General features: G+C 66.8%; 53 protein-coding genes, 1 tRNA gene and 1 pseudogene (2 of these 55 cut by a window edge). 30 read left to right on the top strand and 25 right to left on the bottom strand.

The genetic code is table 11. From position 1 onward, the window contains the following. From ACUYM2_RS13690 to ACUYM2_RS13670, 5 genes are all read left to right on the top strand, one after another. On the top strand, positions 1-227 hold the final stretch of the coding sequence (locus ACUYM2_RS13690; RefSeq protein WP_481600553.1) for a hypothetical protein. 733 nt of this gene lie to the left of the window's left edge; 227 of the gene's 960 nt are visible here — the last part of the coding sequence; its start codon lies off the left edge, out of view; the stop codon is at positions 225-227. Between the two features lie 79 nt (positions 228-306). Continuing rightward, a complete protein-coding gene (locus ACUYM2_RS13685) occupies positions 307-1107 on the top strand; it encodes an SDR family oxidoreductase (RefSeq protein ID WP_481600552.1) in 801 nt (266 codons plus the stop codon). 46 nt (positions 1108-1153) lie between these two features. Continuing rightward, positions 1154-1226: transfer RNA gene (locus ACUYM2_RS13680), tRNA-Ala, on the top strand. A 164-nt stretch (positions 1227-1390) separates the two neighbouring features. Further along, on the top strand, positions 1391-1732 hold the full coding sequence (locus ACUYM2_RS13675; protein ID WP_481600551.1) for a YciI family protein: 342 nt from the start codon (positions 1391-1393) through the stop codon (positions 1730-1732). A 162-nt stretch (positions 1733-1894) separates the two neighbouring features. Further along, positions 1895-3568 (top strand): cellulase family glycosylhydrolase, encoded by a 1674-nt coding sequence (locus ACUYM2_RS13670; protein WP_481600550.1) that lies wholly within the window; start codon positions 1895-1897, stop codon positions 3566-3568. 33 nt (positions 3569-3601) lie between these two features. Here the strand turns inward: ACUYM2_RS13670 and ACUYM2_RS13665 are convergent, their stop codons facing one another. Next, positions 3602-4252 (bottom strand): hypothetical protein, encoded by a 651-nt coding sequence (locus ACUYM2_RS13665; protein ID WP_481600549.1) that lies wholly within the window; start codon positions 4250-4252, stop codon positions 3602-3604. 397 nt (positions 4253-4649) lie between these two features. On the opposite strand from ACUYM2_RS13665, the gene ACUYM2_RS13660 reads away from it, so the two are divergent. Then, a complete protein-coding gene (locus tag ACUYM2_RS13660; protein WP_481600548.1) occupies positions 4650-6242 on the top strand; it encodes an ABC-F family ATP-binding cassette domain-containing protein in 1593 nt (530 codons plus the stop codon). Positions 6243-6284: 42 nt separating this feature from the next. Continuing rightward, the gene (locus ACUYM2_RS13655; RefSeq protein WP_481600547.1) at positions 6285-6611 is read left to right on the top strand and encodes a hypothetical protein; all 327 of its coding nucleotides are present in this window, start codon (positions 6285-6287) and stop codon (positions 6609-6611) included. Positions 6612-6650: 39 nt separating this feature from the next. On the opposite strand, the gene ACUYM2_RS13650 is transcribed toward ACUYM2_RS13655, so the two are convergent. The 4 genes from ACUYM2_RS13650 to ACUYM2_RS13635 are packed head-to-tail and all read right to left on the bottom strand — an operon-like array spanning position 6651 to position 10430. Continuing rightward, positions 6651-8315, bottom strand: coding sequence for an ABC1 kinase family protein (locus tag ACUYM2_RS13650; protein ID WP_481600546.1), 1665 nt, complete (start codon positions 8313-8315; stop codon positions 6651-6653). 26 nt (positions 8316-8341) lie between these two features. Continuing rightward, entirely contained in the window at positions 8342-8863 is a 522-nt protein-coding gene (gene zapE / locus ACUYM2_RS13645) for an AFG1/ZapE family ATPase (protein WP_481600545.1), read from the bottom strand. A gap of 26 nt (positions 8864-8889) precedes the next feature. Next, positions 8890-9885, bottom strand: a complete 996-nt coding sequence (corA, locus tag ACUYM2_RS13640) for a magnesium/cobalt transporter CorA (RefSeq protein ID WP_346960246.1) — start codon at positions 9883-9885, stop codon at positions 8890-8892. Then, the gene (locus ACUYM2_RS13635) at positions 9882-10430 is read right to left on the bottom strand and encodes an Lrp/AsnC family transcriptional regulator (RefSeq protein ID WP_481600544.1); all 549 of its coding nucleotides are present in this window, start codon (positions 10428-10430) and stop codon (positions 9882-9884) included. Before ACUYM2_RS13635 ends, corA begins: the two co-directional genes overlap by 4 nt. Positions 10431-10605: 175 nt before the next feature. Here ACUYM2_RS13635 and ACUYM2_RS13630 point away from each other — a divergent pair, with 175 nt between their 5' ends. Next, on the top strand, positions 10606-11847 hold the full coding sequence (locus tag ACUYM2_RS13630; RefSeq protein ID WP_481600543.1) for an MFS transporter: 1242 nt from the start codon (positions 10606-10608) through the stop codon (positions 11845-11847). 41 nt (positions 11848-11888) lie between these two features. Here ACUYM2_RS13630 and ACUYM2_RS13625 read toward each other — a convergent pair whose 3' ends face one another. Continuing rightward, on the bottom strand, positions 11889-12395 hold the full coding sequence (locus ACUYM2_RS13625; RefSeq protein WP_481600542.1) for an Lrp/AsnC family transcriptional regulator: 507 nt from the start codon (positions 12393-12395) through the stop codon (positions 11889-11891). 132 nt (positions 12396-12527) lie between these two features. Here ACUYM2_RS13625 and ACUYM2_RS13620 point away from each other — a divergent pair, with 132 nt between their 5' ends. Further along, a complete protein-coding gene (locus ACUYM2_RS13620) occupies positions 12528-13691 on the top strand; it encodes a trans-sulfuration enzyme family protein (RefSeq protein WP_481600541.1) in 1164 nt (387 codons plus the stop codon). On the opposite strand, the gene ACUYM2_RS13615 is transcribed toward ACUYM2_RS13620, so the two are convergent. Then, complete coding sequence (locus tag ACUYM2_RS13615; protein ID WP_481600540.1) at positions 13688-14980, bottom strand: MFS transporter; 1293 nt, start codon at positions 14978-14980, stop codon at positions 13688-13690. The two genes, ACUYM2_RS13620 and ACUYM2_RS13615, sit on opposite strands and share 4 nt — an antisense overlap. A gap of 89 nt (positions 14981-15069) precedes the next feature. On the opposite strand from ACUYM2_RS13615, the gene ACUYM2_RS13610 reads away from it, so the two are divergent. Further along, on the top strand, positions 15070-16053 hold the full coding sequence (locus ACUYM2_RS13610; protein WP_481600539.1) for a LysR family transcriptional regulator: 984 nt from the start codon (positions 15070-15072) through the stop codon (positions 16051-16053). Positions 16054-16096: 43 nt separating this feature from the next. Here the strand turns inward: ACUYM2_RS13610 and ACUYM2_RS13605 are convergent, their stop codons facing one another. Then, positions 16097-17128, bottom strand: coding sequence for a nitronate monooxygenase (locus ACUYM2_RS13605; protein ID WP_481600538.1), 1032 nt, complete (start codon positions 17126-17128; stop codon positions 16097-16099). A gap of 36 nt (positions 17129-17164) precedes the next feature. Here ACUYM2_RS13605 and ACUYM2_RS13600 point away from each other — a divergent pair, with 36 nt between their 5' ends. After that, the gene (locus ACUYM2_RS13600; protein ID WP_481600537.1) at positions 17165-18094 is read left to right on the top strand and encodes an N-acetylglucosamine kinase; all 930 of its coding nucleotides are present in this window, start codon (positions 17165-17167) and stop codon (positions 18092-18094) included. A gap of 7 nt (positions 18095-18101) precedes the next feature. Here ACUYM2_RS13600 and ACUYM2_RS13595 read toward each other — a convergent pair whose 3' ends face one another. Beyond that, positions 18102-19154, bottom strand: coding sequence for a pirin family protein (locus ACUYM2_RS13595; RefSeq protein ID WP_481600536.1), 1053 nt, complete (start codon positions 19152-19154; stop codon positions 18102-18104). 65 nt (positions 19155-19219) lie between these two features. Here ACUYM2_RS13595 and ACUYM2_RS13590 point away from each other — a divergent pair, with 65 nt between their 5' ends. The 8 genes from ACUYM2_RS13590 (at position 19220) to ACUYM2_RS13555 (ending at position 27175) form a co-directional block, all read left to right on the top strand. Then, positions 19220-19672, top strand: coding sequence for an NUDIX hydrolase (locus tag ACUYM2_RS13590; protein ID WP_481600535.1), 453 nt, complete (start codon positions 19220-19222; stop codon positions 19670-19672). 260 nt (positions 19673-19932) lie between these two features. Next, positions 19933-21075 (top strand): ribosome small subunit-dependent GTPase A, encoded by a 1143-nt coding sequence (rsgA, locus tag ACUYM2_RS13585; protein ID WP_481600534.1) that lies wholly within the window; start codon positions 19933-19935, stop codon positions 21073-21075. Between the two features lie 264 nt (positions 21076-21339). Next, positions 21340-22431, top strand: coding sequence for an ABC transporter ATP-binding protein (locus ACUYM2_RS13580; protein WP_481600533.1), 1092 nt, complete (start codon positions 21340-21342; stop codon positions 22429-22431). Next, positions 22431-23141, top strand: coding sequence for an ABC transporter permease (locus ACUYM2_RS13575; protein ID WP_481600532.1), 711 nt, complete (start codon positions 22431-22433; stop codon positions 23139-23141). Before ACUYM2_RS13580 ends, ACUYM2_RS13575 begins: the two co-directional genes overlap by 1 nt. Further along, positions 23138-23884, top strand: a complete 747-nt coding sequence (locus tag ACUYM2_RS13570; RefSeq protein ID WP_481600531.1) for an ABC transporter permease — start codon at positions 23138-23140, stop codon at positions 23882-23884. The genes ACUYM2_RS13575 and ACUYM2_RS13570 overlap by 4 nt, the downstream gene beginning before the upstream one ends. Further along, positions 23881-24843, top strand: a complete 963-nt coding sequence (locus tag ACUYM2_RS13565) for an ABC transporter substrate-binding protein (protein ID WP_481600530.1) — start codon at positions 23881-23883, stop codon at positions 24841-24843. The genes ACUYM2_RS13570 and ACUYM2_RS13565 overlap by 4 nt, the downstream gene beginning before the upstream one ends. Positions 24844-25030: 187 nt before the next feature. Then, the gene (locus ACUYM2_RS13560; protein ID WP_481600529.1) at positions 25031-26251 is read left to right on the top strand and encodes a pyridoxal phosphate-dependent aminotransferase; all 1221 of its coding nucleotides are present in this window, start codon (positions 25031-25033) and stop codon (positions 26249-26251) included. Between the two features lie 69 nt (positions 26252-26320). Continuing rightward, a complete protein-coding gene (locus ACUYM2_RS13555) occupies positions 26321-27175 on the top strand; it encodes a PPK2 family polyphosphate kinase (RefSeq protein ID WP_481600528.1) in 855 nt (284 codons plus the stop codon). Here ACUYM2_RS13555 and ACUYM2_RS13550 read toward each other — a convergent pair. Beyond that, positions 27172-27432, bottom strand: a complete 261-nt coding sequence (locus ACUYM2_RS13550) for an exodeoxyribonuclease VII small subunit (protein WP_481600527.1) — start codon at positions 27430-27432, stop codon at positions 27172-27174. The genes ACUYM2_RS13555 and ACUYM2_RS13550 overlap by 4 nt on opposite strands. 97 nt (positions 27433-27529) lie before the next feature. Next, entirely contained in the window at positions 27530-28816 is a 1287-nt protein-coding gene (xseA, locus tag ACUYM2_RS13545) for an exodeoxyribonuclease VII large subunit (RefSeq protein ID WP_481600526.1), read from the bottom strand. 189 nt (positions 28817-29005) lie between these two features. Here xseA and ACUYM2_RS13540 point away from each other — a divergent pair, with 189 nt between their 5' ends. Next, positions 29006-29869, top strand: coding sequence for a hypothetical protein (locus ACUYM2_RS13540; RefSeq protein WP_481600525.1), 864 nt, complete (start codon positions 29006-29008; stop codon positions 29867-29869). Between the two features lie 22 nt (positions 29870-29891). After that, complete coding sequence (locus tag ACUYM2_RS13535) at positions 29892-30983, top strand: 4-hydroxy-3-methylbut-2-enyl diphosphate reductase (protein WP_481600524.1); 1092 nt, start codon at positions 29892-29894, stop codon at positions 30981-30983. A 17-nt stretch (positions 30984-31000) separates the two neighbouring features. Here ACUYM2_RS13535 and ACUYM2_RS13530 read toward each other — a convergent pair whose 3' ends face one another. Then, the gene (locus ACUYM2_RS13530) at positions 31001-32275 is read right to left on the bottom strand and encodes a DNA recombination protein RmuC (protein WP_481600523.1); all 1275 of its coding nucleotides are present in this window, start codon (positions 32273-32275) and stop codon (positions 31001-31003) included. A 151-nt stretch (positions 32276-32426) separates the two neighbouring features. On the opposite strand from ACUYM2_RS13530, the gene ychF reads away from it, so the two are divergent. Further along, a complete protein-coding gene (gene ychF, locus ACUYM2_RS13525; RefSeq protein WP_481600522.1) occupies positions 32427-33512 on the top strand; it encodes a redox-regulated ATPase YchF in 1086 nt (361 codons plus the stop codon). Between the two features lie 256 nt (positions 33513-33768). On the opposite strand, the gene ACUYM2_RS13520 is transcribed toward ychF, so the two are convergent. From ACUYM2_RS13520 to ACUYM2_RS13510, 3 genes are all read right to left on the bottom strand, one after another. Then, positions 33769-34392 (bottom strand): NADPH-dependent F420 reductase, encoded by a 624-nt coding sequence (locus ACUYM2_RS13520; protein ID WP_481600521.1) that lies wholly within the window; start codon positions 34390-34392, stop codon positions 33769-33771. A 5-nt stretch (positions 34393-34397) separates the two neighbouring features. Beyond that, the gene (locus tag ACUYM2_RS13515) at positions 34398-35609 is read right to left on the bottom strand and encodes an FAD-dependent monooxygenase (RefSeq protein WP_481600520.1); all 1212 of its coding nucleotides are present in this window, start codon (positions 35607-35609) and stop codon (positions 34398-34400) included. A gap of 109 nt (positions 35610-35718) precedes the next feature. Continuing rightward, the gene (locus ACUYM2_RS13510; RefSeq protein ID WP_481600519.1) at positions 35719-37098 is read right to left on the bottom strand and encodes an MFS transporter; all 1380 of its coding nucleotides are present in this window, start codon (positions 37096-37098) and stop codon (positions 35719-35721) included. Positions 37099-37230: 132 nt separating this feature from the next. On the opposite strand from ACUYM2_RS13510, the gene ACUYM2_RS13505 reads away from it, so the two are divergent. Further along, positions 37231-38214 (top strand): LysR substrate-binding domain-containing protein, encoded by a 984-nt coding sequence (locus ACUYM2_RS13505; RefSeq protein ID WP_481600518.1) that lies wholly within the window; start codon positions 37231-37233, stop codon positions 38212-38214. Positions 38215-38779: 565 nt separating this feature from the next. Here the strand turns inward: ACUYM2_RS13505 and ACUYM2_RS13500 are convergent. The 5 genes from ACUYM2_RS13500 to ACUYM2_RS13480 form a co-directional block, all read right to left on the bottom strand. Further along, the gene (locus ACUYM2_RS13500) at positions 38780-39181 is read right to left on the bottom strand and encodes a cupin domain-containing protein (protein ID WP_481600517.1); all 402 of its coding nucleotides are present in this window, start codon (positions 39179-39181) and stop codon (positions 38780-38782) included. 10 nt (positions 39182-39191) lie between these two features. Next, entirely contained in the window at positions 39192-39524 is a 333-nt protein-coding gene (locus ACUYM2_RS13495) for a carboxymuconolactone decarboxylase family protein (protein ID WP_481600516.1), read from the bottom strand. A gap of 74 nt (positions 39525-39598) precedes the next feature. Continuing rightward, on the bottom strand, positions 39599-40639 hold the full coding sequence (locus tag ACUYM2_RS13490) for an alcohol dehydrogenase catalytic domain-containing protein (RefSeq protein WP_481600515.1): 1041 nt from the start codon (positions 40637-40639) through the stop codon (positions 39599-39601). Positions 40640-40697: 58 nt separating this feature from the next. Further along, positions 40698-41246 carry a cyclophilin-like fold protein gene (locus ACUYM2_RS13485; protein WP_481600514.1) on the bottom strand — a complete coding sequence of 183 codons (549 nt, stop codon included), beginning with the start codon at positions 41244-41246 and terminating at the stop codon, positions 40698-40700. A gap of 58 nt (positions 41247-41304) precedes the next feature. Next, positions 41305-42504 (bottom strand): MFS transporter, encoded by a 1200-nt coding sequence (locus tag ACUYM2_RS13480; protein WP_481600513.1) that lies wholly within the window; start codon positions 42502-42504, stop codon positions 41305-41307. A 182-nt stretch (positions 42505-42686) separates the two neighbouring features. Here ACUYM2_RS13480 and ACUYM2_RS13475 point away from each other — a divergent pair, with 182 nt between their 5' ends. Then, on the top strand, positions 42687-43562 hold the full coding sequence (locus tag ACUYM2_RS13475; protein WP_481600512.1) for a helix-turn-helix transcriptional regulator: 876 nt from the start codon (positions 42687-42689) through the stop codon (positions 43560-43562). 186 nt (positions 43563-43748) lie between these two features. On the opposite strand, the gene ACUYM2_RS13470 is transcribed toward ACUYM2_RS13475, so the two are convergent. After that, positions 43749-44165: a hypothetical protein gene (locus tag ACUYM2_RS13470; RefSeq protein ID WP_481600511.1), complete on the bottom strand. Its 417-nt coding sequence runs from the start codon at positions 44163-44165 to the stop codon at positions 43749-43751. A gap of 815 nt (positions 44166-44980) precedes the next feature. Between ACUYM2_RS13470 and ACUYM2_RS13465 the strand changes: the two genes are divergently transcribed. Beyond that, positions 44981-47068: a putative bifunctional diguanylate cyclase/phosphodiesterase gene (locus ACUYM2_RS13465; RefSeq protein ID WP_481600510.1), complete on the top strand. Its 2088-nt coding sequence runs from the start codon at positions 44981-44983 to the stop codon at positions 47066-47068. Between the two features lie 1098 nt (positions 47069-48166). Further along, complete coding sequence (locus ACUYM2_RS13460) at positions 48167-49489, top strand: nicotinate phosphoribosyltransferase (protein ID WP_481600509.1); 1323 nt, start codon at positions 48167-48169, stop codon at positions 49487-49489. 176 nt (positions 49490-49665) lie between these two features. On the opposite strand, the gene ACUYM2_RS13455 is transcribed toward ACUYM2_RS13460, so the two are convergent. The 4 genes from ACUYM2_RS13455 to ACUYM2_RS13440 are packed head-to-tail and all read right to left on the bottom strand — an operon-like array spanning position 49666 to position 52314. Next, positions 49666-50433: an SCO1664 family protein gene (locus tag ACUYM2_RS13455; RefSeq protein ID WP_481600508.1), complete on the bottom strand. Its 768-nt coding sequence runs from the start codon at positions 50431-50433 to the stop codon at positions 49666-49668. Then, positions 50433-50987: a DUF3090 domain-containing protein gene (locus ACUYM2_RS13450; RefSeq protein WP_481600507.1), complete on the bottom strand. Its 555-nt coding sequence runs from the start codon at positions 50985-50987 to the stop codon at positions 50433-50435. Before ACUYM2_RS13450 ends, ACUYM2_RS13455 begins: the two co-directional genes overlap by 1 nt. A 24-nt stretch (positions 50988-51011) precedes the next feature. Beyond that, positions 51012-51704, bottom strand: coding sequence for an MSMEG_4193 family putative phosphomutase (locus ACUYM2_RS13445; protein WP_481600506.1), 693 nt, complete (start codon positions 51702-51704; stop codon positions 51012-51014). 46 nt (positions 51705-51750) lie between these two features. Further along, a complete protein-coding gene (locus tag ACUYM2_RS13440) occupies positions 51751-52314 on the bottom strand; it encodes a dihydrofolate reductase family protein (RefSeq protein ID WP_481600505.1) in 564 nt (187 codons plus the stop codon). A 293-nt stretch (positions 52315-52607) separates the two neighbouring features. Between ACUYM2_RS13440 and ACUYM2_RS13435 the strand changes: the two genes are divergently transcribed. The 4 genes and pseudogenes from ACUYM2_RS13435 to ACUYM2_RS13420 all read left to right on the top strand — a co-directional run. Beyond that, complete coding sequence (locus ACUYM2_RS13435) at positions 52608-53267, top strand: Type 1 glutamine amidotransferase-like domain-containing protein (RefSeq protein WP_481600504.1); 660 nt, start codon at positions 52608-52610, stop codon at positions 53265-53267. Positions 53268-53271: 4 nt separating this feature from the next. Then, a pseudogene (locus ACUYM2_RS13430) lies at positions 53272-53678 on the top strand (class I SAM-dependent methyltransferase); the annotation flags it as partial. A 366-nt stretch (positions 53679-54044) separates the two neighbouring features. Further along, entirely contained in the window at positions 54045-55826 is a 1782-nt protein-coding gene (locus tag ACUYM2_RS13425; protein ID WP_481600503.1) for an ABC transporter family substrate-binding protein, read from the top strand. A 183-nt stretch (positions 55827-56009) separates the two neighbouring features. Then, a protein-coding gene (locus ACUYM2_RS13420) for an ABC transporter permease (RefSeq protein ID WP_481600502.1) crosses the window boundary here: on the top strand, positions 56010-56204 show its 5' end (the start). The gene runs 1347 nt beyond the window's last position; only the first 195 of its 1542 coding nucleotides appear in the window; it begins with the start codon at positions 56010-56012; its stop codon lies beyond the right edge, outside the window.

Genomic DNA, 56204 nt, shown 5'->3' with positions numbered 1-56204 from the left:
GGGAGCCCGTGGAGGTTCCGAAGCCGACCTACGTGGAAGCGCCGAAAGCCGAACGCGCCGCCCCCGAACCGCTGGACTTGCCGGAAGCCCCGAAAGCCGTCGGCAAGCCGTCGCTGAAGCAGGCCGCCCGGCAGCCCGAGGCGGCCGCCGCCGAGGCGAAGCCGCTCGGTAAGGGCCAGAGTGCCCTCAGCAACCTCGACGACGTCCTGCAGCGCCGCCGCGCCTGACCCACTTTCTCCGCCCCGGGCGGCCGTTGAAGCGGCCGCCCGGGGCTTTTTCTTGCCCGCGCGCGGTAGCCTGACGTGCATGACGAGAATCTGCGTTGCCGGCGGCACCGGACTAGTAGGCCGCGAAGTGGTGCGCCAGGCGGTCAGCGGAGGGCACCGGGTGGCCGTGCTCAGCCGCCATCCGCCCGCTCCGGGGACCTCCGGGCACGTCGACGGCGCCGCGTACTTCCGCGCGGACGTGACCACCGGGGAGGGGCTGGCCGCGGCGCTGGCCGGAGCCGACGTCGTCGTTGATTGTCTCGAGGGGCGCTCCGGTGCAGCGCTGCGGAACTTTGCCGACGGCGGAGCCCGGCTGCTGGCCGCCGCCCGGGACGCCGGGGTCCCGAAGGCCGTGATGCTCTCGATCGTCAACTGCGACCGCAGTAGCTTCGGCTACTACAAGTCAAAGGCAGCCAAGGAACGGGTGTATCAGCGGTCCGGCCTGGAGACCGTGGTGCTTCGGGCCACGCAGTTCCATTCCCTGCTCGCAAGCGTGTTTGCCGCTGGTTCCAGGCTCCGGCTGGTTCCCGTGGTCAAAGGGGCCCGGTTCCAGCCAATCGCGCCCGCCGACGTGGCGTCCGCGCTGATTGACGCCGCGCTGGAGGCCCCGTCCGGCGTGCCGCACCGGGTCCGGACCATTGGGGGACCGGAGATCCTGGGCATGCGGGAACTGGCCATCATCTGGCAGCGGGCGTCGGGGACGCGCGGCCGCGTGGTGGAGCTGCCGCTGCCCGGCGGGATGGGCAAATACCTGCGCGCCGGCCACAACCTGGCACCTGGAGAACGACACGGCACACAGACATTCGAGGGCTGGCTGGCAATGCGGGCCGATAGTTTGTAGCCTAGGAACGTTGACGACGCCGTTCCCTCGGGAGCGGCGTTGCTGCGGGGCTATAGCTCAGTTGGTAGAGCGCTTCGTTCGCATCGAAGAGGTCAGGAGTTCGAATCTCCTTAGCTCCACAATTTGCAGGGGTTTGTGAACCCCTGAGGGCACGGAACCCGGACGTGTTCCACGTGACGGCGCCGAACCGGCACCGGTATCCGCGGTACCGGGGCCTTGCGCGCCACCACCGACTCGGTCAGGATGAAGTCGATCCCCGTGCTGCGAAGAAGGAGCCGACGCGATGACCAAGTACCTCATCTCGTTTCCCAGTGCCGCCATGGTGTTCCCTGAGGAAGAGCTGCAGGCCGTTTCGGATGCGGCGCACGCCGTCGTCCAGGAGGCGAAGGACGCCGGCGTCTGGGTGTTCGGCGGCGGCATCGATGAGAGCATCCCGCCCGTGATGGTCGACGGCGACGGGACCGTACGCGAGGGCACCTACCCGCAGACGACGCAGCTCGAAGGAGGCTACTGCGTGCTGGAGCTGCCCTCCTACGAGGCGGCCCTGCAGTGGGCAGCAAAGACCGCGGCCGCCTGCCGGTGCGCGCAGGAAGTGCGAGCCTTCCAGTACGATCCCGCCAGCTAGGCCCGTCCGCGCGATCCCATGGAAAAAGCGGCCCCGACTTCTTAGTGCCCTCTTCAGAGCGTCGCTGCCCTTGCAGCCGCCGCGCTCTGTACCGTGGGGTCCTGTGTAGCGTCGACGCACTGACCTGGTGCGGGCGAGGCTGCCCCGGGACCTGGAGGAAGCTTGAAGACAGACCGCCCCACCGCGGCCGCACCGGCGCGCCGCCGCCGCGGCCCCCACCTGGCAGCCCTGGCCGCCGCCGCACTGGCCGGCGTGATGGCCGTTGCCGGCTGGGCGGCACCCTCCGGGGCCGGGCCGGCGTACGCCCCCGAGCGGGTCGTGGACGCCACCCCGACCGCGACCGGCTGGCTGCACACCGACGGCGGAACGATCCGCGATTCGAACAACCTGCCGTACATCATCAAGGCGACGTCCTGGTTCGGTCTGGAAACCCCGGACTGCGTCCCGCACGGCCTGTGGGGGACGCTGACCATCGACGAGGCCCTCGCCAACATCAAGTCGATGGGCTTCAACACGGTCCGGCTGCCCTTCTCCAACGAGTGCCTGGCCGCGACGTCCATCAAGGGCAGCGTGAACTACTGGGCGAACCGTGCCTACAACCTCCAAGGCAAGCGGCCGCTGGACGTCATGGACACGGTCATCGCCCGCGCCAAAGCCAACGGCCTGAAGATCATCCTGGACCGGCACCGGCCCTCCTCGGCCGACCAGTCACCCCTTTGGTACACGTCGGCCGTCCCGGAGTCGAAGTGGATCTCCGACTGGAAGATGCTCGCCAGCCGGTACAAGGCTGACCCGACCGTCATCGGCGCCGACCTGCACAACGAACCGGCCGGCTCGGCCACCTGGGGCGGCAAAGCCGCGACCGACTGGCAGGCAGCGGCGACCCGCGGGGGCAACGCCGTCCTGGCCGCCAACCCGAAGCTGCTGATCATCATCGAAGGGGTCGAGAACCAGGCTACTGCCGGCGGCACCTGGTGGGGCGGCGGCCTCGCCGACGTCGGCGCGAAACCGGTCATCCTGACCACCCCGCACCGGGTCGTGTATTCCCCGCATGACTACCCGGCGTCCCTCTTCGCGCAGAAGTGGTTCAGCGACCCCGCCTACCCGGCCAACCTGCCCGCCGTCTGGGACCGGAACTGGGGCTACCTGCAGAAGCAGGGAATCGCGCCGATCCTGCTCGGCGAATTCGGCACGGCCCTGGCCACCAATTCGGACAAGGCGTGGATGAAGTCGATCGTCGAGTACCTGAAGGCAAACCGCATGTCGTACGGCTACTGGGCCTTCAACCCGAATTCCGGAATCACCGGCGGCCTTGTCCAGTCCGACTGGCGGACCCCGGAGCGGGCCAAACTCGATGCCCTGGCACCGATCTTGACCGCGGCCCCGCTCGTCGGCGTCCCCGTGCCGACCGCCACGGCCGCCCCGTCACCGACGGCCACCGCCACGCCAGCGCCGACTGTGAGCGCGTCACCTACCGCATCACCGACGGCCAGCCCCTCACCGACCGCCAGCCCGACGGCGACTCCCGTCCCCACGGGCGGCAAGGCCATCGCGGCGGCATGGCGGCTCACCAGCTCTTGGAACGGCGGGTATGTTGCCAACCTCGAGATCACGGCACTGCGGTCAGTATCGGCCTGGTCCGTCTCGTGGAAGGATCCGAACGTCACTTCGGTCGCCAACTCGTGGGGCATCAAGTGCACGGTTGCGGCGAAGACTTCGATTACCTGCACCGGGTCGGACTGGACCACCAAGCTCGCCGCAGGCCAGAAGGCCACGGTCGGACTGCAGGTCAACTCCCTCAAAGCCCCGGTGAACCCGGTGCTGACCGTCAAGTAGCGCCGGGACCTGAAGGGCCCGGTCCCGTGCCGACTAGGTCGGCTCCGGGGTTGTCTCGGTCCGGTACACCAGTTCGGTGAGCGGATCTGCGAGGGGGACGACGGTTCCGTCAAATTCCGCGGCGAAGTCCAGGCCGTCGGCCGTCTCCACCCGGGAGATCCGGGTGAGGGTGCCGAGCTCGGTTCCGTCGGCGAGGCTGAACACCGTGCCGAAGTGCCTAAAGTTCAGGCCGCCGGCCCTGACTGCGGCCCACCCGCGGGCGGTAGCCCGCTTCTCGGTGTGGTCCAGCGTGGGAGCGCAGCTCGGGCAGGCCGTGTAACTGGCCAGGTCTTCCACGTCGGCGCGCGTCAGCAGCGCAGGCATCGGGGGAGCGTTGTCGGTGCCGTGCCAGTCCCGGACCCGTTCGAGGTCCTCGAGATACGGTGCCCACGCCGCTTCACGGTCCATTATGGCCCGGATGTCGGAGCACGACGGCAGGTGGACTTTTCCGGCGTCCGAGAGGACGAAGGAGTCTCCGGAAGAGACCCACTTCTCAACGAGCGCCGTCTCCTTGCGCAGCGTGTCGGCCAGTTGGTGGCGGAGCTCCGCGTCGGAGAGGTGCTGCTGGCCGTGAAGGTCGTCCCCGTGTGCATACCGTTCGTGCGCGTCTGCCTGTCCGCGCTCCGCAGCGGATTCCGTTGTCATGATTTCCTCTCTGGTTGTCTCCAACGAGCCTACCGGGGCGCACCGGGCCGCGGGCCGGAGGCCGCGGAGTGTGGACGGTCATGGGCACCCCGCCCGTGTCTTTCCCAAGGAATTCCGCAGCCCACGGCGGAACCGACGGAGACCGGAACGGCTCCGGCCCCGGAACCGACCGAGACGGCTCCGGCGACGGCGCCCTCCGATGACGATGAGTCCGACGGCGCCGGGGAGACCAGTCCGGCGAACACGGCCCGCTGGTTCGGGATAGTCTGAAACCCCCACCCCAGGCGCGCGCACGCCGGCACGAATCCCAGCGTTCCAGGCGGCCGAAGCCCGGACCATTCCCGTCCGGGCCGCACCGGGGACGCCCGGGCCAATCCCCTTTGAGAGGACAGCAGCAATGAGCCTGATCCGGCTGCATGACGTCAGCGTCCGCTTCGACAACACCCAGATCCTCCGCGAGGCGTTCTTCCGGCTCGAACCCGGGGACAGGGTGGGTCTGATCGGCAAGAACGGATCCGGCAAGACCACCATCCTGAAGCTGATCCTTGACCAGGTGGCACCGGACACCGGCACGGTCAGCGTGGAGCTTGGAACCAAAGTGGGGTACTTTTCCCAGTTCTCCGAACTCAACGGTGAATCGACCATCACCGAGGTCCTCGACGGGCTGTTCGTCGAGATCAAGGCCGTTGAAGCCGAGCTTGCCGCCATTGACGCAGCCATCGCCAACGATCCCGCGGCCGGCGAGCTGGACCGGTTGATCGGCCGCCAGGCGGCGCTCTTCGAGGACATGGAGCGGCTCGACGGCTGGGACTATCCGCGCCGCATCGACACGGTGCTGACCACCTTGGGCTTCGACGACGCGCACCGCCACTGCCCCATCGATGCGCTGTCCGGCGGCTGGCGTAACCGCGCCGCGCTGGCCAAGATCCTGCTCGAAGGACCGGACGTCCTGCTGCTCGACGAGCCCACCAACTTCCTGGACGTGGGCGGCGTCGAATGGCTGGAGAGCTGGTTCCGCGACTTCAAGGGAGCTGCCGTCATCGTCTCGCACGACCGTTCGTTCCTGGACGCGGTCGTCACCCGGATCATCGAGGTGGAGAACTTCCACCTGCACGAATACCCCGGAAACTTCGGCGAATACGTGGTCCAGAAGCAGTTCCGGCTCAAGACGCTCGAGCAGCAGTTCGTCCATGAATCTGAACTGCTCGCGTTTGAGGCCGAGGGGATCGCTGACCGCCGCGAAGCCGCCAAGGCCGCCGGCCGCGGACTGGGCAACCAGCTGGCCAAGATCAGGAAGTCCCGCACCCCCCGGCCGGTTGACCAGATCGTCACCGAGATCTACGGCGGTTTGCATGTGAAGGACGTGCTGTGCCGGGTGGAGGGACTGGGCAAGTCGTACGGTGAAAAACTGCTTTTCGAGGACCTCAGTTTCGAAATCCGCAAGGGCAACCGGATTGCCGTCCTCGGCGCCAACGGCAGCGGGAAGTCCACCCTGCTGAAGGTCCTCACCGGCGAGGAGCAGGCGGATACCGGCGCCGTGACGTGGGCCAAGGGGCCCGGATTCGTATCCTACAACCGGATGCTTGAGGACCTCGACGACGGCGACACCGTCTCCCACGCCGTCAACGCGCTGCCGGACAGCCTCGCCTTCAGCGCCACGAAGAAATCCGTCAACCGCTTCCTGGCGATGTTCCAGTTCTCCGAGGCAGACCTCAAGCAGAAGATCGGCAACCTCTCGGGCGGCCAAAAGGCTCGGGTGGCGATGGCGCAGTGCCTGCTCTCCGGCGCCTCGGTGCTGCTGCTGGACGAACCCACCAACCATCTGGACCTCTCCAGCACCCAGGTGATGGAGCGGGCCCTGCAGCACTTCCCGGGAGCCGTCGTCGTGGTCAGCCACGACCGGTTCTTCACCGAAAAGATCGCCACCCGCCAGCTCATCTTCGGCGCAGCCGGAGCCGGGCCCGGCGAAGTTGCCCAGCAGGCCGCCTAGGCCGGTGCAGCCTGCCCGGTAGTGCGGCGGGATAATGGGGACATGGCCGATCAGCGTCGGGAGCAGGACCGTGACCCGTGGGAAGAATTCGACCGGCTCGAACCGGCCGGGCAGGACCGCGTCGGCGGCTTACCGGGCGGTGAGCCCAACGGCTTCGGCTTTCGCACGGGGGTGCGCAGCGCGCGCGTGGCCTTCGGGTTCGCCGTGTATGCCCTGGTCCTGGGCAGCGTGCTGGTCTCGCTCGGAGCCATCTACTTCATCGGCCGCGGGCAGTGGCTGTGGCTCGGACTGATGGCACTGATCGAGACTGCCTTCGTCCTGGCCTTCGTCCGGCTTGTAACCCTGGCCCGCAACCGCAAGGCGCGCTAGCTGAACGGGCCGGTAAGCGCGCCGGCCGAGCGCGCCGGGTCAGCCCGGCCGCCGGTGCCGGGACGTGACTGCCAGGTAGCCGCCCAGCGCGCCGACGCCGCCAAGCCCGGCGGTGAAGAGCGCCCTGGGCCAGCTGCGCCAGCGCTCCGGCTGGACGGAGACAAGCTCCCCGACGGCGCCGATCAGCGCCGCCGTGATCAGGCCCGCCACAATCCGGTTGCCGGTCCTCTCGGCCTTGTCCATCAGCCGGTCCAGCTCGTCGGCTCGGAAGTGGACGTCCAGCCCGCCACGCTCCAGCACGTCGAGCAGCCGGCGCGCCATCTCGGGAGCCTCGGTACCGAAGCGCAGCGCCTCCCAGCCGAGCTTTTTCAGCCGCCCCGCCAGCGCCTCGGGGGACAGCGAACCGAGAATGATCTTCCGGGTGAACGGAGCCAGCTGGGCGGTCAGCTCGAATGCGGGGTCAAGCTGCTTGCCAAGCCCGTCCGCCATGACCAGCATCTTTACCATCAGCGCAGTCTCACGGGGCAGCCGCAAACGGTGCGCGCGAAGCAGGCCGGCCAGTTCTGCCAGCACCGGGACGATCGGGATCTGGGCCAGCGGCCGGCCGGCATAACGCTCCACCAGGCGGCCCAGCGCCGCCTGCAGCCCACTGTAGTCGGCGGCCTCCGCCGCGCCGCAGAGTGCCACCATGGCAGTAGTCAGCCGTCCGGCGTCCTCTTCGACGACGGCCAGCAGCACCCGGACGAGGTTCCAGCGTGCCGTGTCGCTGATCTGCCCGACCATGCCGAAGTCGATGATGCCCAGGCGTCCGTCGGGTTCCACGAAGAAGTTCCCCGGATGCGGGTCGGCATGGAAGAAGCCGTCCTCGAAGACCATCTTGAGCAGGATGTTGCAGGCCCGGACGGCCAGTTCGCCGGAGTCGAGTCCCGCGGCACGCAGCCCGCCGACGTCGTTGATCTTGATGCCGCGGACGCGCTCGAGCGTCAGGACCCGGGAAGTCGTGGTGTCCCAGAAGACGCGCGGGATGTGGACCCGTCCGTCGCCGGCGAAGTTGGCTGCGAACTGCTCCGCGTTCCGGGCCTCCTGCAGGTAGTCCAGTTCGGCCCGCATGGTTTGGGAAAACTCATCCACCAGGGCGGCCACGTGGAAGCCGGCCACGGTGGCTGAGGCCTGTTCTGCGCGTTTGGCGAGCTCGGCCATGACCTCCAGGTCCTCGTTCACCTGCGCCACGACGCCGGGCCGCCGCACTTTGACGACGACGTCGGCCCGGCCGCCGTCGGCTGCCGGCAACGCCGCCTCGTGGACCTGGCCGATGGAGCCGGTGGCCAGCGGAACGTCCTGCAGCGACGCCAGCAGCGGGCCCGCGCGCGGACCGAGCTCCTCGGCGATGACGGCGCGGATCTCTGCGGCGGGTACGGGCGGAGAGTCGTCCTGGAGCTTGGCGAGTTCGGCGGCGTATTCCGCGGGAAGCACATCCGCGCGGGTGGAGACGATCTGGCCGAACTTGATGTAGACCGCGCCGAGGTCCTCCAGCGCGAGCCTGACCTGTACCGGCAGCGGCACCCGGGCGGCCCCGTGGAGGTGTGCTGCTGGCCGGCCGGGGAGGTGCAGGCGGTCCAGGCCCAGGTAGGCCACTGCGAAGCCCAGCCCGTGCCGGCCCAAGGTCTCCACGATGTGCCGGAACCGGTCCCGCCGCGCGCTCATGCCGCCAGACTACACGGGCCCCGCGCCTAGCTCCCGGACGAGTGTTCCGCGGCCGGCGCTTCGTCGGATTCCACCCGCTCCAGCAGCGTGAGCCGGTCCGCGGCCCGGGCCAGCTCCGCCGGCAGCCCCGGGACCGCCGCGTCCGCTGCCGCCCAGTCCAACGGGCCGGTGCCGACGAGGAAGAGCGTGATGTCGGCGTCGTAGAGCACGTCCACCACCTCGCAGAAGTGCTGCCAGGCAGCCCCCGCCGCACCGGAACCACCAACGCCGGCAGCGGGGGAGGGAACCTCGTCCACCACCCAAGTGCTGTACCCGACCGCGAGGCTGCGGTAGTCCGGAACGGCGGGGCCGCCGCACAGGTGCCCAAAGCTGGTCCACAGCAGTTCCGGCTCCGCGCTCCTGGCCGTCAGCGCCCCGGTGCACGTGGCCAGGATCCGCTGCTGCGCGGGCGGCGGCGGGAAGAGGCCAAAGACGCCCAGCTGCCGTGCGGTGCCGGGCGTAATGATGCGGCCCCGCAAGAACGCGGCCTTGTCCGGTTCGGCGCCCATGCCGCGCGGCCCGGCCGGCGCGCCGGCTAGAGCCAGCCCTTCCGTTTGAAAATGCCGTACATAATCGCCGCGGTGCCGGCCATCATGCCGATTGCCATCGGGTAGCCGAAGGTCCAGTGCAGTTCCGGCATCCGCTCGAAGTTCATGCCGTACACGCCGGCCACAAACGACGGCGCGAAGAAGATGGCGGCCCAGGACGAGATCTTTTTCACCTGTTCGTTTTGTTCGGCGCTGGCCTCGTTCTGGCGGTTAGCGGTGAGGGTGCCATCCAGGGTCAGCGCGTTCTGCAGCAGGTCGCGGAAGGAATCGGCCCGGGATATCAGCCGCTCCACGTGGTCCTCGACGTCGCGGAGGCTGTGCTGGAGCTCCGTGTCCACCTCGTACTTCTCAAAACCCCGCCGGAGCTGCTGCATCATGGCCGGCAGCGGGTGGATGGCGCGCTGGAAATGGATGACCTCGCGGGCGAGTTCGTAGATGCGCCGGGAAACCATCGGGTCGCCGCTGAAGAGCTGGTCCTCGATCTCGTCGATGTCATTCTCCAGCCCGGCCACCACGGGGACGTAATCATCCACCACCTGGTCCATCAGGGCGTAGAGGACAGCCTCGGGGCCGTGGCACAGCAGGTCCGGGCGGCCCTCCAGCCGGCGCCGGACCTGGCCGACGACGGCCGTTTCCGCGTGCCGGACAGTCACCACGAAGTTCCGGCCCGTGAAGACGTGCAGTTCGCCGAACTCCACGGTCTCCGTCTCGTCCAGGTACCGCGCCGGCCGGAGCACGGTGAAGAGGTTGTCGTCGTAGCGTTCCAGCTTGGGGCGCTGGTGTGCGGAGATCGCATCTTCCACCGCCAGGCCGTGCAGGCCGAACTCCGTCGCGACGGCGGCCATTTCCTGCTCCGTCGGCCGGTACAGGCCGATCCAGGCCATGCCGCCGTGCTTAGTCATGGTCTCAAAGGTCTGTTCCAGGCTGCGCGGCTCGGCGCGGCGGACGCCGTCAACGTAGACGGCGTTGTCGATGATAGTCACGGGGCCATTATCCCGTCTTTGACCGGGGCCTGCGGACCCGGCCGGCGCGTCCCGGACCGGCCGGGGGCAAGCGCGCTGCCCTGCGCCAGCCGGTTGATGAGCGGTTCGGTGCGGTAGGGGATGTGGGTGTGCAAGGCGAGGACCGTTTCGGTCCGGATTACGCCCTTGATCCGCAGGATGGAGCGCAGCGCCACCTGGAGGTTGTGCGTGTCGGTGGCCACCACGCGGCACCAGACATCGCCGCGGCCGGAGATCTCGTGCACCTCAAGGACCTGGGGGATCAGGCGCAGGGCGCCCACCACACCATCGAGTTCACGGTGGTTCACCTCGATCGTGACGAACGCGACGACGTCGTACCCCACCGCCTCCAGGTCAATTTCGCGGCCCCCGTCGTGCAGCAGGCCGGAGCGCAGCATCCGGCGCACCCGGGACTGTGCCGTGTTCCGGGCGATCCCCAAAACGTCGCTGAGTTCGCCGATTTGGATCCGCGGATCCTTGATGAGTTCGAGCAAAATCTTCAGGTCGGTGGGGTCAAGGCTGTTCAAATCATCACTCCGGTTCATGCTGGCGTGCCGCCATTGATGCTTTTGATCAATTCTGGCACGAATCTTAGCCCGAAAGCGCACCCGTGAAGCATCCTATAGGTATCAATCTCCACCGGGCCGCCGCCTCCCTACAGGGAATGCGGTCGGCCCGCGTCAACGCAGCAGGGGCACCTCTATGACCGTCTTCAGCGAACTCCGGATGCGCCCGGCCACGGCAGATCGCTGGGCCTGGGATGCGTCCGTCACCGCACGCCTGGTGATGGCCGGCGTCGTGATTTTCGCGTTGCTGGTCGGCGCCAACCTGGCCACACCGCTCTATCCGCTGCTGCAGGCCAAGCTGGGCATCAGCGCACTGGACGTCACGGTGGCCTTCTCCGCTTACGTCCTGGCCCTGGTAGCCACACTGGTCCTTGCCGGACACTGGTCGGACCACATCGGACGGCGGGCCGCCCTGGTCCTGGCGGTGCTGGTGGGCCTCGCCGGAGGCTTCGTGTTCGCCAATGCCGACAGCCTGCTGGCGCTGTCGGCCGGCCGGGCGCTGCAGGGGGCGGCAGTGGCGCTGGCCACCGGTGCGAGTTCGGCCGCCCTGCGCGAGCTGCTGCCCAGCCGGCCCGAATGGGCTTCGCGGTTCACGCTGCTGGCATCGGCCGGCGGGGTGGCGGCCGGCCCGGCGATCGGCGGGGTGCTGTCCGTCCTTCCCGGTCCCACCTCCACGCCCTACTACCTGCACTCCGTGGTCCTGCTGGCCCTGCTGGTGCCGCTCTACCTGCTCAAGGCCCGGCCCGCCATCACAGCGGTCGCGGGCCCGCAGCCGCTGAAGGTCCTGGCGCCGCGCCGTCCGTCCGTGTCGAGCGAGGCGCGGGGCGCGTTCTGGCTGGCCTCGGCCGTAGGGTTCCTGAGCTTTGCCGTCTTTGGCTTCTGCCTTTCGCTGGCCCCCGTCTACTTCGCCCAGATCGTCCACGCGGACTCGCGGCCGCTGATCGGGGTGCTTGCCGGGCTAACCCTGGCAGCCTCGGCGCTGAGCCAATTGCTGGCCGTGCGCGGCCGTTTTGTGGTGCCCGCGGGGCTGACCCTGCTGTCCGTCTCCGTACTGCTGATCGCGTCGGCCGCGGCGTGGAGCAGCCCGTTGCTGCTGATCGCCGCCAGCATCAGCGCAGGCCTGGGCCAGGGCGTCTCCTTCCGGACCGTCTTCAATGAGGTGGCCGGCAAGGTTGAAGCGGCGCGCCACGCCCAGATCATCAGCACCGTCTACATCATCACGTACCTGGGCAGCGCCTTCCCGGTGATTGGGCTGGGGCTGGCGGCCGGCATTGTCGGCCTGCAGGCGGCCGTGGCGTGGTTCGTCGCGCTGTGCGCCATGTTTGCCTTCGGCCTGGCGGCCGTCACCCTGCGCAAGGCCCTCCGGACGCGGCCCTAAGCCGACTCCCGGGACCGACTGCCTGGGCTGGTCGCGCGCGGCTAGTCGGGCAGCGGCCCGTGGTTGCCCTGGATGTGGTCGAACACGAGGGTGGTTTCGGTGTGGCCCACCACGGGATCGGTCGCCAGGTTGTCCAGCACCCAGTCGCGCAGGTCCTCGGTGGTGGCGACGGCGATATGCAGCAGGTAATCCACCGAACCCGAGGTGTGGAACGTGGACAGCACAGCGGGCAGCTTGGGAACCCGGGCCGTGAAGCGGTCGATCTGTTCGCGGTCGTGGGCGCGCAGCCGGACGGCGATCAGCGCCTGCACGGAGCGGCCCACCGCGGCGAGGCTGAGCTTGGCCTCGAATCCCTGGATGATCCCGCGCTCGGACAGCGCCCTGGTGCGCATCAATGCCGTGGAGGGGGCGATCCCTACCAGCTCGGCCAGCTGTTTGTTCGAGATCCGCGCGTCCGCCACCAGAGCCGCGAGCAGGCGCTCGTCAATGGCGTCGAGAGGTTCGCCGGCACCCGCCGTCGGCCGAACATTCTTCGTGGTGCTGCTCACGGATCCTCCTTGAAGTGTTGTGTATTCATCATAAACGCCCCTATCCAACACTTCCATTCAGAACGCCTGTAAAACTCCGAATTATTGCCAGATACTTGCCGCATTCAATGGTGAATATTCATAAGGAGTACGGTGCTTTCTCAAGACTCGCTGGCGGTCCACGCCGGACGTAACGGCCTCACGGAACTCGGCGTCCACGCCGTCCCGATCGACCTCTCCACCACGGCACCGCTGCCCTCCGTCCACGACGGCGGCCTCGCCTACGAGCAGATGGCCACCGGCGGCCCGCATTTGGACGGGCAAAGCACGGTCTACCAGCGGCTGTGGAATCCCACCGTTGCCCGCTTCGAGGAGGGCGTTGCCGTGCTTGAGGGCACCGAAGAAGCGGTGGCCTTCGCCACCGGGATGGCCGCCCTGAGCGCGGTGCTGCTCGCCGTGGTCGCCGGCGGGAAGAAGCATGTGGTGGCGGTCCGTCCGCTGTACGGCGGCAGCGACCACCTGCTGGCGTCCGGGGTGCTGGGCACCGAGGTCACCTTCACCACGCCCGACGGCATCGGCGCGGCCCTGCGCGCCGACACCGGGCTGGTCATCCTTGAGACGCCGGCCAACCCGAGCCTGGAACTCGTCGACATCGCCGCCGCGGCGACCGCGGCGGCCGGCGTGCCGTTGCTGGTGGACAACACCTTCGCCACCCCGGTCCTCCAGCAGCCCTACCGGCACGGCGCCGCCTTGGTGCTGCACAGCGCCACCAAGTTTTTCGGCGGCCACGGTGACGCGATGGGCGGCGTTGTCGCGGCGGACCCCGGCTGGGCCGTCCGGCTGCGCCAGATCCGGGCCATCACCGGGGGCATCCTCACGCCCTGGCCGGCCTACCTGCTGCACCGCGGGCTGGCCACGCTGCCGGTGCGGGTGCGGGCGCAGCAGGCCGGTGCGGAGAAGGTCGCCGCCGCGCTGGCGGAGCACGAACTGATCCGGCAGGTCTACTATCCTGGCCTGCCGGAATGCGATCCGCTGGGCCTGGTCGGCACCCAGATGGCGGGTGCGGGGTCCCTGCTGGCGTTCGAGCTGGCCAGCGCCGGGCACGCGGAGCGCATCCCGGCGGCCGTCGGCATGATCACGCACGCCGTCTCGCTGGGCGGCATCGATACCCTCATCCAGCACCCGGCCGGGCTGACCCACCGACCGGTGGCCGCGGAGGCCAAACCGCACGCCGGCCTGTTGCGGGTCTCCGTGGGGCTGGAGGATCCGGCGGACATCGTAGCGGACCTGGTGCAGGCCCTCGAGGCGACCCGCTAGGGCGCCGCGGTCTTCAGCGGGGCGGCGCTGCGGGCCGCGGCATCCCCTGCGCCGGCGGGATGCACGACGGCGGTGATCACCGCCGTCGTGCAGGCGAGCCCCATCACGGCCAGGGCGAGGGCGGTCCAGCCCAGGGATTGGAAGAGCAGCCCGCCGGCCCAGCCGATGACACTGGAGCCCAGATAGTAGGCGAGGTTGTAGAGCGAGGCGGCCTGCGCGCGGCCGGTGCTCGCAATCACGCCGGTCCAGCCGGAGCCAATGCTGTGGGCCGCAAAGAAACCGCCGGTAAAAAGCAGCAGTCCGGCCAGGATCAGGGCCAGGAGCTGGGTCAGGGTCAGCGCGAGCCCGGCGACCATCAGGGCCGTGCCCGCCACTAGCACATTGCGTCGGCCGAATCGCTGCGTCAACCCGGCGGCCCACCGGGCGGAGACCGTGCCGGAGAGGTAGGCCAGGAAGATCAGACTGATCAGCGTGGCCGGCAGGCCGAAGGGCTCGCCGGAGAGCCGGAAACCCAGGTAGTTGTACACCGCCACGAAGCCGCCCATCAGCAGGAACGCCTGGACGTAGATGGCCAGCAGGCGCGGATTCCGGCCGTGGCCGGCCAGGGTCGCCAGGGCGCCGCGGAAGCCGCTGGCGGCCGCGGCGGTGAAATTCCTCGCCGGCGGCACCAGGACCAGGAACAGGACGGCGGCGGCCGTCGCCATCACGGACACCGCCAGCGCCGCGGTCCGCCAGCCCCACAGCTCGCCGACCGGGCCGGCGACCAGCCTGCCGGCCAGGCCGCCGAGCGTTGTGCCGGCGACGTAGGTGCCGGCCGCCAGCGCGGCGTGGGCCTTGTTGACTTCCTCATTCAGGTAGGCGATCGCGATGGCCGGAATCCCGCCCAGCGCCATGCCCTCCACCATCCGTAGGCCCAGCAGCACCGGGAGGCTGGGCGCCAGCGGGGCCAGCAGGCCGAGCACGGTGGCCGCGGAAATACCCCAGGCCATGGCACGCACCCGGCCGATCCGGTCGGCCAGGAAAGACCACGGAAGCACCGTCACGGCCAGGCCCACCGTGGCCAGGGAGATGGTGAGGGCAGCCTCTGCGGCCGTCACCCGCAGGTCACTGGCGATGAGCGGCAGCACGGCCTGGGTCGAATACAGCTGGGCGAAGGTGGCGACGCCGGCAAAGGCCAGGCCCGCGAGGATCCGGCGGTAGGCCACCGAGCCCTTGGCGTGGCCGGCCGGCGCGGGTGTCCCGGCCGGACCGGGGGTGGCGCGGGACGGGTGGGGCGGTCGCTGCGGCATGCCCCCAGAATAGGGTTCCAAAAGCCATGCTTCCAATGCATGATTCTTATAGCATTCATAGCAAATACGGAACGATTTAGGGGCTCGCCATGGACGTGGAGCACAAACAGCTGGTCCAGCTGCTGCCGCTGCTGCCGCTGCTGGCCGAACTGGGCCGCACCCAGCACATCACCGCGGCCGCCGAGGTGCTGGGGCTGCCCCAGTCGACGGTCAGCCGGTCTATCGCGCGGGCCAGCAGCATCATCGGCACGGAACTGCTGATCCGCGACGGCCGCGGCGTGCGCCTGACGGCCGCGGCCAGGGCGCTGCTGCCGCACATCGAGGCCGCCCTCGGCGAGTTCCAAAGCGGCCTGGACCTGGTGCGGCACGAATCCGAGGTGGTGCGCGGCCGGATCGCTTTGTCCTTCCAGCACACCTTCGGCGAGGCCATGCTGCCGCTGCTGATCAGCGCCTTCCGGAGCCGGCATCCCCAGCCGGCCTTCTACCTCAGCCAGGGCGCGCGGGACGGCTGCCTGGCCGAGCTGGCCGCCGGAGAGGCTGACCTGGCCCTCACCGCGCCGATCGCGGCGCCAAGCCGGCTGATCTCCTCAGCCGCCCTGTACCGGGAACCGCTGCGGCTGGTCGTCCATCACCGCCACCCGCTCGCGAAGCGCCGCCGCGCCCGCCTTGCGGAGATCCGGCAGGACCCGTTCGTGGCGATGGGCCCAGGCTACGGCATGCGCTCGCTGACGGACGCACTGTTCAGGGAAGCGGGATTCCGGCCCCGCATCGCCTTCGAAAGCCAGGACTCCCATACGGCCCGGGGCCTCGTCTCGGCCGGGCTCGGGGTCAGCATCCTGCCGCCCGGCGGCCTGGCCCCCGGACGCCACACCCCGGCGCAGCCCAGCGACCTTGGCTGGGTGGAGCTCGCGCTGGACTCCGGACTGGCGTTCCGGGAGATCGGCCTGGCCTGGCGCGAACGGCGCAGGGGAGCAGACGCCGAGCCGGACCCGGTGCGGCTGTTCCGGGAGCTGGTACTCAGCGAGGGCCCGGCGCTCCTGGCCGGCTTCGTCCGCGGACGCTCCGGCAGCTAACCTGCCGCTCCGCCCGGCGCCCGGGAGGGGTCGTGGTCCCCGGTCAGTCCAGCAGCCCCGCCAGGACCTGGGCCACGGAGCCCTCCCGCGCCTGCTGCCAGCCGGTCCCGGCCCAGAGGTTCAACCGTTCCGCATCCCCGGCGGCGGCTGCGGCCGCGCGGAGCGGGGCGGTGAGGTGGTGGACGGCCGGGTAGGCCTCCGGCGCGTCAGGGTGGTCCCGGACGAATTCGTTGACCAGCGCGCGGGCCGTCCGGCCGGTGAAGGCCCTGGTCGGCGCGGTCTGCGTGAAGCGCGGGCTGGCCAGGGCGTCTTTGTGCAGCTGCCGGGCGCCGCTCTCCCGGGTGCGCAGGAGTGCCGTGCCCAGCTGGGCGGCCTGGGCTCCCGCGGCCAGCACCCGTCCCAAACCGGCGCCGTCCGTGATCGCGCCGGCGGCCACCAGCGGGAGCCCGACGGCGGCGCGGACCGCTGCGACCAGCTCCGCCGTCGAGCCCGGCACCGCCGACCCCACGGCGGACTCCGGCAGGAACGCCGCGCTGTGGCCCCCGGCGCGCCCGTGCTGCACCACCAGGGCATCCACGCGCTGTTCCGCCGCGCGCACCGCCTCCGCAGGGGTGGTGACCGTGGCCAGCACCGCCGACCCCGCCCGCTGCAGGGCACGGACCAGATCCGGGCCGGGGAGCCCGAAGGTGAAACTGACCAGCTCCACCGGATCCGCCAGCAGGGCCTCGATCTTGGCCTCCCACTCGTCGTCGTCATCGAGCCGCACGGGCGGGACCTCCAGGCCGTAGCGCACGGCATCGGGGCGCAGCCGCAGCCTGTACTCCTCCAGCCCGGCCAGGACAGCCGCCGACGGCTCAAGCTGGGCCGGATCCGGGACGAACACATTCATGCCGAACCGCGCGCCGGATTCCCGGACGGCCCGGATGTCCGCCCGCATGGCAGCAACGCTCTTGTAACCGGCGGCCAGGAAACCCAGCCCGCCGGCCTCATGCACGGCCGTGACGAAGGCCGGAGTGGAGGTCCCGCCGGCCATCGGCGCGGCGATGACCCGGGTCCCGAAGATGCTGTGCGGCATTGCTCACTCCTGTCGGTGATTCAGTAGGCTGTTCCGGTGACTCATTCTGACATTCCCGCCCCGCCCAAGGCGGCGTCCTCCGCTGCCGGCGCCGTGATCGGGCTCGACATTGGCGGCACCAAGACCCGCGGCGTCCGGTTCGAGGCCGGCGCCCCCGTCGCCGACGAATCGGTGGGCAGCGCCAACGTCCAGAACGTCACCCCCGACGAAGCCGCCCGCAACCTGGCGGAACTCTTCGCCAGGATCGGCGGGGGAGAGGTCGCCCAGGTCTACGCCGGCGCCGGCGGCATCGACACCGACGACGACGCCGCGGCGCTCGCCGCGCTGATCGCCCCGCACGTGCCCGGTGCCAAAATCACCGTGGTCCACGACTCCCGGCTGCTGCTGGCGGCAGGTGGCGCCAGCACCGGCGTGGCCGTGATCGCCGGAACAGGCTCGGCCGCGTGGGGCAAGAACAGCAGCGGCGCCGAAGCCCGGGCCGGCGGCTGGGGCTACCTCCTCGGCGACGAAGGAAGCGGCTACTGGCTGGGCCGTGAAGCCGTCCGGCACAGCCTGCGCCGGATGAACCAGGCCCTGGAGCCGGATCAACTTACCCTGGCCCTGCTGGACTCGTGCGGCACCGACCACCCGAACAAACTGATCGCGTTGTTCCACTCGCCCTCGACCGGGCGCCGCTACTGGGCCCAGCGGGCACGGCTCGTCGTGGAAGCGGCCGACGCCGGTCATGCGCCGAGCAAGGCCCTGATCGACCAGGCCGGCCGTGACCTTGCCGCCATGGCCGGGCAGACCGTCCGGCAGCTCGGCATCGAGGGGCCGGTCATCCTGGGCAGCGGGCTGGGGATGAACGTGCCGCGGCTGCAGGAATCCTTCCGCACGGCACTCGCCGCCGCCGGGATCACCGACGTCCGGGTGCTGCAGCAAGAACCCGTATTCGGGGTGCTCCAGCTCGTCGCCGAGCAGGACTAACCGGGCTTCACTGCCGGCGCCGCGGCCGCAGCGGCACCCCGGGCAGAGGAGGGGCCGGGATCCGCCCGGCCTCCGGCCCGGCATCGGGACCGTGCCCGCGCACCAGCCCGAAGCGCGCCTGCCCCGCGTCCTCGTCGGAGAGCCCGGCCTGGGCTTCCCAGTCCAGCCGTGCCTGCGCCACTTCCTCATGGCTGCGGCCCACGAAGTTCCACCACATCAGCAGTTCTTCCTCGAACGGTTCGCCGCCCAACAGCACAAAGCGGGTGCCTGGCGCCGCGTTAAGTTCCAGGCTGCCGCGCCCGGACCCGAGGTAACCCAGCGGCCCCGGCAGCACCTCCTGGCCGTCCAATGCCAGGGCGCCGTCGAGCACCAGGACGGCGTGCTCGAACTCCGGCCGCAGCGGCAGGCTGATCCGGCCGGAGCAGCTGATGTCGGCCCCCACGATCGGGGAGTACGTGGTGGCCGGCGAGGTGGTGCCCGCAAGGGTCCCCACCATCACCGTTGCGGTGAAGCCGTCGCCGCGGAGCACGGGCAGCTCGCGGTGTTGTTCGAAGGACGGTGCCCGGTGCCGTTCGGCGTCGGGCAGCGCCACCCACAACTGGAGCCCGCGCTGCAGCGGCAGATCCGGCGTCGGTCCGGCCGGATCCCCGTTCACTGGACGCGCAGCCCCCGGGAGCACCGCGAATTCCGAATGCGAAACGCCGCGGCCCGCCGTCATGATATTGAGTTCGCCCGGGCGGACAACCACGTCGCTACCCACGCTGTCGCGGTGCCGGATGGTGCCGGCCAGCGGCCAGGTCACTGTCTGCAGTCCGGTATGCGGATGCGGCAGCACCGACATCGCAACCCGGTCCGGACCGAAGCTGTCCAGGAAGCACCATGCGCCCACCGTCGGCAGCCCGCGCTGCGGAAGGGTCCGGGAGACGTTCATTGCTCGGACCCCGCCCAACGGGACCTCCCTGGCCGGCCACAACTGCAGGCATGGGCCGCTGGCAGTGCCCTCCACACTGTGCGCGGCGGGACAGACTTCTTCGGGCGGGAGGACTTCAAGGTTGGTCACCTTCAAACTCTAGGGCCGAACCGGGAGATCCGGCAGGGCCGGTGCCGCGCCATTAAGCTGGACCAATGACGCTGCCATTCGACACCCGCCCGGCCGCTTACGGGCTCATCATCCGCGATGACCACCTGCTGCTGGCGTACTGGAAGCAGGGCGGCCGCGAGGGCTGGACGCTGCCGGGCGGCGGCCTGGACCTCGCCGAGCACCCGGTGGACGGGTGCCGCCGGGAGATCTATGAGGAGACCGGCTACCACGCCGAGATCGGCGCGATGCTCGGGATCGACGTCGGTCACTGGCCCGCCGAGACCCGGCTCGACGGCGGCCAGCGCGATTTCCAGTCCCTGCGGCTGGTCTACGAAGCGAGCATCACCGGCGGTGAACTGCGGCACGAGGTGGGCGGCAGCACCACGCACGCGGCCTGGATCCCTTTGGCCGAAGTGGCGGGACTGAACCGGGTCTCGCTCGTGGACGCCGCGCTCCGGTTCTACCGCGAGCGGCCGCTGGACGGCAAACTCCCGTGACGAATCCCTAGCCACCCGGGCCGCGGGCGGCTACCCTAGAAAAACCGCGGCCAGGACGGCCGCTGGACGAGCCCAGATACAGGCCAGATACCCGGGGAGGTGGAAGCAATGAATGCAACGGTCTTGCGCGCGCAGCGCACAACTTCACGCCACATCATTATTCCTGCCCCGGCTCTCCGCATCTCCTGACCCCTTACAGCTGACCGGTCCCAGTGGCCGCAGCGGGCAGCGCGCATCCGGGGCCCAGCAAAGGGCTTCCATTGAATCTTCAGCGCAGTCAACATCACGGCCTCCTGGGGCCAGCCCGTTTCGGTTTCACCGAATCCGTGACGGAACTCTTCTCCACCCATCCCGTCCCCGGCGGCACCAGCGCCGGGCGGGTGGTCCGCGTGGACCGCAACCTCGTGCTGGTGGCCGGCCATGAAGACCAGGCGCATCTGCCCTATCCGCGGACCGGGCCCGTTCCGGCTACCGGAGACTGGGTCTGGCTCGGCAGCAATGCGGTTGGCGAGCCCGCCATCCTGGGCGTGCTGCCGCGCCGCTCGGAACTGAGCCGCAAGCGCGCCTTCGACGCGTCCTCCGACGCGCAGGTGCTCGGCGCCAACATGGACGTCGTCGGCGTGGTGGTGCCGGTGGACCGGCCGCTCACGCACAACAGGCTCGAACGGACCCTTGTTGCCGCCTGGGATTCCGGTGCCACCCCGCTGGTGGTCATCACCAAGGCGGACCTCGCCGAGGTGGCGGACGACGTCGTCGGGCAGGTCATGGTGCAGGCCGCCGGCGTGGACGTGGTCACCACCTCCGCCGAGCAGGGCGACGGCCTCGACGAGCTGCTGGGGTGTCTGCCGCCCGGCGGGACGATACTGCTCCTGGGCCCCTCGGGTGCCGGAAAATCCACCCTGATCAACGCCCTCGCCGGGTTTGCGGCCCAGGAAACCGGTGCAGTCCGGGCCGGCGACGGCAAAGGCCGGCACACCACGACGTCCCGTGAGCTGGTGGCGTTGCCCGGAGGCTTGGTGCTGATGGACACGCCCGGAGTGCGCGGCTTCGGGTTGTTCGATGCCAACGACGGCATGGATGAGGTGTTCGGTGATCTTGAGCAGCTCTTCGCCCGGTGCCGGTTTTCCGACTGCGCCCACGGCCGGGAACCCGGCTGTGCGGTACGGGCGGCGCTCTCGGAGGGGTCCCTGGACGAACGCCGCTGGGCGAGCTACCTCAAGATGCAGCGCGAACTGGCGGCCCTGGCCCGGCGCCATGATGCTGCGGCCCGGCGGGCGTACCAGCGGGAGTGGCACCAGAAAGTTGCGGTGGCCGGCCGGAGCCAGCGGGCTGCCGCGCGCCTCAGCCACGAGCAGCCCGCGAAGGAAAACGGCAAAAGAAACGGCAAGGGCCGCGCGAGGTAATGCAGGTCCGGTCCCGCCCGGGAGCGGCTACGTCCCGTTCCGGGGCCGGCCACAAACCGGCGCCCATCCAAAACCGGCGCCGCGCCGAATGCCAAGGGTAGCGCCGGCGCCAATCCGGGGCCCGTTTCTTCGAATCGGTCCTCCGGGATCATTGGAGGCGGCCGCTACGCTGGGTCATACCCGCTTTACAGCCAAAAATCAGCATGCATATGATCAGTTGGCTGGACCGTCCCATGTTGCCGCCAACAGTTAGGTAAGCCCGGAATGGCAGAGGCCATGATCGAGTTCCAGAGCGTCACCAAGCAGTACCAGGGCGGCCAGGCCGCCGTCGACGATCTGAGCATGTCCATCGACAAGGGAACCATCACGGTCTTTGTCGGGCCGTCCGGCTGCGGCAAGACCACCTCGTTGCGGATGATCAACCGCATGGTCGAGCCGACCTCGGGCACCATCACCGTGGACGGACAGGACGTCACCTCCGTGCCGGCCGCGCAGCTGCGCCGGTCCATGGGCTACGTCATGCAGTCCTCCGGGCTAATGCCGCACCGCTCCGTCCTGGACAACATCGCCACCGTCCCGCGGCTCAACGGCGTGTCCAGGGCCGCATCCCGCAAGCGCGCGCAGGAGCTGCTCGACGTCGTCGGCCTCGCCTCCGGACTCGGCCGGCGCTACCCCTCGCAGCTGTCCGGCGGCCAGCAGCAGCGCGTGGGCGTGGCCCGTGCCCTCGCCGCCGACCCGCCCATACTGCTGATGGACGAACCCTTCAGCGCGGTGGACCCCGTGGTGCGCGACGAACTCCAGAAGGAACTGCTCCGCCTGCAGCGCGACCTCGCCAAGACCATCGTGTTTGTCACCCACGACATCGATGAGGCCACGGTACTGGGCGACAAGGTGGCAGTGTTCGCCAGCGGCGGGAAGCTGGCGCAATACGCGACGCCGGAAGAGATCCTGCGCGCCCCCGCGAACGACTTTGTCGCGTCCTTTGTGGGCCACGACCGCGGCTTCCGGCACCTCGCTTTCAGCCCGTCCGACGGCGTGACGATCCATCCGGCGAACACCGTCCGCGCCGGCGAGCCCAACGCCGGCGCCTGGGCGGACGAGTGGCAACTCGTAGTCGACGCCGACCACCGGCCCTTGGGCTGGAGCGCGCCCGGCGCGGGCCCGGCGACCGTTCCGGGCGGTTCGCTGTTCCGCAAGGGCGAGACCCTGCGGCGTGCGCTGGACGCGGCGTTGTCCTCCCCGTCCGGACTCGGCGTCGCCGTCGACGCCGACGGACGCGTGGCCGGTGTGATCACGGCCGAAGAAGTGCTGGCCGTCATCGAAGCGGACCGCCGGGTCCGGCAGGGCGTGCGTTGATGGAATGGTTCCTGGCCAACAGCGGGTACGTGTTTGGCCTCGCTGGCCAGCACCTGTTCCTGGCGATCCTGCCGATGCTCTTCGGCCTGTTGATCTCCATCCCGCTGGCCCAGCTAGCCAGGCAGAACCGGACCCTGCGCGCCGTGGTCCTCACCGCTTCGTCGCTGCTCTACACCATCCCGTCGCTGGCGCTCTTCATCATCCTGCCTACGATTCTGGGAACCAGGATCCTGGACCGGGCCAACGTTGTGGTGGCGCTGACCATTTACGCGGTCGCGCTCCTGGTCCGCGCCGCCTTGGACGCTTTTGACTCCGTGGACGAGGACCTGCAGCAGGCCGCCGTTGCGATGGGCTTCAAGCCGCTGGCCCGGTTCCTGCAGATCGACCTACCGCTGTCGCTGCCGGTGATGTTCGCCGGCCTCCGTGTGGTCTCGGTCAGCAACATCTCCCTGGTCAGCGTCGCCGCGCTGCTCGGCATCGGGAACCTCGGTATGCTCTTCACCTCCGGGCTCCAGCGCGACTTCGTCACCGAAGTGCTGGTGGGCATCGTGGCAATCCTGGTGCTGGCGCTGCTGATGGACGCGGTCCTGGTCTTGCTAGAACGGCTGCTGACACCCTGGACCCGCGCCGGCGCCGGGAAGTCCGGACAACCCGGCGATCCGGCCTCGGGGCGGCCTCTTTCCGAGTCCGCGGCGGGGGCTTCCGCATGAGCAATGTTTTCACCGAGACCTTCGCCTGGCTCGCCGACCCCAAACACTGGGCCGGCAGCACGGGCATCCCGGTGCGCCTCGCCGAGCACCTGCAGTACACCGGCCTCGTGATGCTGATTGCAACGGCCATCGCCGTGCCGATCGGCCTCTACGTCGGGCACACCGGACGCGGCCGGGTGGCTGTGGTGGCCCTTGCCGGCGCGCTGCGTGCCCTGCCGACCCTGGGCCTGTTGACGCTGTTCGTCCTGCTGGCCGGCATCGGGCTGATGCCGCCGGTCTGGGCGCTGGTGATCCTCACCGTGCCGCCGCTGCTGGCCGGCACCTACGCCGGAATCTCCAGTGTGGACCGCAACGTCGTGGATGCCGCCCGGGCCATGGGCATGACCGAACTCCAGGTGCTCTTCCGCGCCGAGTTCCCCAATGCGCTGACGGTCATGTTCGGCGGGTTCCGCACCGGCGTGCTGCAGGTGATCGCCACGGTCTCGGTCGTCGCGTACATCAATCTGGGCGGCCTGGGCCGCTATCTCTTCGACGGCCTTGTACTCTCCGACTTCCCCCAGATGCTCGGCGGTTCGCTGCTCATCGCCGGGCTCGCCGTCGCCGTCGACCTGGTCCTCGTCCTGTTCCAGCGGCTCTTCCTGACCCGCGGAGCCGCCCGCAAACCAAACCGGGGCCAGCAGGCCGCGGTTGATCTCACAGACCCCGCGACCGCGGAGACTGTTGTCCAAGGAGGTACGTCATGAAGGAAACCCGCCAACGAGCACTCGGCAGGCGCACATTCGCCGGCCTGGCCGCCGGCGTCGGCCTGGCCCTGGCCCTGTCCGCATGCGGAGGCTCGTCCGACCCGCTGTCCTCGGCACCCGCCAGCGGCGGTTCCTCCGGCGGAACCGGCGGCCCCCTGGTAGTCGGATCCGCCGATTTCACCGAGAGCCAGATCATCGCCGAGCTGTATGCCGGGGCGCTCAACGGCGCCGGTGTCACGGCAACCACCAAGCCGAACATCGGTTCGCGCGAGGTTTATTTCAAGGCGGTGCAGGACGGCTCGGTCGACGTGATCCCGGACTACAGCGGAAACCTGCTGCTGCACGTCAACAAGGACGCGACCGAGATCTCCGCCGACGACATCGCCAAGGCACTGCCGGGCAAGCTTCCCGAGGGCCTCGCCGTGCTGGACGCGGCCAAGGCCGAGGACAAGGACGCCATGGTGGTCACCAAGGCCACTGCGGAGAAGTACAAGCTGAAGTCCATCGAGGACCTGGCCAAGGTCTGCAGCGAGATCGTGGTCGGCGCGCCGGCAACATTCGCCGAGCGTGCCTACGGCCTGCCGGGCCTGAAGAAGAACTACAACTGCGAGCCCAAGAAGCTGGAACCGTTCAGTGACGGCGGCGGACCCGTCACGGTGAAGGCCCTGCTCTCGGACCAGGTCCAGGTGGCGGACATCTACACCACCACCCCGGCCATTGCAGACAATGACCTGGTGGTGCTGGAGGACCCGAAGAACAACTTCATCGCCCAGCAGGTCCTGCCGCTATACAACAAGGCGAAGATGACTGACAAGGCGAAGGAGGCACTCAATGCCGTCTCCAAGCTGCTCACCACTGAGGACCTGATCAACCTCAACCGTGCGGTCGGCGGCAGCGAAAAGCAGAACCCGAAGGACGCCGCGGCAGCGTGGCTCAAGGAGAAAGGCCTCGTCAAGTAAACCGGAGGCCTTGATTGTTCGACGGCGGCTGCCGGTCCGGTTTCTCCGGGCCGGCAGCCGCCGTCGTTCTGCCACCGTTCCATCCGCCGGGGCGGCCGCGGGCTCCCACGGATAGCCGTGTGACGCGGACTTCCGCTGTGAGACAAGTCTCAGGGGAAGTACATCCGCCATATGGCATATTTGATGAATGGCAGAATTCAAGCAGTCCACCAAGCTTCGTAATGTCCTCTACGACATCCGTGGACCGATTCTTCAGGCCGCCCAGCAGATGGAGGCAGAGGGTCACCGCATCCTCAAACTGAACATCGGAAACCCGGCCCCGTTCGGGTTTGAAGCGCCGGACGCGATCCTGGTGGACATGATCCGCCACCTGCCCCACGCCCAGGGCTACAGCGATTCCCGGGGAATTTTCTCCGCCCGTACCGCCGTCTCGCAGTATTACCAGACGCGCGGGATCCAGAACATCCACGTCGACGACATCTACCTCGGCAACGGGGTCAGTGAGCTCATCACGATGTCGCTGATGGCCCTGCTGGACGACGGCGACGAGGTCCTCATCCCCACCCCGGACTACCCGCTCTGGACGGCGTCCGTTGCTTTGGCCAGCGGGAAGCCGGTGCATTACCTCTGCGACGAGGAATCCGGCTGGCAGCCCGACCTGGACGACCTCGAAGCGAAGATCACGCCGCGAACCAAGGGCATCGTGGTGATCAACCCCAACAACCCCACCGGCGCTGTCTATCCCGAGGAAACGCTCAAGAAGATTGTGGCCTTGGCCGAAAAGCACGGCCTGGTGCTCTTCGCCGACGAGATCTACGAAAAGATCCTGTACGAGGACGCCGTCCACGTAAACATGGCAAGCCTCACCGGCGACGACGTGCTCTGCCTGACCTTCAGCGGGCTCTCCAAGGCCTACCGGGTCTGCGGCTACAGGGCCGGCTGGATGGCCATCTCGGGTCCGAAGAAGGACGCCGCGGACTACCTTGAAGGCATCAACCTGCTCGCCAACATGCGCCTGTGCGCCAATGTGCCGGCGCAGCACGCCATCCAGACGGCACTGGGCGGCTATCAGAGCATCAATGACCTGATCCTTCCCGGCGGCCGCCTGCTGGAGCAGCGGAACACGGCCTACGACATGCTGAATGCGATCCCGGGCGTCAGCACCCAGCAGGCCCGCGGCGCGATGTACCTGTTCCCGCGCCTGGACCCCGAGGTTTACCACATCCGCGACGACGAGAAGTTCGTCCTGGACCTGCTGCGCCAGCAGAAGATCCTGGTCTCCCACGGCCGCGCTTTCAACTGGGTCCGGCCGGACCATTTCCGCATGGTGACGCTCCCGAACGTCAAGGACCTGGAGGAAGCAATCAACCGCATGGCGGACTTCCTGAGCCGGTACCAGGGCAACTAGGATTCGGGACAGCAGCGCTGCGCGTCGAACGGCACGCCGGCAGGCTGCCTGAACCGGAAAGAGGCTGACATGGCAGACGTCGTGGACTTCGACAAACACCCCTCGGAGACCCTGCGGGCAGGTAAAAAGTTCAGTCTCCGCGACGTCGACCCGGGCTCGACGCCGGGCTACGCGGGTGACAAGACTGCCGGCGAGAAGCTGCTCAGTGAGCTCGACGGCAAGCTCACGCAGCTGCAGGAACAGCTCTTTGCAGAGTCCAGGACCGGCGGCAAAAAACGCGTCCTGCTGGTCCTGCAGGCGATGGACACGGCGGGCAAGGGCGGGATCGTCAACCACGTCATGGGCCAGATGAATCCGCAGGGCGTGCAGCTGAAGTCGTTCAAGGCGCCCACGCCCGAGGAACAGTCCTACGACTTCCTCTGGCGGATCGAGAAGGAAGTGCCCGCAGCCGGCATGGTGGGAGTCTTCGACCGTTCCCACTATGAGGACGTCCTGATCCACCGGGTGCACCGCTGGGCGGACGCCGACGAGCTGGACCGCCGCTACCGTGCCATCAACGAATTCGAGGCCCGGCAGACGGCCGCCGGAACGAAAATCGTCAAGGTCATGCTGCACATCAGCCGCGACGAGCAGCAGGAACGGCTGCTCGCGCGGCTCGAGGAACCCTCCAAGCGGTGGAAGTACAGCGGCAACGACCTCAAGGAGCGGGCATTCTGGGAAGACTATATGGACGCCTACCAGACCGCTTTCGAGCAGACCAGCTCCGAGCGCGCGCCTTGGCATGTGGTCCCGGCGAACAAAAAATGGTACGCCCGGATCGCGGTCCAGCAGTTGCTGCTGGACGCACTGGAGTCACTGTCGCTCGAGTGGCCTGTTCCGGAGCTTGATGTCGACATGGAACGCGAGCTGGTGCGGCGCTCCTAGCCGGCCGGTTTAGCTGAGCTTTCCTGGCCGGCTTGGTCCCGGGCCGCGGCAAGGCGCTTGCGGGCACCTTCGAGCCATTGCTCGCAGCGCTTGGCGAGGGCTTCGCCACGTTCCCACAGGGCGAGGGACTCTTCGAGGCTGGCGCCGCCCGCCTCGAGCCGTCCCACCACACCCACGAGCTGTTCGCGGGCCTCCTCGTAGCTGAGTCCGTCAATATCGGTGTCCGTCGCCGGGACTGCCGCGTTTTCTGCTGCCATGCTGATGCTCCTTGGATCGGTGCGGTGCTAACACCGCTGTCGGGGTCCGCTGCTGCGGGCCCGGGAAGTGTGGAGTGACGTGGACTGCCGGGGCCGGTCAGTCCTCGGCGGCCTCCTGGCCGCCGGTGGACTGTGCCGTGAACCTGCCGCCGGCCACCCGCACGGCCAGGGCTGTGCCGGCCGGAACCTGGTCCGGGTGCCGCACGACCTCGTGCCGGATTCCCGGAACGGTGTTGCCGTCATCGAGCTGGACGACGGCGTAGCCGCGGTCCAGTGTTTTTTGCGGCGACAGGGCGCGGACCTGGGCCCTGAGGTGGACCAGTTGGTCGGCTGCCCTCACGACGGCGGTGTTGATCGCGGCGTGGGAGCGGCCCTTGAGCCGTTCGACGTCGTCGTGCCGTGCGGTGACCATGCCCTCCGGCGCCGCCAGCACCGGGCGGGAGCGGAGTGAGGCGAGCCGGTCCGTTTCCCGTTCGACGAGGCGGGTGGCCCCGCGGCGCAGCTGTTCGCGGGCCTGCCGGACCCGGGCCAGTTCCTCCACGACGTCGGGCACAATCCGTTTGGCCGCGTCGGTGGGCGTCGAGGCTCGAAGGTCTGCGACGTCGTCGAGGATGGGCCGGTCCGCTTCATGGCCGATCGCGCTGACGACGGGCGTCGCAGCGGCGGCGACCGCACGGATGAGATCCTCGCTGCTGAAGGGAAGCAGGTCCTCCAGGGCGCCGCCGCCGCGGGCGATCACAATCACATCCACCTCCGGACGGGCGTCCAGTTCCCGCAGGGCGCCGATGATCTGGGCCACGGCGGTGTTGCCCTGGACAGCGACCTCGCGGATTTCGAATTCGACGGCGGGCCAGCGCAATGCGGCGTTGCGCAGGACATCCTTCTTCGCGTCCGAGTCGCGGCCGGTGATCAGGCCGATCCGGTGGGGGAGCAGGGGCAGGCGTTTCTTGCGGGAGTCAGCGAAGAGCCCTTCCGCGGCGAGGGCCTGGCGCAGCCGCTCAATCCTGGCGAGCAGGTCTCCGAGCCCCACCGGCCGGATGTCCTTGACCGACATGTTCAGCCGGCCCGTCTTCAGCCAGAACTCGGCCTTGATCAGCGCAACGACCCGGGAGCCGCGCTCCAGCGGGGTGGCCTGCCGGTCCAGGACGTTGGTCCAGACCGACGCGGGCAGTGAGATCTCCGCGTCAACGTCGCGCAGCGTGAGGTAGGCGTTCGTGCCGCGCCGGTTGAGTTCGATCACTTGGCCCTCGACCCAGGCCGAGGGCGCGCGATCGATATGCATCTTCAGCTTCTGCGAGAGCAACTGCAGCGGCCAGGGATTGTCCGGGCTGGTGTCTGCCGCAGTGGCCGGCAGGGTGCTGGCGGCGGCGGTGTCTTCAGCCATGCCGGTGGCCGCCGGCGGGGAGTGCCTGGTGCTGGTGCATGGGGGAGGAGTCCTTTGATGGATACGGGGTCTGCTTCAACTCTATCCATAGCTCTATCAGCCGGCCCGGACGTTTTGGGCTGCTGCATTCGGGTTCGCCGATGCGCCACCGTAGGATGGCTCTACTCCCAACCCTCCTAGGAGACTTTCGTGCGCACTTTTGTCTCGGCCGTCGCAGTGCTGATCGGCCTTGCCTTGGCGGCTGCTGCCGTCCCGGCCATGTGGGTGGACCGGAATATCGTCCAGGAGGACGGATTCGTGGCCCTCACCGCGCCGCTCGGCAAAGACCCCGCCTTCCAGCGGCGGCTGGCGACGGCTGCCGTGAACGGCATCGCCTTTGGCGACCAGCAGGTCCCCGACGCGCTGGCTGCCGTGGTCAAGCCGATCCTCCAGGACGCCGCCCGGTCCCTGACCTCGATGCCCGGGTATTCCGATGCCTGGGCGGAGACGCTGCGCAAGAGCCACCGGCTGAGCTTCGCCGATCCCAGCACCCTTCCGCCCGACGTCAGCGGCACCACCTCCCTGACCCTAGACGTCGCCCCGCTGGTGGGGCTGGTGGTCAAACGGATCTCGGAGGTATCGCCAGTGCCGTTGAAGGCGCCGACGGAGGTGCGGATCGCCATCGGCCAGTCCGACCAGCGCCAGCTGATCGAACGGGTCTCCGCCTACGCGCCGATGGGCTTCGCCGTCGCCGTGGGCTCGGCCATCGCTTTCATCCTCGCGTTCGTAGCCGCCCGGCGGAAGTGGACGGTCTTAGCCGGTATCGGCGCTGGTTCACTCGTCCTGGCCGGGGTGTGGAAACTCGGCGCGGATACCGCGGCAACGATGGTCCAGGGGGTCGGCACCGGGAACGACGTCGCGGAGATCTTCAAGCGGGAGTTCGTGGCGGCCTCCACTGCGGGCTTCGGGCAGTGGATTGTTGCGGCCGTGGCGGCAGGGGTGCTGCTGCTGGTTTCGGGGCTGGTGCTCCGGGTAGCCGGTGCCCGCCGGTCGGCGGCAAAAAACCGGTATTAGCGAACACCGGTAGCATTGGAGCATGACCACCACCGCTGTCTCCATACCGATGCCCTCCGTTCCGCGCCGGCGGCGAACGCCGGAAGACGTGCTGGCGGCGGCACCGGTTACCTTGCCGAAGAAGGTGCTGCTGGCGGCGCCCCGTGGCTACTGCGCCGGCGTCGACCGTGCCGTGATCGCGGTGGAAAAAGCCCTTGAGCACTACGGCCCGCCCGTCTATGTCCGCAAGCAGATCGTGCACAACGTTCACGTGGTCAGTTCCCTGGAGGAAAAGGGTGCGATTTTCGTCGACGAAACCGATGAGGTTCCCGAGGGCGCCCTGGTGATCTTCTCGGCGCACGGTGTCTCGCCGGCGGTCGTGCAGTCCGCGGAGGATCGGGGCCTGCGGACCATTGACGCGACCTGCCCGCTCGTGACCAAGGTGCACCGCGAGGCGGTCCGCTTCGCCAAGGACGACTTCGACATCCTGCTGATCGGCCACGACGGCCACGAGGAAGTCGAGGGGACTGCCGGCGAGGCGCCCGAGCACATCCAGATCATCAACGGACCGCACGAGGTGGACAAGGTCACCGTCCGCGACCCGGAGAAGGTCATCTGGCTTTCGCAGACCACCCTCAGCGTGGACGAGACCATGGAGACGGTCCGCCTCCTGAAGGAGCGTTTCCCCACGCTGCAGGATCCGCCCAGTGACGATATCTGCTACGCGACCACCAACCGGCAGGTTGCTATCAAGAAGATCTCGCCGCAGGCCGACCTCGTGATCGTGGTGGGATCCGCGAACTCCTCCAACTCAGTGCGCCTCGTGGAAGTGGCACTGGAGTACGGCGCGAAGGCTTCCTACCGGGTCGACTTCGCCAACGAGGTGGACGAGTCCTGGTTCGAGGGCGTGGCAACCGTCGGCGTGACCTCGGGGGCGTCCGTGCCGGAGGTGCTGGTGAAGGACGTGCTCCGGCTGTTAGCCGACTACGGCTACGGTGCTGTCGAGGAAGTCGTCACGGCGGAGGAGGACCTGCTGTTCTCGCTACCGAAGGAGCTGCGCGCCACGCTCAAGCAGGCCGGGGACGTCTCCCGCGCCCTTGGCGGCCGCGGCGCCCGGTCCGCGGAAAAGTCCTAAGCCCCGTCCACGCAACCCTAGGCGGCAGACTCCTCCGACGCGCCGCCGTCATCGGCCCGGCCCGCGACGGCCTCACGGGAACCGATTGCCGGTTGCAGTTCCGGGGCCGCCACCGAGCGCGGCGTCGCTTCGACGGTGACCGGAGTCGCCAGGCCCGCGCCGTCCATGGCATTGAGCTTCCGTGCGGTGGGCAGCACCCTGGCTTCCAGCGTGCCGACCAACGAGTTGTAGCGGTCCACCGAGGTCTTCAGCGATGAGCCCAGCTTCGTCACGTTGTCGCCCAGGGTCCCCATCCGCTCGTAAAGCTGCTGCGCCAGTTCGAAAAGCTCCCGGGCGCTGTCCGTCAGCACGTCCTGCCGCCAGGTGAACGCCACCGACTTGAGCACTGCCAGCAGCGTCCCGGGCGAGGCGAGGACGACGTTCCTGGACAGCGCATAGTCCAGCAGGGCCGGATCTGCCGTGAGGGCGGCGGCCAGGATCGACTCCGCGGGCAGGAAACACACCACCAGTTCCGGGGCGTTGCCGGGAATGTCCCAGTACTTCTTGTTGCTCAGCGCGTCCACGTGGGCTTTCAGGGCTTTGGCATGGGCGGCCAGCAGCGCCTGCTGGCCGTTCAGGGTTCCCGCGCCCGGCGACCTGCTGCCCGCGGGTGAGCCCAGTTCCTGCGCCTCCAGGTAGGCCGTCAGCGGCACTTTGGCGTCCACCACGAGCTGCTTGTCGCCCGGGAGCTGCACCACGAGGTCCGGCCGGACGGTGTTTTCGGACCCGGAGCCCGAGCTATGCAGCTGCTCGTGGAAGTCGACGTGCCGGAGCATCCCTGCCGCCTCCACCACGCGGCGCAGCTGCACCTCGCCCCACTGGCCGCGGGCGCTGTTGGACCGCAAGGCCGACTCAAGCGCATGCGTTGACCGCAGCAGTTGCTCGTCCGAGAGCCGGGCCTCCTGCAGCTGCTGGGCGAGCTGGCCGTACTGTTCCAGCCGGTCCCGCTCCAGCAGCGAAACCTGCTGCTGGACCGCGGTGAGCTTCTCGGCCACGGGGGCCAGGGCACGCAGCACGCTGCCGTCCTGCGTCCTGGCGTCGCCCAGCTCCCGGTTCTGCGCCGCAAGCAGGCGGCGTTCGGCGTCGGCGGCGGCGAACTGGGCGCTGACCTCGGAGAGCCGGGCGGAAACGCCGTCGAAGTCCTGTTCGAGGGCGGCGCTGCGGCGCCGGGACACCACAAAGGTGAAGGCGGCGCCGGCCACGGCACCGATGAGCAGCATCAGCAGGGCAAGAATGAGAGCGAAAGCGTCCATGCCTTCACTCTGGCACGCAGCCCTGACACTTTTAGCCAGTGACGCTCGGGACGCCTGATCCGCAGGCCCCGGCCGCCCCGGGCGACGCCGACCGTGAACGGGCTCCTGCCGCCGCAGGGGATGGGGCCGTTTACCGGTAGAATCAATACTCGTGGCTCTTACTATTGGCATCGTCGGACTGCCCAACGTCGGCAAATCAACCCTTTTCAACGCACTGACCCGCAACCAGGTGCTCGCGGCGAACTATCCGTTCGCCACGATCGAACCCAACGTCGGCGTCGTGAACCTGCCGGACCCGCGGCTCGAGAAGCTGGCCGCCATCTTCGGCTCCGCACGCCTGCTCCCGGCTGCCGTGTCCTTTGTGGACATCGCCGGCATCGTCAAGGGCGCCTCCGAAGGGGAAGGCTTGGGCAACCAGTTCCTCGCGAACATCCGGGAGGCGGAGGCGATCGCGCAGGTCGTCCGCGTGTTCGATGACCCCGACGTCATCCACGTCGACGGCAAGGTCGATCCCCGCTCGGACATGGAGACCATCAACACCGAGCTGATCCTGGCGGACCTCCAGACCATTGAGAAGGCCGTCCCGCGGATCGAAAAAGAAGTCAAGATCAAGAAGCGAGAGGCCGCCGAACTGGCCGCCGTCAAGGCCGCCCAGGCGGTGCTGGAGCGCGGCGACACCATCTTCTCCTCGATCAAGAGCGACAAGCTGGAAATGGAACACCTCAAGGAACTCGGCCTGCTCACGGCCAAGCCCTTCATCTACGTCTTCAACGCTGACGAGGGCATCCTGGGCAGCCCTGAAAAGCAGGAGGAGTTGCGCGCTCTGGTGGCCCCGGCCGACTGCATCTTCCTTGACGCAAAGCTGGAGTCCGACCTCGTCGAACTGGACGAGGAGGAAGCCCGCGAAATGCTGGAGATGAACGGCCAGGACGAGTCCGGCCTGGACCAGCTGGCGCGCGTCGGCTTCCACACGCTGGGCCTGCAGACCTACCTCACCGCCGGCCCCAAGGAAACACGCGCCTGGACCATCCACCAGGGCGATACCGCTCCGCAGGCTGCCGGTGTCATCCACTCCGACTTCCAGCGCGGCTTCATCAAGGCCGAGGTTGTCTCCTTCGACGACCTCATCGAGGCCGGCTCCATGGCCGAGGCGAAGGCCCGCGGCAAGGTCCGGATCGAAGGCAAGGAATACATTATGGCCGACGGCGACGTGGTCGAGTTTAGGTTCAACGTGTAGGTCCTGGCCTCCCTGAAACCATTTGCGATGGCCGCCAAGAACGCACGTTCTTAGCGGCCATCGGCTTTTGGGGCCGGGCATTAGTCGGGGATGCGAGAGGTCTATGACCTCGAACGCCAGCGCTCCCACGGAGCCCTAAATTTGCGCCGTGGCGACAGGGCCTCCGGGACGGCCCGTCCAGCTGGTCCGTGCGGACCAAGGCGTAAAAATGCAGGAACAGGCCCAGTGTCTGACGTTCCAGGCTGCGGATTCCTGCTCATGTCAGCAGTGCAAACCCGGACTCATATCGTGTCTTCCCGATTGCCGCCAGGACGATCTGGAGAAAGCCCATCGCCTCAAGTTCCCTTGCTCGGGAAAGAGGGCCGGCGTCGACGGCCCGGAGTCCTGCGCCTTCGAGAAGGGCAGCGACTGCTATTTTCGCCTCTGGGTCGTCTCCGGCGAACAGGACAGTCGTGCGCGTTGTGCCATTCGTGCCGGTGCTGAGCGTGTCGCCGAGATTGACGTTGAACGCTTTCACGACTGCCACGCCCGCCGGGAGGGCCTTGGAAAGTTCAACCGCAGTGGAGGAGTCCGGTGGGACCAGCAGCTCATCGTACGTGGTGAAATCGATGGGGTTGCTGATGTCGATGACGACCTTGCCTCTGAGTCGGTCCCGATAGTGCTCAAGTACATCCGGGTACGCTTCATATGGAACTGCTAGGACGACGAGGTCACCTGTGAGTTCATCGCCGACAAACCCATATTCCGCGTCCGAACGCTCCGCGGCCGAGCCAGCCCCCGCCCTGCGCCTGATGATTTGGATACTCGCCCCGGCTCGCGCCGATACTTCGGCAATTGCTGAGCCCATCTTGCCGGTGCCAATGATGCTGATCGATGTCATGCGAACTAAATCCTCCTGAAACGTTTGAGTGCCTTTTCGGCGGCTGCCACCGCGTCGAAGTCGAAGAGCACACTTCGGCGAAAATCGCGTCCTGCGCGCAAGTCAGCGTCACGCTTTTTGGTGTCCTCAAATTCATTCTGCGCGTCGAACTGCGAGCCGCTTCTGCGGGAGCTGTTCTGCAAGATCGCCGTGCGTTGCATTCGAACGGCGGTGTAGCGCTTGAAGGCTTCGGGAATCCCGTCGGCGCCTTCGGCCTCCCTTAGGAAGAAGGCAAGAGTAATGCTGTCCTCCATTGCCTGGTTCACTCCCTGGCCCGCGTGCGGCAGCATCGTGTGTGCTGCGTCGCCGAGCAATGTGACGCGCCCTCGCGACCAATTAGTGAGGGGCTCGTGGTCGTAGAGGCCCCACCAAAAGGTCTTGTCGATGAGTTGAATGAAGTGGCGGAGCTTTGGGTCCCATTTCTCACCCTCAAACTGGGCGGCGAGTTCGCTCACGTCCCCCGGAGCCGACCAGGATTCCTTAAGGGGCCGGTCACTGGGTACGAACCCGACATAGTTGAACAACTTGCGTTGCTGCAGCGGGTAGCACATGAAGTGCTTTCCCTCACCCATCCATACCTGGCTGATCATGGGCCAGTCTGCGGGGAGGAGGTTCGCGTCAAGTACACCGCGGTATGCGATGAATCCGGAGTAGACGGGGGCGGGGAGTTGCATCAGGGAATCCCTCACCATCGAGTGAATGCCGTCTGCGCCCACCACAGCATCGAACTCATCCTGTATGCCGTTCTCGAATCCGAGGCGGACGGCTGTGTCCAGCGCCTGAATCGAAGTGAGTCGATGGCCGAGACGGATCGTGTCGGCAGCGACTTCTCGAGCTAGAACATTGACGAGATCGGGCCTGTACATGCCGATATTCCGATATCGCTTTGCTGAATCTTCCCAAGCTGCTTCGGCAACCAGGTTGCCCATGGCGTCCTGGTAGACACCGTGCCCGTCCGGCGTCGCGCCTGCCTTCTTGATCTGTTCAAGCACACCGAGTTTGTCGAGAACGCGCTGGCCATTCGGGGCGACTGTGACGCCTGCGCCTACGTCGCCCAGCTTTCTTGCTTGTTCGAACACCGTGACTTGGACACCAGCGACCCTCGTCAGTGCGATCGCAGCGGTGAGCCCGCCCATCCCTCCACCAATGACCGCGATTCTGGTGGTGCGATTTAACATGAGTTCTCCTCGACTGAATTACAGGACGCCTAGACTTGGCTGCCCTAAAGGCTTTGACGGAATGGCGCTCGGTTCCCCAAATGTGACGGGTGAAAGGTCAACGGGGTCGCTACCGGCTCCTCACAACTTCCCTGTGGGCCACGTTCGGCGCGAACATCGTGGCGCCGCTCGCCTGCTCGGCCTCGTGGTCGGGGCCCAGGGGGATGCCGCGACGGTCGCGTAGGCACAGCGTCGCGGCGGTCCCCACGAGGGTGGCGACGAGGATGTACCAGGAGATTGCGGTCGTGGTGCCCGTGGCCTGTAGCAGGGCTTGGGCGATGGTGGGCGCGAACGCCCCGCCGAGGATTGACCCAATCGCGTAGGGGATGGCCACTCCCGAGAAGCGAATGGAGGCCGGGAAGATCTCGGCGTACCACGCCGCCAGCGGCCCGTACGTGAGGCCGAGGCCGATCGAGAGCAGGATCAGCCCGGCGTAGAGCCCGGGGAGCGTCGCCGTGTTGACGAGCCAGAACAGTGGGAAGGCCATCACGGCCTGCACCGCGAAGCCGATGAGGTGGGTGTTCCGCCGGCCGATCGAGTCGGCGAGGCGCCCTGCAACGAGCGTCGCGACGAACCACACCGCCGAGGCGACCGCGGAGGCGATGAGCATCGCCGTGGTGTCTATCTTGAGCTTTCCGGTGGCGTAGCTCTGGAGGAAACCGCCGGTGGTCATATAGCCCACGGCGTTATTGCCCACGAACACAAGCGCGGCGAGAATCACGAGGTGCCAGTGCCGCTTGAAGAGGACCGCGACCGGGGCCTTGGTCTGCTGGCCGCGCTCGGCGATCTCAGTGAACACTGGGCTCTCCTCAACGGCGCGGCGGACCAGGTAGCCGACGACGATGAGCACGATGCTCAGCAGGAACGGCACGCGCCAGCCCCATTCGAGGAAGGCCTTGCCGGGGGAGACGGCGCCGGTCATGAGGGCCATCACGCCCGAGGCGAGGAGAAAGCCGAGAGGGACACCGACCTGCGGCAATGCGCCGGCGCGGCCGCGGCGGTCAGCAGGGGCGTGCTCGACGACCATGAGGACTGCGCCGCCCCACTCGCCGCCGGCGGAGACGCCCTGGAGGATGCGGAGGAGGAGCAGGAGGATCGGCGCTGCGATGCCGATCTGGGCGAACGTGGGCAGGACGCCGATTAGTGTCGTCGCCGCCCCCATGAGAATGAGCGTGAGGACCAGCATGGCACGGCGACCGATTCTATCGCCATAGTGCCCTGCGAGAAACGCGCCGAACGGCCGGAAGAGGAAGGAGACGCCGACCGTGGCGAAGGAGAGCAGGAGCCCGATGTCCTCGCCGGCAGGCTTGAAGAAGAGCTGGGCGAACACGAGGCCTGCGCCTAACGCGTAGATGAAGAAGTCGTACCACTCGATCGTGGTGCCGATGATCGTTGCAAAGGCGACGCGACGCTGCGTGGCGGGATTGCTAACTGCAGTGGAGGAGGTCATTGCTGTCCCTTGGAGGAGTGCGGGTGATTCGGATGCTTCATGGTGAGCCAATTCACATCCTCATGTAAATGTCTGTAATGTGTGGATATAGTCCTGTTTTGCTTAAGAAGCACTATCGATGCTGAGGTGATCATGGCCGGGGTAAGCATGAGGCAACTCGAATTGTTCGCAGCCTTGCCAAACTTCACTACGCTCAGTGCCGCGGCGGCGCATCTGCATATCTCGGAGTCGGCGTTGTCCCAAGCCGTAACGGGGCTAGAGAAGACTGTGGGGGAGCAGCTATGCGTGCGCCGCAAGGCGCGGGGACTGACCCTGACTCCGGCGGGGCAGAACTTTGCAATGCATGCGCGCCGGATCCTCGTGGACACACGCGAGCTCGTCCTGGGCTCCCGCCGGGGAGAGGAGCTGCGGGGTCCCGTCAAGCTTGGCTGCTACGCGAGCTTCGCCACGAGCGTGGTGCCCGAGCTACTCGAAGGCTACCCGCGGAGGCACCCCGGGGTGGACCTTGAGATCACGGTGGGGAGCACCGACGACCTTTTACCAGCGCTCCAGTCGGGGCGCCTCGATGTGGCGATCATGTACGAAAGGTTCCTCCCCGTCGGGTACCGTCGCCGCGAGATCTACCCGACTGAGCTCGAGGCCCACCTGCATCCGGACCACCCGCTCGCGGCGGGAAGCACCGTGGATCTCACCGATCTCGCAGGCGAGCCACTGATCCTCTACGACGCAGCCCCGAGCACCATCAACATAGTCGAGGCGTTCGCGGCGCGTGGGCTGGAGCCCAGGATCGGTGCCCGGGTCACCCAGATCGGTCTTGTCGAGGCGCTCGTGGGCCGCGGCGTGGGCTACGGCCTGCTCATGTCCAGGCCCAACGTGCTCCCTATGAGCGCCGAGGGGCGGCCGGTCGCCGTCCGCCCCTTCGACCCGCCGGTAACCCTCTCCCGCGTCGTGGGCATCTGGCCCGAGGACATGATCCTTACGCCGCGCGCCGCGGCCCTGCTCGACTACGCGGTCGAGAAGCTCGGCTCCTACGGTCGCGCCAATGTAGTTCAGAACACAGTCGCGCACGACGGCGCCGCCCTGTCTGACTCGGGGCGAAACGCTGCCCAGGAGTAGGTCTTAGGGTCAATCGAGGGAACGGCCAGATTCCCCTGGGGAAAGCGTCTGGCGGGCGACGCGATCAACTGAGCATGGTCTTATGGAAGGATTGCGCATCGCTATCCAGCCCCGGAAGATCTGGATCGTTCCGACTGGATGGGTGAGACGTGTCCCCCGGGAAAGTTGGAATGATCGATATGCCGAAGTCCCACCACGCGAGAGTCCTGTTTCGGGTCCTTCGTTCAGAGGCTATTCTGTGACGGAACGTGGTGGAATTTAGATTCAATGTGTAGGTCCTGACCTACTCGAAACCTTTGCATAGCCGCCAAGAACAAGTGTTCTTGGCGACTATGCGCTTTTTGCCGCCGGTTGCCAAGTCGTAATGACGCCGCCAGACGGGGCGTTATGTGGCACACCCACTGCTTAGCGAGCAAAGGGGGTGTGTTGAGGAGCTGTCGCACGCGCTGATGTTCGTCCAATGGCGTAGTCGGACGTTTGCACCAGAGTGGACGCTTCCCTCCCGACGCCCTGCTAGGCAGTGAACCTGCCCGCTGACCGAGGGATGGTGAATGGCATCAGAGGGTTAGTGGCCGTTGTACTCGTCGTCGGTGATGTGTTCGGCCCAGGTGGTGGTCTTGGCGGGGTCTTCGCCGTTTTGGAGCATGGCGATGTGTTCCATGAAGCAACCCGGCGCCGCGGCGTGCCAGTGCTCTTCACCGGGCGGGGTGTACAGGGTCTGGCCGGGGTAGACCTCGATGATGGTGCCGTCGCGGCCGCCGAAACGGGCCACACCCTGGGTGACGCGGAGGTACTGGCCGTGTTCGTGGGAGTGCCAGGCGGTGCGGGCGCCGGGGGCGAAGCGCACGGCGGCGACGACCATGGTCTGGCCGGCCTCATGCGGCAGCGCGATCGGGTCGAGCCAGACGTCGCCAGCGAACTGGGCGGCCGGGTTCTTGGTGGTGGGGCTGGCGGGTTCGATGTTCATAGTGGGTTCCTTAGGCGTTGTCGGTGAAGAGTTGTTTGGCCACGCCCATCGCGGCCATGCCCTTAGGCCAGCCTGCGTAGAGCGTGACATGGGTGATGGCTTCGATGAGTTCGTCGCGGGTCACGCCGTTCTCGACGGCGCGGCCCAGGTGGAAGCCCAGCTGTTCGGTGTTGCCGCCGGCGGTGAGGACCGCCACGGTGATGAGGCTGCGGTCCCGGGCGGAGAGCTCGGGCCGGTTCCAGACGTCCTCGAAGAGCACGTCGTCGGTGAGTGCGGCGAGCTTCGGGGCGAAATCTCCGAACATCTTTCGGCCCCCTCCGACCTGTTTGGGTTGTCGTGTCATGTTCTCTTCCTTTTCTTTCGGTAGGAGTGCTGCGGTGCCTGACGGTTGTAGCCGGGGTTTTTCAGTTCTGAATGCTAAAAGGCGATCATCACTTTGAGGGCTTGGCGGTCGTCCATGGCGCGGTAGCCGTCGGGGACCTCGTCGAGGCCAACGGTGCGGTCGAAGACTTTGCCGGGGTTCACGGTGCCGTCGAGGATGGCCGGCATCAGTTGCTCGATGTAGGCCCGTACGGGTGCGGGACCGCCGGTGAGGGTGATGTTGCCGCCGAAGAGGCTGCCGAAGCCGACGGGGGCTTCTTCGTATTGGGGAACTCCGACGCGGCTGATGATTCCGCCGGGGCGGACGATGCGGTGGGCCTGCTCATAGGTCGGCATGTATCCGACCGCTTCGAGCACCTTCGGCACCCCGTGACCGCCGGCGAGCTCCCGGACTTTGGCGATACCTTCCGCGCCGCGTTCGGCGACGACGTCGGTGGCGCCGAACTCGATGCCGAGGTCGGTGCGGGACTGGTGGCGTCCCATCAGGATGATGCGTTCGGCGCCCAGTTGCTTGGCGGAGAGCACGGCCATGAGGCCTACGGCGCCGTCGCCGATGACGGCAACGGTGTCCCCTTCGGTGACGCCGGCGCGGTGGGCTGCGTGCCACCCGGTGCCGTACACGTCGGACAGGGTCAGCAACGAGGCCAGCAGCGGAGACTTCTCGTCAACGCCGGGTACATTCACGAGGGTCCCGTCGGCGAACGGAACCCGGATGGCTTCGGCTTGGCCGCCGCCCATTCCGGGTGCATCCCAGAAGCCTCCGTGCAGGCACGAGGTGTGGAGCCCTTCCCGGCAGAATTCGCAGGTTCCGTCCGAGTACGCGAAGGGGGCGATGACGAGGTCGCCCGGGGTGAGGGTCCGGACGTCGGATCCGATCTCGTCGACGATGCCGATGAACTCGTGCCCCATGGACACGCCGTCGGGGCTGCTCTCCATGCTGTGATACGGGTGCAGGTCCGATCCGCAAACGCAAGCCCGGACTATCCGGACCAGGGCGTCGGTGGTGTCCTTGAGGGCCGGGTCCGGGGCGTCAATGATACGGACGTCGCCGGGGCCGAACATGTAGGTTGCTTTCATTGTTATCTCCTGAGCTGTGGTGGTCGGGTGGTTGGGAGAGCCAAGTCGGCTGTGCCGGTCAGTCGGCTCTACGGATGGTGGCTGCGAATCCCTCCACCTGGTTTTCAATGGCGTCGGTGTTTTCGTAGGTGCCGATGGGCACGATCCCGTTAAAGTAGCCAACGTGCCGGTAGTAAAGGACGAGGCTTTGATCGGGGGCGTAGTACCCAACGGTGAGCGGAGCGGCCTCGCTTCCCTTTGGCGCGCCCTGGAGGTCCAGCGGGGCCGGTAGCTGGGATAGCTTTTCCTGGCCGCCGTGGTCCCGGAACGCCAGGGTCAGGGGAAGCTGGGCCAGGAGTGAGCCTGAGGTGGCGCTGCCGTCGAGTTCTCCGGTAATTCGCTTGCCCTGGAGCTCGATGACAATCGGCGTGGTGGTTGGCGTTGCGGTCGGGGCGGCAGTCGGATCGGTCGCCGGTGAGCCAGGGGAGGACGGTCGCGCGTCAGCGCCGCCGCCGGGGCTGTAGCTGCAGCCGGCCACAGCAATAGCGGTAGCGATCAGGACCATCGCAGGCGCCACGGCGCCTGGCAGCAAGGCTTTTCCCGATGAGAAACGGTTGCGAGTGTTCATAAGTGGATCCTTTCCGGGATACGGCGAGGAGGACGTCTGCCGCGCGTTGCCGTTGTTGCTAGAGGCGGCCGGGGAATGCCGTGCGCCGTCCGTAGACGGTCAGGGCGAGTGCGGCCAGGCCGGCGGCGATCATCAGGACTGCCAGCGCCAGGGCGCCGTACGCCGTCAGCAGGGCAGCCCCGAGGATGCCGGCGCTGAAGATGGCGAGGTTGAACGCCACCGGCAGGAATGAGTTGGCGACGTCGGAGTCCGCGCCTCCGGTGGTGGTGAGTGCGGCCTGGAGCTGCGCGGCCGCCCCGCCGAACGTGATTCCCCAGAGCACGGTCGCGGCGATCACCGCCGGCAGGAACGCGTGGCCCACGAGCAGCGCGACGGCGGCAGCGATGAACAAGGCGACGCTCCCGTGCAGCAGCGGGCGGGGATGGCAGTCCAGGAGGGCGCCGGTGATGACGATTCCGGCGATCGAGGACACCCCGAAGATGAAGAGTTCGACGTCGACGGTGAGGCTGCTGCCGGTGGTCCGCAGGTAGGGGGCGATGTAGGTATAGATGGTGTTGTGGGCCAGCATCCAGGTGAAGATGACCGCCAGGATCACGGCAATGCCGGGGATCCGGAGCACCCGGGCCAGGGGAAGCCGGGAGGCGCCGGGCTGCCCGCCGGCGTCGGGCGCGATAACAGCGATGAAGACACCGGCGATGATGGCAACGGCGGTGAGTCCGGCGAAGGCCCACCGCCAGTCGAAGGTCGTTCCGAGCCAGGCCCCCAGTGGTGTGCCGAGAGCGAATCCGACGGGCGCCCCGACGGAGACGATCGCCAGCGACAGGCCTGCACGGGAGGGCGGGCTGATCTTCCGGCCGTAGGCGGCCAGCATCCCCCAGATGATTCCCGAGAACGCGCCGGCGATGAACCGCGACACCAGCGACAGGGTCACGTCGCCGGAAATGGCGGTGGTGGTGTTGGCCAGGACCAGGCCGAGGATCGCGCCGAGGAGCAACGGTTTGCGGCGCATGCCCCGGGTCAGGGTGATGGCGGGGATCGTGATGATCACCGTGCCGAGGGCGTAGGCGCTGACGAACAGTCCGACGGTGCCTTCGCGGATCCCCATCCCCGCCGCGATAATCGGCAGCAGCCCGGCCGGCATGGTCTCCATCGCAACGAGGACGAAGCCGATGACGGCCAGCGCGGCCAGGGTGGCGAGCGGCAGCCGTTTCGGCTTCTTGGTCGATTCCGGGGCCGGCGCGATGGTAATGGTGGTCATTGCATCCTTAGGGAGTGAGGCGGCGATCGGCGGGAGAATGTGATGGAAGCGGTTTCCGGGTCATGCCGCCGGTGGGGAATCTTTATCCAGTCAATACGCGAACCGTCCAGTGCGGGACTCTCTGTCAAGGGGTGTACCACCAGGGCACCTCAACAAGGGTTTGAGGGACGTATTCTCGTGGCATGGACAATAAGGCCGAGGTACGCGAGTTCTTGATGTCGCGCCGCGCGAAGGTCACCCCCGAACAGGCCGGGCTTCCCGCCGGGTCGAACAGACGCGTTGCCGGGCTTCGCCGCACGGAAGTTGCGGTACTCGCAGATGTCAGCGTCGAGTATTACGCCAAGCTCGAACGGGGCGCGATCGGAGGGGCTTCCTCGTCCGTGCTAGACGCCATCGCCCGCGCTCTTCTCCTCGATGACACGGAGCGGACTCACCTCTTCGACCTCGCCCGGGCTGCCGACGGCATTCCACTGTCCGGGCGTCCCCGCCGGAGATCCACCAAGAACGCCATCAGTCGGTCCAGCCTGCACTGGGTGCTCAGTACGATCACTAGCGGTGTCGCTTTCGTACGCGACCAGCACCAAGACCTCTTAGCCACTAATGAGCTCGGACGAGCTTTCTACTCGCCCCTAATCGGCGACGGCGGCCGCACGCCGAACCTGGCCCGGTTCCAGTTCCTGGACCCTGCCTCCCGGGAGTTCTATCCTGACTGGGGGCTTTTCGCTGAGATGTGCGTGGCGATCATGCGCACCGAGGCCGGGCGTGATCCCAACGACAAAGGCCTCCAGGACCTCGTCGGTGAGCTGTCCACGCGCAGCGATGTGTTCCGGCAGCTGTGGGGCGCCCATGATGTCCGGACCCACGGGACCGGCACAAAACGATTCAACCACCCGGTCGTCGGCGAACTCACTCTCGCCTACGAAGAACTCATCATCACTGCCGACCCAGGCTGCGTCCTCATGATCTACACTGCCGAACCCGGCTCGCCCAGCGCCGAGCGACTCAGGCTACTGGCCAGCTGGGCGGCTACGGGATCCAACGCGCCTGCGCACGGCTAAGGCACCTCCACTACGGGGCGGTAACCGTCTATGGGCAAAGGTTATTCTGTGACGGAACGTGGTCGAGTTTAGGTTCAACGTGTAGGTCCGGGCCTCCCTGAAACCTTTTGCGATGGCCGCTAAGAACGCACGTTCTTAGCGGCCATACGTATTCCCGGGTTAGATTCGAGCAGGTGGGTCCCTTTCCTACCCGCGGGAGGTGAGGACGTTGTCATGCACCTTGGTCCAGCCCTCCGACTCCAACTGGCCAGTGTCGGTGCCGTCAGTCACGAGGACGGCAGAAATGCCTGTTGGGCCTTTGACCTTGACGACCTCCCCGCCGCGGGCGTAGCTACTGCAGCCAGCTACCCAGAGCGAGGGGCTCGCGTCGGGAGCGATGACCAGACACGCCTCATGCGTGTTCTCGTTTCTCGCGGCAAAGTACTTCACCCCGTCTTTTGAAACGAGCAGACGGGCGTTTTCGGTGTTTACTTCCGTTCCCTGGAAGTTGATGCCTTCCGGCATTTTGTCTTCCGCGGTTGCTTGGCGGTCCAGGGCCTTAAGACCTGACGGGGCGGTGCAACCGCCGAGCAGGATTGCCACGCCGAGCACGGCTGTGATCATTGGAATTGAGTAACGATTCATGGCGCTGCCCCCTCAGGCTGTCGTTGTTCAGAGACTACACCGGGCCGGTCAGGGTTCCATGCCGCCCCCGGCCCGGGATCGCAAAAGGGGGGCGGAAGACTCACTGGGGTTCAGCGACAAGAACGAAACGGCCCCGCTGCGCTCGGGCAGCACAAGCATCTCTTTCCTTTTTGCTGCTCTCCGTTGGATTTTACGTGCCCGCTCCACCGGCTCAACCGTCCTGGGGACGGCCGCGCAACTGACGCGTGGACCGTAAGACCCGCGCTTACGGCCAAACTAAGCAGCAACACCAGGGAACCGGCGCCTACGGCAAGAGAGTGCGGGGCCGGGACTTCCCCAGGGCTGTGCCGAAATAACGGCTCCTTATGGGCGGGGTGTTGTTACCGCGCGCGTTTGTAGGTCGATAGCTAAGTATGAAGCGGAAGGTTTCCGCGGAGGAGCATCATGATCTGCAACGTTGTCGACGCCTTTGTTCTAATTGGTGACTTTTCGAAAGCCAGGCGCGGCGTTGCTTTGCGGATCGCTCCTGTGGCTCGTTGCTGGGGTGAGGGCTGATGGCGGGACAGGATGTGGCCGGCGCCGGAGTCCACTCGTCGAGGCGTTTCATCTGGCTGTCCTCCGGGGGCATGATTGCTACCGCGGTCCTGTATGTGGGCGGCGTCTTGTGCCGTGATTCGGATGCTTTCAGTCCCCTTGTCGATGGGTTCTTGTCGCTCCTGACGGTTTGGCTGCCGGCGGTCGTATGTTGGCTTGTGGTCGGACGAGCGCGCTCCCGCAGACCGGATATCGCTTTGGTGGCAGCTGCCGTGTCATGCCAGGCCGCAGGCGACACCTACTATGCAGTGCAGTCGGCCGGCGGTGGAAATGTTCCCCTGCCTTCGCCCGCGGATATTGGATATGTCGGCTTCTACAGCCTGATGCTCGCGGCGTTGCTGGTGGTCGTCAGGGGGCGGCTGCGTGATATGACCTGGCCTGTCGTCCTAGACAGTGTTGTGGGAGGCCTTGGGGCCGCAGCAGCTTTGGCAGTGGTCATGGGACCGGTTTTTGGGTCTGCTTTTGGGGGGCCGCAATCCGTGGCGGCGGCAGTGGGTGCCGCCTATCCACTGCTGGATCTGTTGTTGGTGGCCACGGTCATGGGAATCGCAGCTACCCCTGGCAGCGGGTTGGGACGCGGGTGGGTCCTGCTGGTGGCTGGATTGCTGACCTTTACAGGCGCCGACATCGTTTACGCACTGCTGGAACTCAACGATCTTTATGTCGTGGGAACTCCGCTGGATGCGGCGTGGGCGCTGGGGACTGCCTTGATCGGTTGTTGGGCGGTATCCCAGGACGGTGCCGGGCAGTCCGCACCGGCTAGGGGCGCCGATATCCCGGTTCAGGCCGTTCCGGCCCTGGCTACGGTTGCAGGACTTGGCGTCCTAATCCTGGGCACCCAACAACGCGTGATGCTGCTGGCGGTGGTGCTGGCGGGACTTACATTGGCGTTGGCCGTACTGCCGTTGGTGTTTCGGCAAAGGATCCGGCTGGCTGATGCCAACCGACAGGCCAGGACTGATGAGCTCACCGGTCTTCCGAACAGGCGCGCACTGTACGCGGATCTGCCGTTGCGGCTGGCCGATGCCCGCCGGGCCGGCGCTGTCCTGTTGCTGGATTTGGATAAGTTCAAGGAGATCAACGACGGGTTGGGCCACGACGTGGGGGATGAGCTCCTCAGGCAGGTCGCCGCGCGGTTATCGGAAAAGCTCCGTGGCGCAGACCTATTGACCCGGTTGGGCGGGGACGAGTTTGTGGTCCATGTAGCCGACTGTACGCCGCAGGAAGCGGAGGTGGTTGCCCTGAAGCTTCGGGAGGCTTTGGGCGACGCGTATGACCTGGGCGGGGTCACGGTGCAGGTCAACGCCAGCATCGGTATTTCGTGTTTTCCGACGCAAGGCCGGGACCTGAGCTTGTTGCTGCGCAAGGCGGACATGGCAATGTATTTGGCGAAGTCCAGCCGCCGCGGCCACGCTTTCTATGTGGAGACGGTGGGCGTGTCCGATTCGACTCATTTCCACAGCGTGCAGGCGTTGAATGCAGCCCTGACTGACGATCAGCTCGTTCTGCATTTCCAGCCCAAGCTCGAGCTCGGGACGGGCGAGGTCCGCGGTGTAGAGGCGCTCGTTCGATGGAACCACCCGGGATTGGGGTTGTTACAGCCCGATTCTTTCCTCCGTCGCTTTGAGGAGGCTGGGCTGATGCCGGCCCTGACGGGCGTGGTGCTGGTCAAGGCCTTGGATCAGGCTGCTCTTTGGGTCTCGCAGGGGCGGTTGATTTCTGTTGCGGTTAACCTGTCCGCGGGGTCGATCATGGACGCACGGTTGCCTGGACAGGTGGCCGCCATGGCCGCGGCCCGGGGGTTGTCTCCATCTGTGCTGGTCGTGGAGATCACGGAAGACGTGCTCGTTGCCGACCGGGAGCGGGCCTGCGCTGTTCTGGCGGCCCTCCGAGGGATGGGGGTAAGGATCGCGGTCGATGACTTTGGGAAGGGGTACAGTTCGCTGTCCTACCTGCGGGAACTGCCCATCGATGAGCTCAAGCTCGACAAGTCCTTCGTCCTTACGATGATGGATGACGCCCGCGCAACCGCTTTGGTGGTCTCCACCATCGACTTGGCCCACAGCCTCGGCTTTGAAATGACGGCGGAGGGTGTTGAAGACGAGCAGGCATATCGGGCGCTCAGTGACTATGGTTGTGACCTCGCCCAAGGTTACTTCATGTCCAGGCCGGTTTCGGCTGAGGAGCTGGACTCCTGGCTCCAGTCCCGGGATACAGAGCCGACGCCCGGAGTGGACGCCCTCTTGGCCGGTGAAACAGGACAAGGGACGGCGCCCCGTCTGGCCTGATTCGACGGCGTCAAAGGATCAGTCCCGACTGCAGGTCAGTCCGCTGCCATGTCCGGGACACTTCACTTGTCCGGGCGGAGGTGGGACCGACTTCCAGCTCAACGAGGGCGAGGAGCTCACCGGCGGTGTCCAGGCCGCCCAGGCGCTGAACTTTTGGAGTGCTGCACGCATCTTTACGAGGCCCTCCTACGGCACCACCGGCCACTTCGCGAAGGTATGGAATACGCCGCCGCCGGTGTCCGGGCGGCAGACGTGACACTCGCGCCGAGGACCGCCAACTCTCGCTGCTGAACGTGGTGGAGTTCCGCTTCAAGGTGCAGGTCCTGACCTCGCTGAAACTTTTGCGGTGACTCACCGCCACCGTTCCGGAGAGTCCGCGGTTGCGGGGAGAGTTGGCTCTTGCGCCACCGAAAAACCAGGCGTATTACTGTTAGTACGTTCTTCGAAAGAAGGACGGGAACGGACAACAGGGGAACCCTTGAACGCACGGGGGATCTGATCCTCCGTGGTCTGCCGGTGACGAGGCAGGAAACGCCAGGATTCCCGCAAGTTCGGGAGATGATGTTCGTCATAACGGAATCAAAACAGTCGAAGCCCCTTCAGCATTTGCTGGTGGGGCTTCCCCTTTACTGCCAGGGACTCAGCTAGGCGAGGATGCGTCTCCCGCCGGAACGGCGAGGTCGGAAGCCTGCGCCTTGGCGGGCTTGTGCGGGTTTCCGGCTTCCTTGGCGCAGTGGATGCAGCAGTACACGCCTGATTCGCTGTCGACCGGATGTCCGATGATCCGGCAACCGCAGTGTTCACACGCTGGCGCCATCATATGTATGGCGCACTCGAAGCTGTCGAAAGTTCCAGTCTGGTTGCCCATGGAGACGGTGAAGGTCCTTCCGCCGGGGCTCCCGCAAACGTCACATGCACCCATGATCCCTCTCCTTTTTGCGGACGCTTTAGGACCAGTTAAGCGGTTGTAAAAGTTCCCTGGATAGGGGCGAAGGTCCTTGCAGTACACAGGCCGGGAGTAGAAACAGCCAGAATGCCCGGGCTATCACGACGGGTGGGCGGCCTCCTATTCCGAACCGCCCCGCCCTAGAGTGAATTATGGACACATCGGCCGCACCGGACGGCTCCCGGACCTCGCTCTTTACTGATCACTATGAGCTGACCATGTTGCAGGCGGCGCTCCACTCCGGGGCTGCGCACCGCCGGTCCGTCTTCCAGGCTTTTGCCCGAGGGCTCCCCGCCGGGCGCCGGTACGGGATTGTGGCCGGTACTGGCCGGCTCCTTGAAGGCATCGCGGACTTCCGCTTTGACCACGACGACCTCGATTTCCTGGCCGGCACCGGGGTGGTTAGTCAGGACACACTGGAACATCTGTCCGCCTTCCGGTTCTCCGGTGACATCTGGGGCTACCCGGAGGGCGAGGCCTATTTTCCGCACTCGCCCGTCCTGATCGTGGAATCGACCTTCGCCGAGGCCTGCATCCTGGAGACCTACGTCCTGTCGGTGCTGAACCACGACAGCGCCATCGCCTCGGCCGCGTCCCGGATGACCAGTGCCGCTGCCGGCAGGCCCTGCATTGAAATGGGTTCCCGCCGCACTCATGAGGAAGCGGCCGCGGCGGCGGCCCGCGCGGCCGTGATCGCGGGCTTTTCCGGCACGTCCAACCTGGCTGCCGGCCGGCGGTACGGCCTCCTGACCGTCGGCACCGCGGCCCACTCCTTCACGCTGGTCCACGACTCCGAGCGCGACGCCTTCGCAGCGCAACTTGCCTCCCTGGGGGCAAGCACCACACTGCTCGTGGACACGTACGACGTCGAAGCGGCCGTCCGCACCGCCGTCGACCTCGCCGGAGACAAACTCGGGGCCATCCGGCTGGACTCTGGAGACCTCGTAGCCCAAGCACGCCGGGTCCGCGAACTTCTGGACAGCCTTGGCAATGCGCACACCAAAATCGTTGTCACCTCGGACCTGGACGAGTTCTCCGTCGCCGCGCTACGGGCAGCGCCGGCCGATTCCTACGGCATCGGCACCTCGCTGGTAACGGGTTCCGGGGCACCCACTGCCGGCATGGTCTACAAGCTGGTGAGCCGGGCCGGCGACTCCGGCGGGCTCGTTGCCGTCGCGAAGACATCGAAGGACAAGATCAACGTGGGCGGCCGCAAGTTCGCGGTGCGTCGCCTGGACGACCGCGGCACGGCAACCCATGAGGTCCTCGGCGTGGAGCATCAGCCTGCCGACGGCAAGAATGGTCGACCGCTCCTGCAACAGTTCATGATGGACGGCGAACTCCTGCCCGGCTGGACCGGGCCGGACGCTGTGAGGCGGGCGCGGGAGCGGCACACGGCCTCCATGGCGGAACTGCCCCGGGTCGTGGACCGGCTGCACCCCGGCGAACCGGCCATCCCGACCATCTACGAGTGAAGCTTTCGACGTGCCGTCCGGGCTGATGCTCTACCGGCGGAGAGCCGGAGGCAGCGGAAGGTATCCCATGAGTGCGGATCCTCCGGCCCGGATAGTGGCGTCGAATCCGCTCCGCAGGCGCCCCCGCAGACGAGGACTCAACGTGACACACTCTGCGTAGCCGTAGCCCAATGGCCTCAGAACAGCGGCCAGGGCACCGCCGGCATCTCGCCGCTTGGAGCCGGAAACCGCGCTGCCAAGCGCAACCGGGCGCAGCGCGCGGCGAGCGCTGCGATTTCTTCGCCGCTGAGCAAGTCCGCCAGGTCTCGGCCCAGCCCACCGTGCAGTCCGTCGCTGACACGATCGATGCCGTCGCGTTCCTCGGCGGTCAGAGGGTCTCCCAGCCATCCCCACAGGACCGTGCGCAGCTTGGGGTCACGGTGAAAGGTGAGCCCATGGTCCACACCGTGCCGGTGTCCGTCCGTCATGGCAAGAATGTGGTCGCCTTTGCGGTCGGCGTTGTTGACGATGATGTCGAACACCGCCATGCGTCTGAGCGCTGGCGAGTCTTCGTGAACGAGGGCGACCATCCGTCCGTTCTCATCCCGTCCCTCGAGGACGTGTTTCCAGCCTGTCTCCGGCACGTGGTCCGTAGCCACCAGGTCCACGGCGTTTTGGGCGGGGTCTTGCTCCTGCCAGAGCTGGACCATTCCTTCGCCCATCGGACCATCGCGCAGCCAGGTGTGCGGCACGACGTCCCAGCCGAAGGCCTGCGAGACCAGGTAGGCGGCCACCTCCCGGTGAGCCAGCGTGCCGTGGGGAAAATCCCACAACGGACTTTCGCCTGCTATCGGTTTATAGACGACCGCCATGTCGCCGATGCTGCCCAGAAATGTAGCGTTTGAAGCCGTCGTGATGAGGCCGGTGAGCGTCAGCTCGGCGGTCACTAGGTCCGGCGCCGGCATCAGACCTCGGGAAGGGTGCAGATGTGACCGTCGGCGTCTATGGGGTTACCGCAGAGTGGGCAGGTGGGACGCCCGGCGCCCACGATCTCGCGGGTGCGCTTGGCGAATGTGCGGGCCGTGCCGACCGGCATTCGCACGAGCAGCATTTCCGGCTCATTGGCGCTGTCCTCATCGACGGATGCGTCGTTGTCATCAGCATCGATATCGGTGATGGGGTATGCCTCGATCAAGACCTGGGCCGTGGTTGGGTCCCAGCCCAGGCTCATGGCCCCGGTGCGAAACTGTTCCTGGACAGCCTCGAGCTGGTCATTGTCGACAAGTTCACTGGGAGTACCCGTGGGGACGCTGAAGGGGTTGCCCTCGACGGTGATGAGCTGGTCGAGAATTTCGTCGATTTTCTCGGCGAGCAGTGCCGCCTGCTGTTTCTCCAGGGCAATACTCACGATCTGCGTCCCTGCGCGCACCTGCAGATAGAACGTGCGCGCCCCCGGGAGGCCAATGGTGCCAACGACAACCCGGTCAGGCCAAGCAAACTCGTGAATACGTGTAGGCATGTCAGTATTTTAGGCATATATGGTTCATGGCGCGTTTTGCCCTGCACCGCCGCCGACCGGCGCATCGCCAGACTGGATGCCGTTCGACAGCCAGGACAGATCCCCCGCGTCGGTGTTGGTCGCGTAGACGCTCGGCCGACTAGGGCCGTAGCGCACGATCGATACGGAGGCGGGGCCCACGTTAATGCGCTGGAACAGGTCAAGGTGCATGCCGAGCGCGTCGGCGAGGATTGACTTGATGATGTCACCGTGACTCACCGCCACCCACACGGCCTCTGGCCCGTATTCGGCCTCGAAGGCTGCATCGTGGCGTCGAATCGCTGCCACCGACCGGGCCTGCATCGCGGCCATGGATTCACCGCCGGGAAAGACGACGGCGGACGGTTGCGACTGCACTACGGGCCACAATTCCTCGGTCGCGAGATCAGCGAGCCTGCGGCCCTGCCATAGGCCGTAATCGCACTCAGTGAGATCAACTTCGACCGGCGCGTGCGGCGTGCCAGTCTGGCGTTCGAGGATGAGCCGGGCGGTCTGCTGACAGCGCTCAAGAGGGCTCGACACCACCCCGACCACGGGCACGGCCGCGAGCCGGTCTCCGGTCAGGGCCGCCTGGTCCCGCCCGATCTGGTCCAGGCTGACGCCGACGGCCCGACCGGCCAGCAGTCCAGTGGCATTGGCTGTGGTGCGGCCGTGCCGCACGAGAATAACTGTCGCCATCCACCCAGCCTAGCCACCCCGCCAATAGCGGCCTGAACTATCGCGCTCAGCGCCTCGTCTCGTACCTCGTCAGGACCACGCCGTCCGGAAACCTCCGCGTCTCCACCAGGTCCAGGTTCACCCGGCTGTCCAGCGCGGTGAAGAACGGAGTGCCGCCGCCCACCAGGACCGGATGGGTGGCCAGCGCGTACTCGTCGATCAGCCCGGCACGCATGGCCGCCCCGGCGAGCGTTGCGCCTCCGACGCTCATCGGGCCGCCGTCCCCGGCCTTGAGCCGGGTGATCTCCTCGATCGCGTCCCCGGTGACCAGGCGCGTGTTCCAGTCGACCTTGGCGATCGTCGAGGAGAACACCACCTTCGGCGTGTCCCGCCAGTTCCGCGCAAACTCGATCTCCGCCGGGGTGGCGTTGGGCTGTTGGTCGCCGGTCGGCCAATAGGAGCTCATGGTCTCCCAGAGCTTGCGGCCGTACAGCGACAGACTGCTTGCCCGCTCCTGGTCGAGCCACCACTGGAACAGTTCGTCGCTCGGCCCGCCCCAGCTAATGTCGTCGCCAGCCGCGGCGATGTACCCGTCCAGGGTGAGATTCATGCCGTAGATCAGTTTCCGCACGGCGCCAGCCTTCCGTCCCGTAGTGGTCGAGGGCGTCATTGGACTCTGCCGTCCCGCACATGATCAGCCGCATCCCGTCCCTCATGGAGCCACCGTAGCTGCCCAAGATCTGGATGGCATAGCCTTCGGACCGCATTTCAACTGGGAACTGTGGACAAAGTCTTACTGGGTCTGTACCTATTTAAGGGCCCGAGCAACAGGCGGGCGTGCTTACCGGATCTGTCGGTGAGTTCCAGCCCGTTCCGCCGGCATCGGGCACAACCACCATCCCTGTGCGGACTCTGGAGGCACGGTTGAAGCTCTTGCTTACTTCAGGGGGCATAACGAACCCGAGCATTCACTTGGCGCTCGTGCAGCTTCTCGGCAAGCCGGTGGCCCAGTGCCGCGCCCTCGTCGTCCCGACAGCGCAGTGGGGTCACCCGATGTGCGGACCGGTATCGGTGCGGGGCCTGCTGGCCGCCGAACACGGCTCCCGCCATATGTCCGGCCTGGGCTGGGCGTCGCTCGGTGTTCTCGAGCTCACCGCGCTGCCCACCATCGGCGCGGATCGGTGGGTCCCTTGGCTTCGGGAGGCCGACGTGCTCCTGGTCGACGGCGGCGACGCGACGTACCTGTCCCATTGGATGCGGGAGTCCGGGCTGGCCGGGCTGCTGCCGTCACTTCCCGACATGGTGTGGGTGGGAGTGAGTGCCGGAAGCATGGTGATGACGCCGCGGATCGGGGAATACTTCGTCGAGTGGCCGTCCGCACCGGATGATCGGACCCTGGGGGTGGTGGATTTTTCGATCTTTCCGCACCTGGACGCTTTCCCGAGCAACACTCTGGCCCACGCAGAGCGGTGGGCCGGCGATATAGGCGTCCCTGCCTACGCCATCGACGAACAGACAGCAATCAAGATCGTCGATGGCTCCGTTGAAGTGATTTCCGAAGGGCACTGGAAGAAGTTCGGGTGACATCGTGAAAGCCGACCACTATGACAGTTTCGCCGAGAGCTACTCGGCGGAGAACGAGTCCAGCCTCCTCAACGCGTACTACGAACGACCGGCGATGCTCGGGCTTGCCGGCGACGTGAGCGGCCGCCGAATCCTGGATGCAGGGTGCGGCTCCGGCCGCTGTCCGCGGCGCTGAGCGCTGGGGGCGCGATGATGACGGGATTCGATTCCAGTCCTGCGATGCTCGCACTGGCCAGACAGCGACTGGGCGCGACGGCGGACCTACATGTGGCCGACCTCAGCAAACCGCTCCCTTTCGACGATGAATCCTTCGACGACGTCGTCTCCTCCTTGGTCCTGCACTACCTTGAAGACTGGTCGGCACCGCTTGCCGAACTGCGGCGCGTGCTGAAGCCGGGCGGTCGCCTGATAACGCCTTCATCATCTTCGTCCTCGAAGCAGGCGCAGAGTAGCGTTGCCGCCCTTTCCGGGCCGGTAATGGCCGATTAACTCGAATGGCCCCCGATTCGCATGTGCGGGGGCCTTTCTGTCGGCAGCCCCTATCCTGCGGTGCCCCATCCGTCAATGAATTTCGACAAAATTTACACAACGGCTCCGCCAATTGTTGCAGCTCGATAACGAACTATACCGAGGGTCAACTTTCTTACCCTTCTGACCTGTCGCGGGTTTACGCTTCATGCCATGTGAGACGCGCCACACTGCCGCTGGGGGAGTGTGGACGTCTGCCTGGTGCCTTCGGCGCCGGTCTCATCCACACCACAGAAACAAGGAGGCGGAATGCGCTTCGGTCGTATTTCCAAAGCAGTGGGGGTCGCGGCGGCAGCAGCACTCGCACTGAGCGCCTGTGCAGGCAACAGCGGCGGGTCAACCCCGTCGACTGCTGCTGCGGCAGGCAAATCAGGCGGATCGGCAACCGTCGTCGAGGTTAACGCGTTCAACACGTTCAACCCGAATACTGCAGACGGCAACACTGACATCAACTCGAAAGTCAGCTACGCCACCCACTCCGGGTTCTTCTACATCGACAACAAGCTTAACGTTGTTCGCAATGAGAAGTTCGGCAAGATGGAAAAGGTCTCAGATAACCCGCTCACCGTGAAGTACACCATCAACGACGGTGTGAAGTGGTCCGACGGCACCCCCGTCACGGCAGCCGACCTGGTCCTCCAGTGGGCAGCTTTCTCCGGCTACTACAACGACGCCGACGCCGACGGCAAAAAGGGAACGACCTACTTCTCCTATGCCGGCGACCCGACCGGCCTGGCGCTGACCGATTTCCCGGAACTCGGCGACGACAACCGTTCCATGACCATCAAGTACTCGAAGCCGTTCGCTGACTGGGAAATCGCCCTCGGCGGCCCGGGCATCGACATCCCGGCCCACGTCTTGGCCAAAAAGGCCGGGCTGGCCGACGCCAAGGCGTTTGTCGACATGGTCAAGGGCATGCCTCGCGGCGACGCTAAGAACCCGAAGCCCGCCAACAAGCAGCTCAAGGCCATGGCTGACATGTGGAACACCGGCTTCGACACCAAGACGCTGCCGGCCGATCCCAGCCTCTTCCTCTCCAACGGTCCCTACGTCGTGAAGGCGATGAACCAGGACCAGTCCCTGACCATGGTCAAGAACAAGGACTACAACTGGGGCCCGGAGGCCAAGCTGGACGAAATCACCGTCCGCTACATCGGTGAGGCTCCGGCCCAGGTCCAGGCGCTGAAGAACGGCGAGGCCGACATCATCGCCCCGCAGGCTTCCGCCGACACGGTCGAGCAGCTCAAGGCCCTCGAAAGCCAGGGCGTCACGGTGGAGGTGGGCAACCAGCTCTCCTACGACCACATCGACCTCAACTACAGCGGTCCGTTCGCCGAAAAGAATGTCCGCGAAGCCTTCATGAAGACGGTTCCGCGCAAGGACATTGTGGACAAGATCGTCAAGAAGCTTGACGACAAGGCGGCTCCGCTGGATTCCCAGCTCTTCGTCCCGGACCAGGCCAAGTACGCCGACTCGGTCAAGGACAACGGCTCCTCCGCCTACCAGGACGTTGACATCGAGGGTGCAAAGAAGCTCCTGAACGGTGCCACGCCGTCGGTTCGCATCATGTACAACAAGGACAACCCGAACCGTGTTGATGCCTTCTCCCTGATCCGCGAGTCCGCGGGCAAGGCAGGCTTCAAGGTCGTCGATGGCGGCCTCGGTAAGTCTGACTGGGGCAAGGCCCTCGGCGACGGCAGCTACGACGCCACCATCTTCGGCTGGATCAACTCGGGCGTCGGTGTTTCCGGTGTTCCGCAGATCTTCAAGACCGGAAACGACTCGAACTTCAACAAGTTCAGCGATCCCGAAGCCGACAAGCTGATGGACGAACTGATCGTTACCACCGACAAAGCCAAGCAGGATGACCTCATCCAGCAGATCGACAAGAAGATCTGGGCCTCGGCCTACGGCTTGCCGCTCTTCCAGGCCGTCGGCGTGGACGCATACAGCGACCGCGTCACCGGTGTGAAGTACATGCCTAACCAGACCGGTGTCTGGTGGAACTTCTGGGAGTGGGCACAGAAGTAGCCCGCAACCGCAAGTGACACTTGCCAGCTGAAGGCGTCGGGACCACGGCTTTACGGTCCCGACGCCTTTCCAGCGAACCACCCCGGCGATGTCTGGCGCTAGGCCGCATCCTCCGGGGAATCCGGCCTAACTCTGCGACCGGTCCGGGCGATCCCTGGGCCCGAATCCCGAGGTTCTATTCCCATGGTGACCTACATAGTCCGGCGGCTTGTGACTGCCGCCCTCATTCTTCTCGGCGCATCCTTCCTGGTGTATCTCCTGACAGCGGCGTCAGGCGATCCCCTCGAGGAATACCGTGCCATCAATGCGGCCAACAAGCAGCAACTGATGGACGCCCGCACCGAACTCCTGCAGCTGGACGTCCCGGCGCCGCTGCGT

This window comes from Arthrobacter sp. SD1074B, from assembly GCF_056780195.1.
Note: the sequence above shows the minus strand (reverse complement) of the source record. Positions and strands in the feature narration are given on the sequence as shown.

Bases quoted from the DNA above. Each gene is read 5' to 3' on its own strand.
- ACUYM2_RS13495 (WP_481600516.1), bottom strand. From the start codon at position 39,524: ATGACACGACAACCCAAACAGGTCGGAGGGGGCCGAAAGATGTTCGGA.
- ACUYM2_RS13675 (WP_481600551.1), top strand. From the start codon at position 1,391: ATGACCAAGTACCTCATCTCGTTTCCCAGTGCCGCCATGGTGTTCCCT.
- ACUYM2_RS13570 (WP_481600531.1), top strand. From the start codon at position 23,138: ATGAGCAATGTTTTCACCGAGACCTTCGCCTGGCTCGCCGACCCCAAA.
- ACUYM2_RS13655 (WP_481600547.1), top strand. From the start codon at position 6,285: ATGGCCGATCAGCGTCGGGAGCAGGACCGTGACCCGTGGGAAGAATTC.
- xseA (WP_481600526.1), bottom strand. From the start codon at position 28,816: ATGGCTGAAGACACCGCCGCCGCCAGCACCCTGCCGGCCACTGCGGCA.
- ACUYM2_RS13450 (WP_481600507.1), bottom strand. From the start codon at position 50,987: ATGCCTACACGTATTCACGAGTTTGCTTGGCCTGACCGGGTTGTCGTT.
- ACUYM2_RS13515 (WP_481600520.1), bottom strand. From the start codon at position 35,609: ATGTTAAATCGCACCACCAGAATCGCGGTCATTGGTGGAGGGATGGGC.
- ACUYM2_RS13665 (WP_481600549.1), bottom strand. From the start codon at position 4,252: ATGACAACGGAATCCGCTGCGGAGCGCGGACAGGCAGACGCGCACGAA.
- ACUYM2_RS13615 (WP_481600540.1), bottom strand. From the start codon at position 14,980: ATGCCGCAGCGACCGCCCCACCCGTCCCGCGCCACCCCCGGTCCGGCC.
- ACUYM2_RS13630 (WP_481600543.1), top strand. From the start codon at position 10,606: ATGACCGTCTTCAGCGAACTCCGGATGCGCCCGGCCACGGCAGATCGC.
- ACUYM2_RS13605 (WP_481600538.1), bottom strand. From the start codon at position 17,128: ATGCCGCACAGCATCTTCGGGACCCGGGTCATCGCCGCGCCGATGGCC.
- ACUYM2_RS13580 (WP_481600533.1), top strand. From the start codon at position 21,340: ATGGCAGAGGCCATGATCGAGTTCCAGAGCGTCACCAAGCAGTACCAG.
- ACUYM2_RS13470 (WP_481600511.1), bottom strand. From the start codon at position 44,165: ATGATCACAGCCGTGCTCGGCGTGGCAATCCTGCTCGGCGGTTGCACC.
- ACUYM2_RS13500 (WP_481600517.1), bottom strand. From the start codon at position 39,181: ATGAACATCGAACCCGCCAGCCCCACCACCAAGAACCCGGCCGCCCAG.
- ACUYM2_RS13555 (WP_481600528.1), top strand. From the start codon at position 26,321: ATGGCAGACGTCGTGGACTTCGACAAACACCCCTCGGAGACCCTGCGG.
- ACUYM2_RS13455 (WP_481600508.1), bottom strand. From the start codon at position 50,433: ATGCCGGCGCCGGACCTAGTGACCGCCGAGCTGACGCTCACCGGCCTC.
- ACUYM2_RS13560 (WP_481600529.1), top strand. From the start codon at position 25,031: ATGGCAGAATTCAAGCAGTCCACCAAGCTTCGTAATGTCCTCTACGAC.
- ACUYM2_RS13565 (WP_481600530.1), top strand. From the start codon at position 23,881: ATGAAGGAAACCCGCCAACGAGCACTCGGCAGGCGCACATTCGCCGGC.
- ACUYM2_RS13485 (WP_481600514.1), bottom strand. From the start codon at position 41,246: ATGAACACTCGCAACCGTTTCTCATCGGGAAAAGCCTTGCTGCCAGGC.
- ACUYM2_RS13535 (WP_481600524.1), top strand. From the start codon at position 29,892: ATGACCACCACCGCTGTCTCCATACCGATGCCCTCCGTTCCGCGCCGG.
- ACUYM2_RS13610 (WP_481600539.1), top strand. From the start codon at position 15,070: ATGGACGTGGAGCACAAACAGCTGGTCCAGCTGCTGCCGCTGCTGCCG.
- ACUYM2_RS13510 (WP_481600519.1), bottom strand. From the start codon at position 37,098: ATGACCTCCTCCACTGCAGTTAGCAATCCCGCCACGCAGCGTCGCGTC.
- ACUYM2_RS13660 (WP_481600548.1), top strand. From the start codon at position 4,650: ATGAGCCTGATCCGGCTGCATGACGTCAGCGTCCGCTTCGACAACACC.
- ACUYM2_RS13650 (WP_481600546.1), bottom strand. From the start codon at position 8,315: ATGAGCGCGCGGCGGGACCGGTTCCGGCACATCGTGGAGACCTTGGGC.
- ACUYM2_RS13520 (WP_481600521.1), bottom strand. From the start codon at position 34,392: ATGACATCGATCAGCATCATTGGCACCGGCAAGATGGGCTCAGCAATT.
- ACUYM2_RS13505 (WP_481600518.1), top strand. From the start codon at position 37,231: ATGGCCGGGGTAAGCATGAGGCAACTCGAATTGTTCGCAGCCTTGCCA.
- ACUYM2_RS13575 (WP_481600532.1), top strand. From the start codon at position 22,431: ATGGAATGGTTCCTGGCCAACAGCGGGTACGTGTTTGGCCTCGCTGGC.
- ACUYM2_RS13445 (WP_481600506.1), bottom strand. From the start codon at position 51,704: ATGGCGACAGTTATTCTCGTGCGGCACGGCCGCACCACAGCCAATGCC.
- ACUYM2_RS13480 (WP_481600513.1), bottom strand. From the start codon at position 42,504: ATGACCACCATTACCATCGCGCCGGCCCCGGAATCGACCAAGAAGCCG.
- ACUYM2_RS13550 (WP_481600527.1), bottom strand. From the start codon at position 27,432: ATGGCAGCAGAAAACGCGGCAGTCCCGGCGACGGACACCGATATTGAC.
- ACUYM2_RS13590 (WP_481600535.1), top strand. From the start codon at position 19,220: ATGACGCTGCCATTCGACACCCGCCCGGCCGCTTACGGGCTCATCATC.
- ACUYM2_RS13425 (WP_481600503.1), top strand. From the start codon at position 54,045: ATGCGCTTCGGTCGTATTTCCAAAGCAGTGGGGGTCGCGGCGGCAGCA.
- ACUYM2_RS13530 (WP_481600523.1), bottom strand. From the start codon at position 32,275: ATGGACGCTTTCGCTCTCATTCTTGCCCTGCTGATGCTGCTCATCGGT.
- ACUYM2_RS13460 (WP_481600509.1), top strand. From the start codon at position 48,167: ATGGACACATCGGCCGCACCGGACGGCTCCCGGACCTCGCTCTTTACT.
- ACUYM2_RS13685 (WP_481600552.1), top strand. From the start codon at position 307: ATGACGAGAATCTGCGTTGCCGGCGGCACCGGACTAGTAGGCCGCGAA.
- ACUYM2_RS13490 (WP_481600515.1), bottom strand. From the start codon at position 40,639: ATGAAAGCAACCTACATGTTCGGCCCCGGCGACGTCCGTATCATTGAC.
- ACUYM2_RS13475 (WP_481600512.1), top strand. From the start codon at position 42,687: ATGGACAATAAGGCCGAGGTACGCGAGTTCTTGATGTCGCGCCGCGCG.
- zapE (WP_481600545.1), bottom strand. From the start codon at position 8,863: ATGGGCGCCGAACCGGACAAGGCCGCGTTCTTGCGGGGCCGCATCATT.